Raw genomic sequence first — 55,629 nt, 5'->3', positions numbered from 1 at the left:
ACCCGGCTGCCCTGCCTCATCACCATGCTCGAGGGCACCAACGAGATCCGCCGCGGCACGTTGAACGACGCGCTGCGCGCGGCACGCGCCGAGATCGTCACCTGGAACGCCGCCGATGCCGGCATCGAGGACATGACCAAATGCGGCCTGCGGGGATCGCCGACCGTGGTCAAGCGCGTCTTTGCCCCGACGGCTCGCCAGGAGAAAGCCGTGATGATCGGCGAGCCGGGCAATGCCCCGCGAGAGCTGGCCGACAGCCTGATCGCCGAGATCTTCACCCGCAAACCCACCCTTGAGCCGGCTCTCGTCGCCGACCACTGCGCCGCCTAGGAAGGATGAGAACATGACCGAAGAGGCAAGGAAACCAGCAGCACCGGCCGCCGGACGGGCGGGCATGAAGAAGGAATTGCCCGAGCACTTCAAATCCTACAAGCATGTCTGGGTGGCGATCGAAATGGAGCGCGGCCAGGTGCATCCGGTATCCTACGAGCTCCTCGGCTGCGGCCGCACGCTGGCCGACAAGCTCGGCGTGCAACTGGCCGGCGCGGTGATCGGCCCGCCGGGAGAAGCGACTTGGCATGCAGTGGCGGAGGCATTCGCCTACGGGGCCGACATGGTCTATCTGGTCGAGGACCCGATCCTGAAGGACTATCGCAACGAGCCCTATTCGAAGGCGCTGACCGATCTGGTCAACACCTACCAGCCGGAGATCCTCCTGCTCGGTGCAACCACGCTCGGCCGCGATCTCGCCGGCTCCGTCGCCACCACGCTGAAGACCGGACTGACGGCCGATTGCACCGAACTCGACGTCGATGAGGACAAGTCGCTCGCAGCCACCCGCCCGACCTTCGGCGGCTCGCTGCTCTGCACCATCTACACGCTGAACTTCCGCCCCCAGATGGCGACAGTCCGCCCTCGTGTCATGCCGATGCCGGAGCGCAAGGAGCGTCCCGTCGGTCGCGTCATCCAGCACAAGCTGTCGATGATGGAGGAGGACATCGTGACCAAGGTCCTGAGCTTCATTCCCGACAGCCAGTCTGCCAAGGTCAACCTCGCCTATGCCGACATCGTCGTGGCCGGCGGCCTTGGCCTCGGCGCCGCCGAGAACTTCCAGCTGATCCGCAATCTGGCTTCCACGCTCGGCGCCGAATACGGCTGCTCGCGCCCGGTGGTGCAGAAGGGCTGGATGCCGTCCGAACGCCAGATCGGCCAGACCGGCAAGACGATCCGTCCGAAGCTCTACATCGCCGCCGGCATTTCGGGCGCGATCCAGCATCGGGTCGGCGTCGAGGGCGCCGACCTGATCGTCGCGATCAACACAGACCCCAATGCGCCGATCTTCGATTTCGCCCATGTCGGCATCGTCACCGACGCGGTGCGCCTGCTGCCTGCCCTCACCGAGGCGTTCATCCGCCGCCTTTCGCCCCACAACCGCGACAAGCTCGCCAGCTGACGGAGACGCGACCATGATCGAGGAAAAATTCGACGCCATCGTCATCGGAGCCGGCATGTCCGGCAATGCCGCCGCCTATACGCTGGCAAGCCACGGACTGAAGGTGCTGCAACTCGAGCGCGGCGAATATGCCGGTTCGAAGAATGTCCAGGGGGCCATCATGTATGCCTCGATGCTGGAGAAGATCATCCCGGACTTCCGCGAGGATGCGCCGCTCGAGCGCCACCTCGTCGAACAGCGGTTCTGGATGATGGACGACGGCTCGCACACCGGCATGCACTACCGCTCCAACGACTTCAACGAGGAGAAGCCGAACCGCTACACGATCATCCGCGCCCAGTTCGACAAATGGTTTTCCTCCAAGGTCAAGGAAGCCGGCGCGACGGTGCTGTGCGAAACGACTGTGACCGAACTTGCCCGCGATACCAGCGGCAAGGTGATCGGCGTCCACACCGACCGCCGGGGTGGCGCGATCTTCGCCGACGTGGTGGTGCTCGCCGAAGGCGTGAACGGCCTGCTTGGAACCCGCGCCGGCCTGCGCGACATGCCGAAGCCGGAAACGGTGGCGCTGGCGGTCAAGGAAATGCACTTCCTGCCGGAGGAAGTGATCTGTCAGCGCTTCGGGCTGACCGGCAACGAAGGCTGTGTGATCGAAGCCGCCGGCACGTTTTCGCAGGGCATGACGGGGCTCGCCTTCCTCTACACCAACAAGGAATCGATCTCGCTCGGCGTCGGCTGCCTGGTGTCCGACTATGCCAAGACCATGGAAAGCCCGTATGCGCTGCTCGAAGAATTCAAGAATCATCCCTCGGTAAAGCCCCTTCTGGCCGGCTCCGAGGTCAAGGAATATGCCGCGCACCTGATCCCGGAGGGCGGATACAAGGCGATCCCGCAGCTCTTCGGCGACGGTTGGGTCGTGGTCGGCGATGCCGCCCAGCTCAACAATGCGGTCCATCGCGAAGGCTCCAACCTCGCCATGACCTCCGGCCGGATCGCGGCGGAGGCGATCTTCCAGGTGAAGAGCAGACGCGATCCGATGTCGGCGGAAAATCTGAGCCTCTACAAGAAGATGCTGGATGGCTCGTTCGTGGTGAAGGACCTGAAGAAGCACAAGGACATGCCCGCCCTGCTGCACACCAACTCGCACAACTTCTTCATGACCTATCCGCAGTTGATGTCGACGGCGGCACAGAATTTCCTGCGCGTCGACGGCACGCCGAAGATCGACAAGGAGAGGGCGACCGTCGCCCAGTTCGTCAAGAGCCGCAGCCGCTGGGGCATGGTCTCCGACGCCGTGAAGCTCGCATTTGCCTGGCGCTGACGGGCGCGAAGGCTGCTTGCGAGACGCAACAACCGACAACGAGGAGTATCGAAATGACCATCGCCATCAAGAACGTCCGGGTCGAAGACAAGCTCTTCCAGAACCGCTATCTGGTCGATGTCGGCCGGCCGCACATCACGGTTCGTCCGCACGAGACGCCGAGCCCCGCGCTTCTGGCGCTTACGCGGGTCTGCCCGGCGAAGTGCTACGAGCAGAACGACAAGGGCCAGGTGGAGATCACCGCCGACGGCTGCATGGAATGCGGTACCTGCCGGGTGCTCTGCGAGGCATCCGGCGAAATCGAATGGAACTATCCGCGCGGCGGCTACGGCGTGCTCTTCAAGTTCGGCTGAGCTCGGCGCGTTTCGCTGAAGCGGGTTCAGAGCCGAATCGAATTGACAACATGCAGCATCGGCGTAGTCTCATATGTCATATAAGAAAATACGGTTTGGGGAGGTTGCCCTTGGAACAATCCATCATGGGATAGTCCAAGAGGTCTTCGGATGAACCGCTATGTCGAGCATGTCAGCCCGCCGGGCAGGGAATACGCCCTTTCCGAGGCTGCCGCAAAATCAAGCCGCCGCGCCACAGTCTCCCTGAGCGGCATCTACGAGATCTCCAAAGTGCTTGCCGAGCCGGCACGCCTTGAGATTACGCTCGCCAATGTCGTGAATATCCTCTCGTCCTTCCTGCAGATGCGCCACGGCGCCCTGATCGTGCTCGACGACGGTGGGCTGCCCGAGATCGTTGCCACCGCCGGCTATTTTCACAAGCCGGGCGAAGACCATTTCATGCCGATCCCGCAGACGGTCATCGACCAGATCGTGGCGACGGCGACGCCGCTGGTCATTCCCGATACCAGCCGCTCCCACCTCTTTCCCGGAAGCGAGCCGGGGGTCTGTTTCATCGGCGTTCCCGTCAAGGCCAACCACACCGTGCTCGGCACGCTGTCGATCGACCGCACCCGCAAGGAAGGTGCCGATTTCACGCTCGACGACGACATGCGCTTCCTCACCATGGTCGCCAATCTCGCCGGACAGACCATCCGCCTCCACCGGCTCCTGAGCGAGGACCGGCAGCGGCTGATCGACGAACAGCGGCGGCTGGAAAAATCCTTCGAAGGCAGCAGGGAGATCCAACCGCGCCGCGCGGTCGCCAGGACCAGTCGCATCGTCGGCGAAAGCCCCGCGGTGAAGAATGTCCTCGACATCATCAACATCGTCGCCAGGACCAATTCCACCGTGCTGCTGCGCGGCGAAAGCGGCACCGGCAAGGAACTCTTCGCCCAGACGATCCATGAGCTTTCGCCCCGGCACGACAAGCCTTTCGTCAAGCTCAATTGCGCGGCCCTGCCGGAAACCGTTCTGGAGTCCGAACTGTTCGGCCACGAGAAAGGTGCCTTCACCGGCGCCACCAACCAGCGTGCCGGCCGCTTCGAGCTCGCCCATGGCGGCACGCTGCTGCTTGACGAGATCGGCGAGATTTCCGCCGCCTTCCAGGCCAAGCTGCTCCGCGTGCTGCAGGAGGGCGAATTCGAGCGCGTCGGCGGCAACAAGACGCTGAAGGTGGACGTGCGGCTGATCTGCGCCACCAACCGCGATCTCGAAGAGGCCGTGCGCAAGGGCGATTTCCGCGCCGATCTCTACTACCGGATCAGCGTCGTGCCCGTCACCTTGCCGCCCCTGCGCGAGCGGCCGGGCGACATTCCCCGGCTGGCAGAGGAATTCCTCGAGCGCTTCAACCGCCAGAACAATCGGCAACTCAGCTTCGGCCGAGCGTCGCTGGACCTGATTTCCCGCTGCTACTTTCCAGGCAATGTGCGCGAACTGGAAAACTGCGTGCAGCGGACGGCGACGCTGACCCGCTCCCAGACGATCGGGCCGAACGACTTCGCCTGCAGCACGGGGCAATGTCTTTCCGCCCTTCTGTGGAAAGGGAACGGCAAGACCCAGAGCAACGCGATCGACGCCCTGGCAGGCGGTCATGTGCTGCCGGGCGGCATGCCGGCTCCTCTCTCTCGCGGGCACGATGCCGGATCGATTTCCGGCGGCAAGGCGTGCGATCCGGATGATCCAACCTGTCCCGCCAATGGCGGAAGGCTCACCGAACGTGATCGCCTGGTCGATGCCATGGAGCGTTCGGGCTGGGTCCAGGCCAAGGCCGCCCGCATCCTCGGCCTCACCCCCCGGCAGGTCGGCTATGCGCTGCGCCGCCACGATATTCCGGTCAAGAAGTTCTGACCCCGGTCCGAAGGCCAGGGTCGGTCCCACGTCACCCGGCGAGGAGGTCGACCGCCTGATGCAGAGGCATGTCGACCAGCGTAATGCCGTTTTCCGCCAAGAAACGCCGTTCGTTGCGTGTCAGCGCCTCGCCCGTTATCACCGCATAATGCGGTCCCTTCGACCGTTTCAGGATCTGCCGGGCATAGGTGCGCAGCATCTGGTCGTGGAACCGGCAGCCCAGGAACAGGAAGCCGAGGGCACCGCGCCGATCCTTGACGATATCCGGGATCGGGGTCTGGATGTCGATCTCGGTCAGGACTTCCACATAGTCGGAATCGGCCACCAGGAAGTTGCCGGCCGGACGAGCGCCGCCATGCGGCTCGTAGAGAACCGTCTCGGCGCGCGAGGCGGCGGCATCTTCGACATGGCTGTCGTTGGCACCGTAGACCCTCGTCCAAATGTCGCGGGACTCTCCGGCGCGGGTAATGCCCTGAATGCTGACGAAATCCTCCCGTCCGCTCGCCTGCAATGCCGCCCGCATGGCGCCGTCGTACCAGCTGTCGACGATCAGCGGCAGGGAAAGCCCCGCCAGCCAGTGATGCAGTGTCGTCGGCTGCGGCTCGACCGAGAAGATCTCCGCCATCCAGGCCTTCAGCGTGTTCCGGTGCCGGCGCTGTTCGATGTGCTGGGCGACGGCCCACATATTGGTGCGGATGCGCGACGGGGCAGGAGCCCGCAGGTTGAGCGCTGCCGCCACCGCTTCGGGTGAGGCCGGGATGGCGGCCTCGGCACCCGCGACTTCCAGAAGGCCGGGACCGAGATAGGGAGAAAGCAATCCCGCCTTCAACCGGTTCCTCAGGTCGAGGATCGCGCTCGCCGCCTCCCCGTCATGGACGCTGAACAGGAAATCCTTGTGCAGTATGGCATTCATGGCATCGCACTCCTTCGGTTTCTCGCCTGATCGCCGATCAGGCCTGCTCGTCGTCGGCCAGCTTGCGGGCCTCCACGGTGATCGGCAGCCGGGTATCGGCCGGCATGGGCGGAAGGTCGAGGCGCCAGCCGTTCTTGAGCGTCACCACGCCGCCCCAGAGGTCTTCCGTCTCGGATCGAACGATCGGCTCCTCCAGATCCTTCTTCGGCACATAGGCGGAATAGCCGCGCTCGGACTTGCGGATCATGATCTTCATCGTTCGTTTCCCTGGCTGTCGACGTCCGCCGCCGGCGTCGCGTCGGGCCGGTCGAGACTTGCGAGCTCACGCGCGCGCATGCCGACCAGCGTTCCCCGGTCGACCCATTCGACCGAGTAGATGTAGAACTGCTGCAGGAAGGTGCCGATGTCGCGGACATAACCGACATCCCCCTTGCGCACGAGGTTTTCGCCGATCTCCTTGCCGGGATAGGTGCCGTCGTTCCTGACATGGCGCGTCGCCCGGACATGTTCGCCCGGAAGGAAGACCGGGGCCTTGCGGATTTCGACATCCTGTTCGCGTCCAAGACCCATGGCTATCGCACCTCTTCTCGGTTGGTCATGCGTTCCAGCGCCCGTTCGCGCACGGCCTCATCCTCGTCGCCCAGGAACGGGCCGAGTTCACCGACGGCGAGCCGCTCGACCACCGCGTGCCGCACGCGGAAATCCGGGTCCTTCGCCAGCAGGTGCAGTCGCGCCGGCTCCAGCCGCCTGGCGATCTCGATCCTGACCAGCGGCTCCGGATCGGCAACCAGCGCCGGCAGATGCGTGAGCGGCACGCGCCGGGCGGCCTCGCGACGAATGTCCGGTTCCGGATCGTCCAGAAGCCCGACGAGCAGGGCATCGGTCGCGGAACGGGCGGCACTCAACCGCACCTGGTAGTCGGGATCGCCCAGCAGAGGCAGCAGTTGCTCGCCCGACAGCCGCCGGGCCAGGGCGATCCGCACCCGGCGATCCGGATCGGAACGCATCGCCAGCACACGCGCCGCCGGCAACCGGATCGCCGCCATGGCCCTGACATCCGGCTCGGCATCGGACAGCAGCGGCAACAGCTTGAACGGCGTGGCATAGCGGGCGGCGATGCTGCGCACCTCGAAGAAAGGATGATCGAGATAGCCATCGGCAAGCGCCGGATTGAGCGAGAAGAAGCGGTCGATGCGGCGGGCGCGCAGGTCCCTGACGCAGGCCCGGCCGAGATCGCACAGGCCCGAGACCCGATTCTCCTCATGCGGACAGTCCGCGCAGGAGACCGGCTTGCCCAGCCAGTCGATCGCCGGCGGCGCCTGGTCGTCGTCCATCTGCCTGGGACCGCTCTTCGTGTTCATGCCACCTCTCCACGCCACCCGCACAAAGCCGGCCACGAGTACGCACGCTCTCGACCGAGGCCGGTCGAGAATGGAGCCCGACCACCGCCACAAGGGTTCAAGGGCCAAGGGTGGCGGCCGGGTTTTCCTGCCTGGATGGAATCAGGCTGGAACGCAGGTCTTCGGCACCGGACAGACGGCCGCGCATTGCTGGGTATCGAAATATCCCTGGCACTCGGTGCACTTGTTCGGATCGATCACATAGGTTTCCCCCTTGAACTTGATCGCCCCGGTCGGGCATTCGAATTCGCAGGCGGAGCATTGCGTGCATTGCGAAGCGATGATCTTGAAGGCCATTTTTCCATCTCCTGTCGGCTGCTTCGGTTGCGGATCTCAAGAAATTCAGGCGCTCTCGGCCAGGAGCTCCAGGCCGAACTCGGCGGCATAGAGCGCTCCGATCGCGGTCTCGATATAGTCGAAGCCATAGGCATCGGTGGCGCGGATGCCGGCGGACTTCAGGCTGTCCTTCGGGCAATCGCCGATCTTGGCGCAGAGCACCACGTCGATGCCCTCCAGCGCTTCGATGATGCCGTCGAGGGTCGCGTCCTCGCCAAAGCCGCCCAGACAATATTGCTCGACCTTGCGATGGCCGACGAAGCTGATGCCCTTGGGCGAGGCTTCGTAGACCTGAAACTCCCTGGCATGGCCGAAATGTTCGTTGACACGCCCGCCACCCTTGGTCGCGATCGCGACAAGCAGCGAGCCGGCGGCCTCGGTCTCCCGCACGGCGCTGACCGCCGCCTGCTTGGCCGCCACATGGTCTCCCCGCTCGCGAGCGACGACCTCGCGATAGGTGTCGCGCTTGGCGGGATCGTAGGTGACCTCCTCCGGGATCTGGTCGAGGGTGAATTCCTGGCCCCGGTCCTCGCCGAGCAGGCCGACGGCGTCCGCCCGACACTGGCGGCAATGGCGCATCAGCTTGGCGCCGCCCTCGAGCTTGTCCTGCAGCGCCTTCAGCTCCATCGCCTTCGGCCCGCGCTGGCCGGTCAATCCGTAATGGGTGCCGTGCGCCGGATCGGAAATCAGCGGCATGACATTGTGCAGGAAGGCGCCGCGTTCCTTGACCCACTTGTTCACCTCGATCAGGTGCTCGTCGTTGACCCCGGGGATCATCACCGAATTGATCTTGGTCAGAATGCCGCGGGCGTTCAGCATTTCGAGCCCGAGCATCTGTCGCTCATGCAGGATCTGCGAGGCCCCGAGCCCGGTATAGCGGCGGTTCTTGTAGAAGATCCACGGATAGATCTTCGTGCCGATCTCGGGATCGACCATGTTGATGGTGATCGTCACATGGTCGACATTCATCGCGGCGAGTTCGTCGACATGATCGGGCAAGGCCAGGCCATTGGTCGAGATGCAGAGCTTGATGTCGGGAATGTCGCGCGACACCTCCTCGAAGGTCGCCCTGGTCTTCCTCCAGTCGTAGCAGGCATCCCCCGGCCCGGCGATGCCGAGCACGGAAAGCTGGGGCACCTCGTTGGCGACCGCGATCACCTTGCGCTTGGCCTGGTCCGGCGTCAGCTTTTCCGAGACGACGCCCGGTCGGCTCTCGTTGGCGCAGTCATACTTGCGATTGCAGTAATTGCACTGGATGTTGCAGGCGGGCGCGACGGCCACGTGCATACGGGCGAAATAGTGGTGCGCTTCCTCCGAATAGCACGGATGGTCCTTGATCTTTTCCCATACGGCCGGGTCCATGTCGTCGGGCTTGGCCGACGAGCCGCAGGAGCTCGACGAACAGCCGCCGGACGTGGCCTTCGCGAGCAAGGCGTCCATGGAGGATGCAGGGGCAAGGCTTTCCAGCGAAATCATGGCTGCGGACATCGGTTGCTCCATTGCGTCGGGTTAACGATGCAAGATAGAAAGCAAGGCCCATGCCAGTACGATTATTACATTAAAAACAACGACATGCCTTTCATGACCACCCATGCTTGTCGGATTGGCGACGGCATTGTCGCATGCCCGACACGACATCGATATGGCGAAACCGGCGCCGCGACCGCCCGTGCTCCGCACGATGCCCGGCAAGCGGAAGCCCCCGTCTCCGACGACGTCCCATGTGGGGGGACCCACCGGAACTATGGTCAACAGGCCTCGCCGACGGCGACCTGAGGCGCGGTTTCGCATGAGTTTGGGAGAGGCGCCCCTCGCCGCAAGAAGCCCCATGCGGTTTTGACCGCAGGGGCTCCATTGGGATCGCAATCCGGCTACCTGCGAAACGCCTTAGATCTAGGTGCCGTTGCACCGAATATTCGAATCCGGATCTTCAAAGGTTGGCCTTGTGAATCTCCAGCAGTTCCTCAAAGCAGGAGCGGTTCGCGGCAAGAACGGGATGTCCTTTCAGGAATTCCGGTCCGCTGCTTGGGAAGGGCAGGTTGATGCCGCCCGCTTCACGAACCAGGCAGAAACCCGCCATGCAATCCCAGGCGCGCATGTAGGGCTCGTAGTAGCCGACCAGCCTGCCTGCCGCGACATAGGCGAGCATCAGCGCCCCCGAGCCGTTGCGAATGAAGTTGCCCCCCTTTCCCATCAGGCTCGCGATAATCGCACCCACGCGCTCGGGCGTGACATACGTGTTGCAGCCGATCCCCGTCATCGCGTTCTGCAGGTTGCGGGATGGATCGAGCTGGAGGAGCCTGTCGTTTAGCGTAGCGCCGAAACCCCGGGCGGCGGCGAACAATTCGTCCGAGCAGGGAACATGGATGACGCCGACGTCCGGCTCGCCATCCCTGACGATTGCGACCGAGACACACCAGGTCGGCATTCCATTGACGAAGGGCGCGGTGCCGTCGATCGGATCGACAACCCAGGTGAAGCCGGAGCCGCCTTCGTCGTGACCGAACTCTTCACCGAGGAAGCCGTCGGCGGGATAGATCTCCGCGACGCGTTGCTTGAGAAATGTCTCGACATTGCGGTCGGCGATCGACACCACGTCCTGCAGATCGCGCTTGGTCTCGATCACCAGCGTGTCGCGGCGGCCGAAATAGTCGAGCGCCATGGCGCCGGCTTCGGCCGCCAGGGTCTTTGCGAGGGCAAATCGCGCTGCAAGCGCCGCATCATTCACTGTCATTGAATTGTCCTTCTCGGGGTGGGAGTTCTATCAGCCGCCGATGACGGCAATGCCACGATTCTTGAACGCCAATGTGACGTCGCTTGCCGCCGCATGGGCGTGTTCAACTTCGTGGTCGACGACGAAGAGGGTGCCCACGTCGGTCTCGACCTCGTATTCCACATGCCGGCCGAGATAGGCGGAGTGGAGCACGCGACCTTTGAGACCATCCCCCGAAGGCGCGCCGATACTGATAGCACCGGGGCGCACGGCCAACTTGGCCGGCCCGGGGCGTGCCGTCGAACGAAGGCGATGCTCGACGTTGCTCACGCGCACCACGACTTCGCCGGCGTCGGAGCCCACGACCTCGCAAGGCAGCACATTCGCCTCCCCCATGAAGTCGGCGATGAACGGGGATGCCGGCGATTCGTAGAGTTCGCGGGGTGCGCCCGACTGGGCAATCTCGCCGTCCTTCATGACGATGATGCAGTCGGAAACCGCCAGCGCCTCGTCCTGGTCGTGGGTGACATAGACGGCGGTAAAACCGAGACGCTGCTGCAGGTCGCGGATCTCGGTCCGAACACGGCGCCTCAGGCGCGCGTCGAGATTGGAGAGCGGCTCATCGAGGAGGAGCACCTGCGGCTCGAGGACCAGGGCGCGTGCCACGGCGACGCGCTGCTGCTGGCCCCCCGACAGTTCTGCCGGAAGGCGATGGCCCATGCCGGCGAGGCCGACAAGCTTCAGGCCCTCCTCCGCCTTCTCGCGGGATTCCTTCTTGCCCAGACCGGAGGACTGCAAACCATAGGCGACGTTCTCGAGCGAGGTCATATGCGGAAAAAGCGCGTAGGACTGGAAGACCATCGAGACGTCCCGCTCGTTGGCCGGCAGCATGGTGACGTCCTTGCCGCCGATGAGGATCCTGCCGGATGTGGGGTGTTCCAGGCCGGCAAGCATGCGCAGCGTCGTCGTCTTGCCGCAACCGGACGGCCCAAGCAACGTCACCAGCGTTCCCGGCTCGATCGTCAGCGACAGGTCGGGAATGGCGGTGAAGGCGCCGAAGGTCTTGCGGACGTTCTGTAAGGTGACGGCCCCGGCTTTGACGGTGATCATGCGGTTTTCTCCTGACCAAGAGGAACGGGAAGGGTGTTGCCGAGACCGGCAACGCGATTTTCACGGCGCAGCTTGCGTTCGCCGACGAGGAGCTGAAAGGCGCCGATGACTGTGATCATCACGAGGATCAGCATCGAGGAGTAGGCGATCGCCACGCCGTATTCGCCGTTTTCGACGAGACCGACGATGTAGGAGGTCGCCATGTTGTATTCGGCACTGACGAGGAAGATGACGGCGCTGATCGAGGTGATCGCACGCACGAAGGAGTAGACAAGCGCGGCCGTGATGGCGGGCCTGAGCAGCGGCAAGATGATCTTGCGCACCGTACGAAAGCTGTCGGCCCGAAGCGTCAGCGAGGCTTCGTCCAGGCTTTTGTCCAACTGGCTCATCGCTGCGATCCCGCCGCGCACGCCGACCGGCATGTTGCGGAAAACGAAGCAGGCGACGAGGATCAGGGCCGAACCGGTCATCTCAAGCGGCGGCAGGTTGAAGGCCATGATGTAGCTGACACCGATGACGGTGCCGGGGATGGCGAAACTCATCATCAGGGCGAATTCGAACAGGTTGCGGCCCGCGAATTTCTGCCGGACGATGATATAGGCGGTCAGCAGCCCGACGGCGGCCGTCAGCGGGGCGGAGATGAGCGAGATCTCCATCGTCGTCCAGAAGGAGTTCCAGGCAACGCCGGTCCAGGCGATGCCGCCATTCTCGAAGCTGACGGAGAAAGCACGGATGTAGTGCGCAAAGGTCAGGCTGTTGTCGAGACCCCAGGTGGTGACGAGGCCGCCGAACAGGATCATGCCATAGACCACGATCGTGAAGATCATCCACGGGATGACGAGGGCATGAAGGCCGATCGACAATGCGCGCGGCAGGGCGATGTGCGCGCCGCTGTCACCCTTGCCGGTCACGGTGGCGAAGTTCTTGCCCGAAAGCCAGAGCCGCTGGGCGAGGAAGGCCGACAGCGTGAAGACGAGGAGTACCAGCGCCAGGACGGCTGCGCGCGACGGATCGTTCTGAGAACCAACGACGGCGAAGAAGATTTCGGTCGACAGCACTCCATTGCTGCCGCCAAGCACCAGCGGATTGCCAAAATCGGCCATGCTTTCGATGAAGCCGATGAGGAAGGCGTTGGCGAGACCGGGCTTCATCAGTGGCAGCGAGACCCGCCAGAATGTGCGCCAGCGACCGGCGCGCAACGTCTGCGACGCTTCCTCCATCGACGGACTGACACCTTCCACGACGCCGATCAGGACGAGGAAGGAAATGGGGGTGAAGGACAGCACCTGGGCGATCCAGATGCCGGTGAGGCCGTAGAGCCAGCGACCGGGTTCGATGCCGAACAAGTTCGACAGGCTTTCGGTCACGACGCCTGCGCGGCCGAAGAGAAGGACGAGCGCGAGGCCGATGACGAAGGGCGGCGTGATGATCGGCAGGATGGTGAGAAGGCGCAAACCCTTCTTGAAGGGAAAGCGGGTGCGGGTGGCGACCAGCGCGAAGGCGAGGCCGAGCAGGGTGGAGGCCGAAGCCGCCATGAGGGCCAGTGCCAGGGTGCGCCAGGCAACGCCGCATCGCCCGGCCCCGACCACGCAATCCAGGCTCCAGATACCCGGGTCCTGCAAATTGCGGATGAAGCCGTCGGGATTGAACGAGCCGTCGAAATCCTGGACGGCTGCGGCAAACATGCTGCCGATCGGATAGAAGACGAAGACCACGACGAGGAAGACCAGCATCGAGATGGAGCCGACGATGAAGGCGTCTCCCCTCATCACGCCGCGTTCGACCAGGCCAAAGGCAAACATCAGGACGAAAACCAACGCCATGATGACCGCCCCTGATCCCATCGAGGGTTGGCCGTCGGCTAGCATGCCGAAGAAATTCTCACTGATCGTCCAGGTCCAGCCGGAAAAACCGATCGCGAGCCCCTGAAGGCAGAGAAAGAAGAGCCCAGCCGCACCGGCCGAGGCGAACAGGGCACCCCGGCGCATTGGATCGGCGACGAAGCGGGCGGCCATTCCGAGGCCGAAGAACAGCACGACGCCGCTCAGCCACAATCGGCCATGGCTAAGGAGTTGCAGCAGGCCCGGAGCCGTTTCCGACGTGAAGGGAAAATCGGCCAGCCACTGCAATCCGAAGAAGCCGGCATCCACCCTGTACCAGGGGAGCAGGATGAAGGATGCGGCCCCAAGGGCCAGCAGCAGATCCAGTCTGCGGTTGCCATGTCTCATGGTCGACCTCGCTCGTGCACGTCTGAGAAGGAAAAGGAAGATCGGCAGCAGCGGCGTTGCTGCCGACCAGGGGGAAGCGAAAGGTTCAGTTGGCGACGGCGCCGATCTCACGATCCCAGCGTTCCAGCAGCGCCTTGCGCTTGGCCGGATCACCGTAGGTCTTGAAGTCGTAGTCAATCAGCTTGATGTCCTCGAACTTCGGCGCTTCCTTCGGGATCTCCGCGGTCTTGTTCGAGGGCAGCTGGAAGGATTTGGCATCCTTCATGCGCGACTGGACTTCCGGTTTGAGCGACCAGTCGTACCAGGTCTTGGCATTGTCGAGGTTTCTCGTTCCCTTGACGATGGACATGGAGCCGATTTCGTAGCCGGTTCCTTCGCAGGGAGCGATCGACTTGACGGGAAAGCCTTCCGCCGTCTGCGACGCGGCATCATGCATGAAGACGATGCCGAGGCCCGTCTCGCCGCGGGCTGCCGCCTTGACAGGCGCCGAGCCGGACTTGGTGTACTGCGAGATGTTGCCGTTGAGTGACTTCAGGTATTCGAAGGCCTTCTCCTCGCCCATGATCTGCACGAGGGATGCAAGAGCCGTGTAGGCGGTGCCGGAGGAGTTCGGGTTGGCGATCTGGATCTCGCCCTTCAGTTCCGGCGCCAGAAGGTCAGCCCAGCAGACCGGCTCCTTGAAGCCCTTCTGCTTGAAGAAGTCGGTGTTGTAGCCCCAGCCGAGGGCGCCGGCATAGACACCGACCGTGCGGTAGCCGGAGCTTTCGGCCTGGCTCTTGGCCCAATCATGCAACTGTTCGAGCATCGGCGACTTGTATTCCATCGTGAGGCCCTCGGACGCGGCCTGCAGATGGGGGTCGCCCGTACCGCCCCACCAGACGTCGGTCTTCGGATTGCGGGCCTCGGCGCGGATCTTGGCATAGGCTTCGCCAGAGGACATGCGAACCATATTGACCTTGATGTCATTGGCTTTCTCAAAGTCGCCCTTCATCTGTTCGCAGATGACGACGTCGGCCGCGCAGATGAGGTTGAGGTCGCCGGCGGCGAGCGCCGATCCCGCGCCAAGCGCAGTTCCGGCAAAGAGCAAAGTGGAAATTATCGTCAGTCGCATGGGTATCCTCCTGTTGCTTGCGTCTGATGGAAAAGTCGAGATGCGGACATGCCTTCGGCGGCGGCGCCATGAGGACGCCGTTTCATCGGGCATTCGTATGGATTGAAATCAGTTCGTCGGGTGGATCTCGGCGTCGAAGCGCTTCAGGAGCCGACTTCGTTCGTCCGGCGAGCCGAAGGTGGCGAAGTCGTAATCGACCATCTTGATCATGGAGATGTCGGGGGCCGAGAGCGGCAGCGCGGCCTGCGCATTGGACGGCACCTGGTTCTGGCCCGCCAGCGCGCCCGTTGCTTGTCCCTCGGGGCTTAGCGCGAAGTCGACGAAACGACGCGCCGCCTCGATATTGTGGCTGCCCTTGATGATGCTGACCGCTCCGATCTCGTAGCCGGTGCCCTCGCAGGGTGCGACGATGACCAGTGGCGAGCCGGCCTCCTTCTGCGTGACGGCATCATGCATGAAGGAAATCCCGATCAGCACATCGCCCCGCCCCGCCGCCTTGACCGGGGCCGAACCGGCCTTGGTGTATTCGACGATGTTGGCGTCGAGCTCCCGCATGTAGGCGAATGCCTCATCCTCGCCAAACAGCTGGACGAGCGTGGCAAGCGTGGTGAACGCAGTGCCTGAGGAGTTTGGATTGCCCGACTGGATCCGGCCTTTGTAGATCGGCTTCGTCAAGTCTTTCCAGCAATTGGGCGCGGCGAGCCCGGCGTCGGCGAGGAGCCGGGTATTGTAGGCAAAGCCGAGCGCACCGGCATAGATACCGGCCGAACGGCCGCCGGACAGGACGAAGAAATTGCGCGCCCAGGGCAGTATCTCGGCTTCCTGCGGCGGCGAGTAGGCCTCCAGCAGATCCTCGGAGGCGGCTTGCAGATGGGTATCGCCCGTCCCGCCCCACCAGACATCGATCGTGGGAGCGTCGCGTTCGGCCCTTATCTGTTCGAGGATTTCGCCAGTGCTCTTGCGGGCCATGTCGAGCGTGAGGCCGCTCTTGTCTTCGAATGCCTTTTCCATCGTTGCGCACCAGGCTTCGTCGGTACCGCACAGCACGCGCAGCGTGCCGGATGCCGCGACACCGCTGGCCGTGGCAAGCGTCATGCAAAGGCCTGCGCCGAGGGCGATCAATAGCGTCAAGGTCATCCTCCCTTGGAACCTCCCCGTTCCAATCTCGAATGGAGCATGGCGGCATCGACTTCGCGAGGCAACCGAAGAATGGTTACCGATCTTTCAACGCGCTGACGGCCAGGATTTCAGGCATTTCAATTGTTACAAATATGACGAGGCGAATAACCACCATTGTTTTGGAGATTTCTGCCGGCCCGGCTATGATGCACATGGGAGGACTGCGACTTGTTGACTCAGAAGGTGAAGATTCTGATCGTCGAAGACGACCCGGATATGGCGGAGCTTATCTGCGACCTGGTCGAAGCCGAGGGCTGGATGGCGGTGACGGCGCCCTCTGCCGAGGCGGCGCAGGACATGCTCCAGCGCGAAACCGTCCAATTGGTGCTGATCGATCACAATCTGCCAGGACTGTCCGGCCGCGCCTTTGCCCAGCGCCTGCGCGCAGGAACGGATGTCGGGATCGTCATGGTCACGGCGGCCGGCAGTGCGACCGACCGCGTCCTCGGCCTCGAGACGGCGGCCGACGACTATGTCGTCAAGCCGTTCGAACCGATCGAACTGACCGCGCGTATCAAGGCGGTCCTGCGCCGTACTCATCCGCAACTTCGCCAGGAGAAGGAAAACGAGCGCGACCAGTACCAGGCGGCCATCCGGCTGGGCGACTGGGCGGTGGACCTCGCCCGCCGAAGGGCGGTTTGTCTTGGAGATCCCAGCCGGACATTGACGGCCGCCGAATTCGCGCTACTCGAAATTCTGGCCGAGACCCCGAATGTGCCGGTCAGCCGCGCCCACATCCTTGATCGGCTCGGGGCGGAGACAGATCGCTTCATCGACCGGAATGTCGATGTGCTGGTTTTGAGACTACGCCGCAAGATCGAGGGCAATCCGGACCTGCCACGCCACATCCAGACCCGGCGCGGGAAAGGATACGTGCTGCATACGGATGAGGCCGGGACACCATCTTGATAAGCCGCGCATTTCTATCGTCGATCGCCTTTCGGCTTCCCTTCGCGATCACTTTCATCTGCGTCTCTGTCCTTCTTCTGTCCGCGGTCGCGATCTACGGCCTGCAGAAAGCTCGAAACGAGATGGCGAGCTACAGCGTTCAGGCCTTTTCGAGCCTGGCCAAGGCCTCTCTAGTGTCTCGCCAGGTGTCCGACCTGGTCTCGAGTGCGCCGTTCCTGATGAACGCGACTTCGCCCTACCGGGTTTCGAGCGAAAGCCGCGCGGTCGTCGCCCAGGTCGACGCTCTGTTGCAGACCATGTCGCCGGAGGAGCGGGGGTTGGCTATCGAGGGCCTCGGCGGCGGCCGGATCATCGCACTGCTCAAAGACATCCAGAAGCAGACGCTGGATCTCGCCCGCAATGCGGATTCCGCACAGGAATACAAGGCTCATGCCGCCGCGGCACTCGGAGAGATCGCGACCGGGCACAGCATGCGCGACACGGACCTGCGCCAGAGACTGAGCAGCATCGTGCAATCGGCCGCAACTTCCGACAGCCTGTTTCAGCTCGGAGAACTGCAGCGGCGCTACGTCGCCGAGACTTCGGCCATGCTCCAGTCACCCGGCCCTGATCTCAGGATATCGCAGGAAGAACTCGCGCCCTATCGGCGGATCTTTGATGCCCAGACACAGTATCTGCTGGAGATGTTTGCGATCCGCGCTGCGGTATCGCGCCTCCACACGGTGTCGCGCGATCTCTCCCACGCGACGGAGACTCAGAGCGAAGCCGTGGCCCAGAGCCTCAACCGAAACCTCGACTCAGCCTCCAGCGCCCTGCGCCAGCTTCTCGTCATGGTCATCCTGGCATCTCTTGCCGTCGTGCTGCTGGCGGTCCTTTCGATTCGCTCCGTCATGCGGGTGTCGCGTGGCATCGTCGATCTGTCGGAGGGCATGAATGCCCTTGCGAAAGGCGATCAGCAGGTCGGGCCGCCATCCTATGCCGGCACGGAAACCGAGCTGATCCGTCTTCTCGATGCATTCCGTGCCTTCAAGGAGAGCGTCGACAGGGTATCGCGGCTGAGACGCACGGCAGAGGCGGCCGCTCGGACCATCCGCTCCACGTTTCGGACCATGAACGAGGGGATCGCCCTCTTCGATCCCTTGGGTCGGCCGATCACGATGAACAGGCGGATCATCGAACTGATGCGCCAGACGGGCTCTTCTCGCAAGATGCCGCTTCGACGCTTCATCGAGACCATTCCGGAAATCGACCCCCTGCTGATGCCGTCCGAGCGCGAGGCTGGCTCGCTGGTCGAACGCCGCCTGCTGCGGCACAGGTTTGCAGACACTCAGGTCGTCGAAATCTCGGCCTCGCGGCAACCGGATGGCGGCGTGGTTCTGCTCGCTCGCGACGTCACGATGATGGACCGGCAAGAGGTGGAAGCCGCCCGGGCCCAGCGGCTTGAGGTCGTCATGCGCATGACGCACCAGGTGAGCCATGAGGTGGGCAACATGATCGGCATCATCACGGGGAGCCTCGGCCTGCTGGAGCGCGAACCGGGCTTCAGCGAAAAGCAGAAGCGGCATCTGGGGCGGATCCGAAAAGCGGCAGAGCGTGGCAGGGCCCTCGCATCCAGCATGCTGTCCGTCGGAAGCCAGCAACAGATCCGCGCCTCCATCATCGATGTCGGCTCGATCCTGCAGGGCATGGCGGATGTGCTTGAAATGGCGATCGGCAGCGGCAACCGCCTGGAACTCGACCTCGCCGCCGACCTTCCGCCGATGAACCTCGATCCGGCACTTCTCGAGCAATCGGTCCTGAACCTCTGCCTGAATGCGGCGGCTGCCATGCCAGGGGGCGGGCCCGTGACGATTCAGGCGCGAGCAAAGGCGGACAAGCTGACGATTGCGGTCATCGACGAGGGAGTGGGCATGTCACCGGAGGTGCTCGACCAGGCGCTCGAACCCTATTTCACAACCCGCTCAAGAGCCGGTGGGTCCGGCCTTGGACTCGCAATGGTCTACGGTTTCGTGCGCCAGTCGGGCGGCGAAGTGACGATCACGTCATGTCCCGGTGAAGGCACGATCGTTACCCTTTCCTTTCCGGTCTACGATGCCGGACGCACCGGAGCGTCTGCGCATCTGGGCACTTAGATGTCTGGTCCCGGCATTTGCTGGAGCGGATCGCAGGGTGAGGCGTTCGGGCTGGGCGTGCGCCACGTCGCATCCATCCAAGACCAATCGCTACCCCGCCCGATCGGCTCGACGTGCAGGGTAGCGAAGGCTGGGGACGTGTTGCTAGGTCTCGCTGAGCGCCTGCACGACCATTTGGCTGTCGACATATTGCACCATGCTGGCGATCTTGCCGTCTCTCACCTCATAGAGGTGGGCGAAGCTTGCCGTCATCGACTTGCCGGTGGCCTTGTAGGTTCCCGAGTAAACCCCGAATGCTGCGACCCGATCCCCGTCCTCCATCAAGGTGTGGACCTCCGCGCGGTAGCCGATCCACTCGGTGCCGAGCCGGTGAAAGACGCCGGCGACGATGGCGTCCGGCCCGACATAGGTGCCCGCATAGGGAAAGCCTTCGGCTTCCGTCCACGTCGCATCGGGCGCCAGCGCCGCCATCAGATTGCGCCCATTGTCTTCCGACGAGCCTTCATAGGTGGCCCGAATGAGATCGAGATTGGCACCCATGGCGATCAGCCCCACTTCATCTCGCCGGTGGCGACCTTGGAGCCGATGTCGAGAGCAATGCCCATTCCGAGACCCGGGAAGCGTGCTTCCATGGCGGCCTTGAGCTCAGCCGAGTCCTTGGCCTTGGCGAGTTCTTCCTCGAACGCGACCAGATAGGCCCTGGTGTGCTCAATGCCGCTGAGATCGGTCTTGGCGTCAGGTGCCATATGGCCGGCGACAACGATCGACGGCGCGCGTGCAGCGATTGTGTCGAGGGTCTTTACCCAGGCGGCCCGCAGTTCCGCGCCGTTGGTGTCGGCGGTCCAGACGTGAACGCCGTTGAAGACCATCACGCCGCCGAAGACCGCGTTCAGAGACGGCACGAAGAGATAGCGCCGGTTGGCCAGACCTTCGGCCTCGACGATCTCGATGGTTTCGCCATCAACCGTCAGCGTCTTCTCGTCGAAGGCTTGCGGGATGACGACGTCGGCCAGGGTCTGCGGACCGTTCTCCTTGAGCTGGGGAGCCCAGGTCGCGAGCTTCTTCTCGACATTGCCGTTGATGGCAGCAACCGTAGCCGTGGCGGCAATCACCTTGGCATCCGGAAACGCGGCCTTGATGGGCCCGAGACCGAAATAATAGTCCGGGTCGCTCTGGCTGACATAGATCGCGGTCAGCGTCTTGCCGGTCGCCTTGATGGCGTCTGCGACGGCCTGGCCGTCGGACAGCGTGAAGCCGCCGTCGATCAGCACAGCTTCCGTTGCACCGGAAACCAGGACGGGGGCGCGGAAGAAACCGTTCTGCCCGGCGGGGAAATGCTTCCATGTCAATCTCCCTGCAGCATGGCCGAGGCCAGCAGGGGCAAATACGGCGGCAGCGCCGGCGGCTATGGTGGTTTTCATGACAGTTCTCCTGGTGAACATGGTTTGGCTCCTGTGATGGTTATGCGTGCGGAATGGGAGGCGCGGGCTTGCGCTCTGGGGTTCGTTGAGTTCGGCTGGCAGGGTCCTTGGCGTCAGGGCCGAAGGCCTTTGGTGCTTGCACTGGCAACCGTGCCATCGCCGGCCGGCATGCCACCGCTGGCGCCGATCGCACCGATAACCTCGTTGTCGACGACCAGCGGCACGCCACCTTCGACCGGATAGGCACCCGGGACGGCCAGCAGGTTGCTTTGGCCGTTCCTGAGGATCATGTCCTCGATCACCTTGGTCGGGGTCTTGATACCATTGGCGGCCTTCGCCTTGCCGATCGCCGCGTCGATCGTGCCGATACCAGCCTCATTGGAGCGTTCGAGATAGACAAGGTTGCTGCCGGAATCGACGATCGCAATCGTCATGTCCATGTTGAGCTTGCGCATTTCGGCGACTGCGGCCTGCTTGGCCCGCTCGGCCGTGATCGGAGCGCCATAGGGTGGCATACCCTGCGCGAAGACAGCGGCTGGAACAGACGGCAACAGGATCGCCGAAGCGAGAAAGACAGGCGTGACATGTCTTGACGTCATGTCTCAATCCTCTCTGATAGCGATAGGGTTAGTGGATGGCGGCAACTGCAGGTGTATTGGTTCCAAGAAGCGTCGAAAGCAGATCCGGATTGCCAAACAGGCTGCTCGCTCCAAGGTGGCGGCGGCTTTTCCCGTCATCCACGATCAGCGCCGGAACGCCGTCCACTCGGAACTCGTCTTTCAGCGCACGGGCGGTTGCAACGCGCCAACGATTGGACGCAAGCAATTCTTCGTCCGGCGACGCCAAACGGGCAGCGGCGACAGCAAAGCCGCCGCCCTCCAGAATGTCGATGAGTACCAGGTTCTCGGTAACGTCGAGACCATGGATATATCGGGCCTCCTGGATCAGTCGGAGGGCATCCAGCTCTGGTCCAGTCGCGGTCAGGGCGACTGCTGCCAGCGCGAGCGTGGCCGGCGCGGAGTCAAGCATGCCTCCCTTTTTGCCAAGAACCCGAGCCCGATAGTCCTCTGTGAAAGTCTGGCCCGTGAGCGCTGCAATGCGCAGGTCGTTTGACCAGGCAAAGGCTGAAAACTGCGCATCCATTAGTCTGGCGCCGCGACCGGCAAACAAACCCGTTGGTGCGAGTTCGACCTCAATCTCCGGTCGCGAAGACAACTGCTTCATGATGCCGGAAGCGCCGTAGCACCAACCGCAGAGGGGATCGAAAAGATAGGTGATGTGAACCTTGTCGCTCATGTCTTTCTCCTTGTGGAGCATAGATGGCACAGTCAGATTGAAACGAAAAGATCGACAAAAATGACAGAATGTATGCTAAAGACTTACAATCAAACGGGAGCCCATCCATGCAGGAAGCGACGAACCTCAATCGTCTCGCCTACTTTGCCGCCGTCGTCGACGCGGGTTCGTTTACCAGGGCGGCCGAGTATCTCGGCATTACCAAAGCGGTCGTCAGCCAACAGGTTGCCAGGCTGGAACAGGAGGTCGGCACCACGTTGCTGATGCGCACCACGCGACGGCTGCAGCCAACAGAAGCGGGGCGCATGTTTCATGCCCATTGCGTGTCCATCCTGCGCGAAGCCGAAGACGCGTTCGACGAGTTGGCTGAGGCCAGGACCGATCCAAAGGGTCTTCTCAGGATCACGGCACCCTACGACTATGGCACCTCGGTCGTGGTTCCGATCATCACCGCCTTCACGTCTCGCTACCCGGATTGCAGGGTTGAACTCAGCCTCAGCGACAAGTCGGTCGATCTCATCGCCGACAACATGGATCTTGCCATTCGCGTTGGCTGGCTGGCAGATTCGAGCCTGCAGGCCCGCCGCATCGGCTCGTTCCGGCAGCTTTTGGTTGGACCTCCTCAGTTCGCGGAACAGATAGCGCTGTTGCGAGATCCTACGGAACTCTCCGCATTGCCATTCGTGGCCAACAACGCGCTACGGGAGCCCCTGGAGTGGACGTTCACGAATGAGGATCGGGAAATTCGCACCGTTCAATTCAAGTCGGACATTGCGATCAACACCACGCCGGCGGTGATGGAGGCTGTAAGGCATGGAGGTGGGATGTCAGTCTTGCCAGACTTTCTGGTGGTTGGAGAGATGTCAGGCGGCAGCCTGATTCCCGTATTGCCTGAGTGGAATCTGCCATCGGGCGGCATATACACGGTCTATCCGGCCGCCCGGTTTCGGCCACCAAAGGTCACGGCTTTTGTCGATCTGCTGGCCAGTGCTGTCAAGCAATGAACCGATCGACCGTGTTGTGTCAGTTTCACCCCTGTCGTCGACGCTGCTGCTTCACGAAGCGCTTTCCCTAAATGCTGAGTTGGCAATCCGATCTCGGGTCGGCATGCACGGAGGCCGCTTGTGCGGCTTCCGTCTTCTGTCGTGATGTCAGATCTTGATGAAGTTATGCGTCGAGAGCGCACCGAAGGGCCGTCAACCTGTCAATCATCAAAGACTGATCTTCTTCCGTGCATTGTCTGTTCCGACAGATCGTCCAGCAACCTGCAGGTCCTGGTGGAGCACCAACCCGGTAGACAGCAAGCACCGGCAACATCAGCCCCGGCCGGTAAGGCTTCGATGGAGAGCTCGACCCGTCGCCCGGAGCCGACCCTTCTATACTGCGTGTAGCGCCATTCCGCCCTATCACTAATCAGAATGACCCGACCCCGGATCCTTATCCAACGGGCGCGGCATATCCTTCCTCATCTGTTTGCGTCTTGACAGCTTCGCCGGTGAGCGCCTACTCTTTTCGCATTCACCAGGGGGGTCCCGACAAGGGGCTGAGAGTCTGCTGGCGTGTTTGGTGGCAAAAGCCTCCTTTCAAGCAGCGCAGTGACCCGTTGAACCTGATCCAGTTCATACTGGCGTAGGGACGGTGCGAGCGCTCACACACGCGGAATCTCTCGATACGGGAGGACCGTGTCGGCGTCTTTCCATCTTTCCGGCTGACATGACTGGGTCTCCAACCGCAAACTTGGAGCCTCACAATGAACATTGCCCCGAAAAATCCGCAGACCCTCATCACCACCGGACCGCTGCCCGCCTCCGGAAAGGTCTACATGCCCGGCGTGCTGCACCCCGAGATCCGCGTGCCGATGCGCGAGATCGCGCTTCACCCGACCTCCGGCGAACCACCGGTCATGGTCTATGACAGCTCCGGCCCCTATACCGAAACCGCGGAGAGGATCGGCATCGAGCGCGGCCTTCCCCGCATGCGCGAGAGCTGGCTCGCCGCCCGTGGCGACGTGGAGGCCTATGACGGCCGCCACGTGAAGCCGGAGGACAACGGCTTTGCCAGCGGCGACCGGCTCACGCCGGAATTCCCGGTCCGCAACCGTCCCTGCCGCGCGGCCGGCGGCAAGGCCGTCACCCAGCTTGCCTATGCGCGCGCCGGCATCATCACGCCGGAAATGGAATTCGTTGCCATCCGCGAAAACATCGGCCGCCGCATGCCGGAACAGGCGCTGCAGCGCGACGGCGAGAGCTTTGGCGCCCATATCCCCGACTATGTCACGCCGGAATTCGTCCGCCAGGAAATCGCCGCCGGCCGGGCGATCATTCCCGCCAACATCAACCATCCGGAACTGGAGCCGATGATCATCGGCCGCAATTTCCTGGTGAAGATCAATGCCAATATCGGCAATTCCGCCGTCACCTCGTCGATGGAGGAGGAGGTCGACAAGATGGTCTGGGCCATCCGCTGGGGCGCCGATACCGTCATGGATCTCTCGACCGGCCGCAACATCCACAATATCCGCGACTGGATCATCCGCAACGCCCCCGTGCCGATCGGCACCGTGCCGCTCTACCAGGCGCTCGAAAAGGTCGGCGGCATTGCCGAGGACCTGACCTGGGAGGTCTATCGCGACACGCTGATCGAGCAGGCCGAACAGGGTGTCGACTATTTCACCATCCATGCCGGCGTGCGGCTCCACTATATTCCGCTCACCGTCAATCGCGTGACCGGCATCGTCAGCCGCGGCGGCTCGATCATGGCCAAGTGGTGCCTGCATCACCACAAGGAGAGCTTCCTCTACGAGCATTTCGAGGAGATCTGCGACATAGCCCGCGCCTATGACGTCTCCTTCTCGCTCGGCGACGGGTTGCGGCCGGGTTCGATCGCCGATGCCAATGATGCCGCGCAGTTCGCCGAGCTGGAAACGCTCGGTGAACTCACGCAGATCGCCTGGGCGAAGGATTGCCAGGTGATGATCGAAGGCCCCGGCCACGTGCCGATGCACAAGATCAAGGAGAACATGGACAAGCAGCTGAAGGTCTGCGGCGAGGCACCCTTCTATACGCTCGGGCCGCTGACCACCGACATCGCGCCGGGCTATGACCACATCACCTCCGGCATCGGTGCGGCGATGATCGGCTGGTTCGGCACGGCCATGCTCTGCTACGTCACGCCGAAGGAGCATCTCGGCCTGCCCGACCGCAACGACGTCAAGACCGGGGTCATCACCTACAAGATCGCCGCCCACGCCGCCGATCTCGCCAAGGGTCACCCCGCCGCGCAGGTTCGCGACGATGCGCTTTCCCGCGCCCGCTTCGAATTCCGCTGGGAGGACCAGTTCAACCTGTCGCTCGATCCGGAAACCGCCCGCTCGATGCATGACGAGACGCTGCCGAAGGAGGCCCACAAGGTCGCCCATTTCTGTTCGATGTGCGGGCCGAAATTCTGCTCCATGCGTATCTCCCACGACATCCGGGCCGAAGCACAGAAGGAGGGCCTGGCCGCCATGGCGGAAAAATTCCGCGAGGGCGGCCAGCTCTACATGCCACTCGACAATGCAACCGACACCACGCCGGGCGGTGCGTGACATGCGCGTCCTGATCAAGGGGGCCGGCGTTGCCGGCCTCACCGTGGCGCTCGAACTTGCGCGCCGTGGCATCGAGGTCGACATCGTCGAGCGTGCGGAGGCCGTGGCAACCGGCGCATCCGGCCTGGCCGGCGGCATGCTGGCGCCGTGGTGCGAGCGTGAAAGCGCCGATGAAACCGTGCTGACGCTGGGTAAGACGGCGGCAGACTGGTGGGAAGCGGCCCTGCCCGGCCAGGTGATCCGCAACGGTACACTGGTGGTCGCTGCCGGCCGCGACACGGGCGAACTCACACGCTTTGCCGGGCGAACCAGCGGCTGCGACTGGCTCGACGGCGCCGGTATCGAGGCCCTGGAGCCGGCGCTTGGCGGGCGGTTCAAGAAGGCGCTGTTCTTTCGCGAAGAGGCCCATCTCGATCCGCGCAAGGCCCTCGCCGGACTTCACCGGGTGCTGCTCGAACGCGGCGTTACCTTTCACTTCGGCTGTGAGGTCGAGGACGGGACCGGGAGCCTCGACAGGATCATCGACTGCACCGGCGCCGCGGCCATTGGCCAGACGGCGAATCTTCGCGGCGTGCGCGGCGAGATGCTTTTTCTCGAAACCTCCGAGATCAGCCTGTCCCGCCCGGTACGCCTGCTGCATCCGCGCATTCCGCTCTATATCGCGCCGCGCGGCGACAACCGCTTCATGGTCGGGGCGACGATGATTGAGAGCGACGATGCCGGACCGATCTCGGCCCGCTCGCTGATGGAACTGCTGAACGCCGCCTATGCCCTGCATCCGGCCTTCGGAGAAGCGCGCGTGGTGGAAATGGGCGTTGGCGTCAGACCCGCCTATCCCGACAACCTGCCCCGCGTCACCGTCGAGGGTAACCGGATCAGCGTCAACGGCTTCTATCGCCACGGCTTCCTGCTGGCGCCGGCCATGGCCGACCAGGTGACGGCCATTCTCACCGACACCATCCCCAACCGCGAAAGGCATAACGCATGACCTTCATCGTCAATGGCGAAGAACAGGCCGTTCAGGCAAAGACCCTCGCCGATCTGCTCCATGCCCTGGAATACGAGGGCGAGTGGCTGGCCACCGCCGTCAATGGCGAACTGATCCACCGCGAAGATCGCCAGACCTATGCGCTCAACCCCCGCGACCGGATCGAGATCCTGTCGCCGATGCAGGGAGGCTGACCATGCTGGAACTCTATGGAACGCCCGTCGCATCGCGCCTGCTGCTCGGAACGTCGCGCTACCCCGCGCCGGCCGTCCTGGCCGAGGCCGTAAAGGCCTCCGGCACGGAGATCGTCACTGTCTCGCTGCGCCGCGAGACGGCCGGCGGCCGGTCGGGCGGCGCCTTCTTCGAGCTGGTGCGCAGTCTCGGCGTGCGGATCCTGCCCAACACGGCGGGCTGCCACAGCGCCTCCGAGGCGGTGCTGACCGCAAAGATGGCGCGCGAAGTCTTTTCCACCGACTGGATCAAGCTGGAGGTGATCGGCCATCACGACACGCTGCAGCCGGATGTCTTCGCACTGGTCGAAGCGGCACGAACCCTGAGCGACGACGGCTTCAATGTGTTTCCCTATACGACCGACGATCTGGTCGTGGCGGAAAAGCTGATCGACGCTGGATGCGAGGTGCTGATGCCCTGGTGCGCGCCGATCGGCAGTGCCGCGGGACCGCAGAACGTCACGGCGCTGCGCACCATGCGGCATCACTTTCCGGACGTGCCGCTGATCGTCGATGCCGGGATCGGCCGGCCCTCCCATGCCTGCCAAGTGATGGAACTCGGCTTCGATGCCGTGCTGCTCAACACGGCGGTGGCCGGCGCCGGCGATCCGGTCGCCATGGCGCGAGCCTTCGGCTCGGCCATCGCCGCAGGGCATGACGCCCATCGCGCCGGAGTGCTGGAGCCGCGGGACATGGCCGTACCCTCGACGCCGGTGATCGGCAAGGCGGTGTTTTCATGAGCCTCGACCCATTCTATCTTATTGTCGACAGCGCCGGATGGATCGAGCGCCTGGTGCCGCTCGGCGTGCGGCTCGTGCAATTGCGCATCAAGGATCGGCCCGACACCGAGCTGCGCACCGAGATCCGCCGCGCCAAGGTGATCTGCGCTGCCCATCAATGCCAGCTGGTGATCAATGACTACTGGCGCATCGCCATCGAGGAAGGCTGCGACTTCGTCCATCTTGGCCAGGAAGACCTCGCGGAAGCGGATCTGGGCGCCATCCGGGCGGCCGGTCTGAAACTCGGCCTTTCGACCCATGATGAGGCCGAACTGCAGACCGCCTTGGCGGCGAGCCCCGACTATGTTGCGCTTGGCCCGGTCTATCCGACCATACTCAAGCAGATGAAATGGGCGCCCCAGGGCCTTGGAAAACTGGGCGAGTGGAAATCGCGCATCGGTGACCTGCCTCTGGTCGCCATTGGCGGGCTGAACGTGGATCTTGTCGAGGGTGTCTTTGCCAACGGCGCCGATAGCGCGGCCGTCGTCACCGATATCATCCGCCATCAAGAACCCGAGCTGAGGACACTGCAATGGATCGCCGCCACAGAAAGATGGCGAGAACCTGCCGCCCCTGCAGAGGCCTGATATCTCGCGCGCAGAATGCTGAGTTCATCCAGCGCCTTAAGACACCTGCTCCGTCACGCTCCGCAGCGAACCAGCCCGGCTTGAGATGTCCTTCCGAATTGCCCTCAGTACGGGATTCCTGTCCTCCGATCGGGACGATCATGTCGGCGGAAGGTGCAAAGGATAGGCAAAAGAACAGATCGGAATCGCGTCAGTATCGCCGCAGCGCATCTGCCAGGGTGTGGATGTGCTCGGCGCCGATCCCGCAGCAACCGCCGATCATGGACGCTCCCGCATCGGCCCATTGGCAGGCGAAGCGGGAATAGACTGCGCCGGTCAGATCCTCGCGGGTGGCGTGCAGCCCCTCATTGGCAGCCTTGTCGTCCGTGTCGCTCTCGAAAGCGTTGGCATAAACGCCGACCTTCATCGCCACCCCTTCTTCGCCAAGCACGGCCACGGCCGTCTCGACGGCTTTCCTCATGACCTCCGGTCGTGCGCAGTTGAACAGCAGAGCCTCGGCGCCTGAGCCGGCCGCCCAAGCGGCGGCGTCGCGCACGGTTTCGCCGGAACGCAGCTTCGGTTCCCCACCGGCCACCTGCACTGAGTCATCGGCCAGGGTGAACGAGATCCAGAAAGGCTTCGCATGCGACTTGATCGCCTGCCGGACGGCCTCGCCCTCGCCGATCAGGCTGAGGGTCTCGCCGAGCCAGACGTCGACATGAGGCGCCAGATTTTCGACCAGCACCTTCAGGTAGTCCTGCACACGGGTCGGATCGAAGTTCTCTGGTTCATAGGAACCGAAGATCGGCGGCAGGGAACCGGCAACCAGAACCTTGCGGGGGGCAGCATCCGCAGCCTCACGGGCGAGCCTGCCGGAGAGCGCAATCAGGTCAGCGCCGTCTTTCTCGAAACGCTCCTCTCCGATATGGAACGGAACGAGTGCGTAGGAATTGGTCGTGACCACATCGGAGCCGGCGGCGATGAATTCGTCGTGCACTTGGCGGACGATGTGTGGACTGTTCATCAGCGCAAGTGCCGACCATTCCGGTTGCTTCAGTTCGGCGCCGAGACGCAAGAGTTCGCGGCTCATGCCGCCGTCGAGAATGATCATATCTGTCATGGGATGTCTCCGTCGGATGCGGTCAGGGGGCGAGAGCCTGGTCGAGGTCGGCGATGATGTCGGCCGGTGTCTCGAGGCCGATCGACAGGCGGAAAAGCCCGTCGCCGGCATAGGCGCGGTAGTCTGCAAGCTGATCCCCGGTAAGCCGGTAGGTCGAGGCCATCATCTCGTCGGTGTCCAGCAGAACGACAAGACTACGCTGGTGGCCGAGGGAAAAGGCGTAGTGCACCACCCGCAGCCGGTCGGCGAGACGCTCTGCGATCGCCTTCGACCCAGGTGTGCGAAACCCGATCATTCCGCCGAAAATCTCCATCTGGCGTTTCGCAAGTGAATGTTGTGGATGTGATGGAAGGCCAGGATAGAGCACACGCTCGACCGCGGAGTGCGTCTCCAGGAACCGCGCCACCGCCATTGCCGTTTCCGAGGCCATTCGCATGCGGGGATAGAGCGTGTCGATACCGCGCATGATCAGCCATGCGGACTGGGCCGAAAGAGCTGCGCCGAGATAGACACCGGCGCGACCGCGGATCTTCGCAACCAGTTCGCGTCTTCCGATGACTGCGCCACCCAGTGCATCGCCATGGCCGTTGATGAACTTGGTCAACGAATGAATGACGAGATCGATGCCAAGTCTGAGAGGTCGGGTGGCGACCGGCGTTGCAAAGGTCGAGTCGACCGAGATCAGCGCGCCATGACGGTGGGCGAGCGTGGTGAGCGCTTCGAGATCGACGATGCGCAGGATGGGATTGACGGGGCTTTCACAATGCAGGAGCCGCGTATTGGGCCGGATCGCGGCCTCGACCTGATCGAGCCGCGCCATGTTGACCGGGGTTACTTCGATTCCGAAATCCGGCAGCACGCGCTGGGTGAGCTCTACCGCGCCGGCATAGCAAACATCAGACACGACGAGATGATCACCCGCCTTGAGCAAGGTCAACAACATGCCGGCGATCGCGGCCATGCCGGTGGCGCTCGCCAGCGCATCCTCCGCGCCTTCGAGTGCGGCGAGCCGTTGTTCGAGCTGTCTCACCGTGGGATTGGTCCAGCGGGCATAGAGATAAGGCAATGCAGCCAGGTCCTCGACGCCGTCGGCGGAGAAGGCTCCATCACCGGGGATCAGCGTATTGTTGACCGACATCGAAATGTTGGGCGCGATCGCCCCGGTCGCGGGGTCGATGACCAGACCGGCGTCGAGCGCCCGGGTCTCAGGCCCGGCGGTGGACGGAAGTGGGTGGGTGACAAAAGTCTTTTGCATTTTTTCTCGCGCGCCGCCATCAGCGGCGGATGGGCACTTGCGCCTCGACCACACCGAAAGCGCGGGTGATCACGACGGTAAGGGCGACATAAAACAGGGTGACGACCAGGAGCGGCTCATAGACCAGCAGCGTATCCTGCCGGACCTTGTAGGCGACGGCATAGAGATCCATGACTGTGACGGTGAAGGCGAGCGGCGTGGCCTTGAGCTGCAGCACGACCTCGCCGGCAATCGTGGGCAGCGCAATGCGGATCGCACGAGGCAGCCAGATCCGCCGGATCAGGGTGAAAGGGCTCATGCCGAGCGCGCGGCCGGCCTCCAGCTCACCCTTGGGCACGGAGAGCAACGCCCCCCGCAGTACCTCTGCCTCGTAGGCTGCATAGTTCAAGGTGAAGGAGACGGCGGCGAAGAAGAAACCTTCTCGCAGAAGCGGCCAGAGGAAGCTCTGGCGCAGCCCCGGTACCAGCGGCAGAAGCGAGCCGACGCCATAGTAGAGTAGCCAGAGCTGGATCAGGAGCGGTGTGCCGCGAAACAACGTGCAGTATCCGCGCGCAGACCCGCGCAATATTGGCCCGCCGCTCACCTGGGCAAAGGCAAGGCCGATCGCCAGGATGAAGCCGAGGCCAACCGAGATGACGAGCAGTGCCATCGTCTGGAAGGCTCCATCCAGAAGAAGGGGCCAGTATTTTTGCAGCCAGTCGAAATGCATTGCCCCTCCCCTCAGACCGTCACGCGCTGGCCGCGGCGCACACGGCGCTCGAGCTGGCGGAAGACGAGGTTGGAGACGAGGGTGATCGCCAGATAGAGAACGGCGGCAGCCAGGAAGAAGAGGAAATACTGCTTGGTATTGGCGCCGGCGAGGCGCGTGGTGAGCGCCAGTTCCTGATAGCCGACGACGGCCACAAGCGCGCTGTCCTTCGTGACCGACATCCACAGGTTGGCAAGGCCTGGCAGGGCATTCGGCAAGAGGGCAGGCAGCGTGACCCGGCGAAACCGTAGGATGGGCGACATGCCGAATGCGCGCGCCGCCTCGATCTGGCCAACCGGGATTGCAAGGATTGCGCCGCGCAGGACCTCGGTCATATATGCCCCCTGGACGAAGCCGAGCACGGCGACGGCGGCAAAGAAGCCGTTGACCTCGATCGGCGGCAGGCCAAATGCCGCCAGCAGCCGGTTCAGCCCATCGGTTCCGGCATAATAAAGTCCGACGATCAGGATCAGTTCCGGCACGGCACGGATGGTCGCGGTGTAAAGTTTCAGAATCACACCGGCGGGCCGGTGACCGGACAGCTTGCCGATCGCGCCGAAAAGCCCGATCCCAAGGCCGATCGCATAGGCGGAAGCCGAGATGGCGACAGTGGTCACGGCACCGGTCAAAAGCGCGCCGCCCCAGCCTGGGGGGTCGAGCGCAAGCAACTGCCATACCGTCATCTGGCCTGCCGCCATCGGATCCGCACCTCGCTTTGCCCGTTACTTGCCGAAGACGTCGAAGGTGAAATATGCCTTCGAGATCTCGTCATATTTGCCGGAGGCCCTCACGGCTGCGATTGCCGCGTTCAGCTTGGCCTTTAGATCGGTATCTTCCTTGCGCAGGCCGCCACCAATGCCAGTGCCGAGCACGGCCGGATCGTCTGCAACATCGCCCATGTCGGAGCAGCAGTCCTTGCCGAAATCCGTCGCCAGGAAATCGGACAGCGGAATAGCGTCACCGAAAACATAGTCGATGCGGCCAGCAGCCAAGTCCTGGAAGGCTTCGTCAAGCGTCTGATAGGTTTGCTCCTCGGCCTTGTCGGCGAAATATTTCTTGAAATATTCGGACTGCACGGTGGAGACTTGGATGCCGATGGTCTTGCCGTCGACGGCATCAGGGCTTGCGCCCGGCGTGGCGCCCTTGGCGCCGATCAGCTTGCTCGGGGTGTTGTAGTACTTGTCGGTGAAGTCGATGGTCTTCAGTCGCTCGTCAGTGATCGACATGGACGACCAGATGACGTCGAACTTCTTCGACTGCAGCGCGGGAATCAAACCGTCCCAGGAGACGTCAACCACCGAGCAGGTTTCCTTCATCTCGACGCAGACCGCATTCATCAGGTCGATTTCCCAACCTTTCCAGGCGCCAGAGGCGTCCTTGGCGAAGAAGGGCGGATAGGCCTCGTTCATGATACCGAAGCGGACTTCGGCATGAACAGTCGTCGCGGTGACTGCGCTGGCAGCAAATGCGGCGCCTGCCAGCAGGCGCGAAATCAGTTTCATGGTCGTATTTCCCCTGGTTGATTGATGGACGGATCGTTGGTTCAAAGGCTGGCTCCCCGACCTGTGAGGCTGCGGGTGAAATCACGGCAGCGGGCACTCGTCGGGTCGCCGAAAATCTGGGCTGGCGGCCCCTCCTCCTCGACGCGGCCGCGATCGAGGAACATCACGTGGCTCGAGACCTCCCGAGCGAAGGCCATTTCGTGGGTGACGAGCAGCATGGTGCGGCCTTCGTCGGCGAGGTCGCGGATGACTTTCAGCACTTCGCCGACCAGTTCGGGATCGAGCGCAGACGTCGGCTCGTCAAACAGCATGAGGGCCGGATCGACGCAAAGCGCCCGGGCAATCGCAGCGCGCTGCTGCTGACCGCCGGAGAGGAAGGCGGGATAAGCGTCGCGCTTGTCGTAGAGGCCGACCTTGGCAAGCAAGGCTTCGGCCTTCTCGATCGCCTCTTTGCGCGATATCTGTTGGACATGCACCGGCGCTTCGATGACATTTTCAAGGACGGTCCTGTGTGCCCAGAGATTGAAGTTCTGGAAGACCATGCCCAGCCCCGTGCGAAGTCGCTCCAATTGCCGGCGGTCGACGGCCTCAAGGCTGCCGCTGCGACCCGTCTTGAGACGCATTTCTTCCCCGCCCACGACGATGCGGCCACGATCTGGGGCTTCGAGCAGATTGATGCAGCGCAGGAAGGTGCTCTTGCCGGAGCCGGAAGAGCCAATGATCGAGATGACGTCGCCACCCTTCGCTGTCACCGAGATGCCCTTGAGAACCTCGACCCCGGCAAAACTCTTGTGAATGCCATGTGCTTCCAACGCGGGAGGAGCAGTCTCTGTCATCGTCATCCTTCGCATGCGATCGATGCATGACCATAATTGCCCACCCTTGCGCATTTTCGCCGCATTTCTTGCAGTGGGCGCGGAAATCATGCAAATCAGACAATCAGACGCCGCGAACAGTCGAAGCGGCGACATTTCGAGCACGATCGCGGCAATGGCGATTCAAAACAGGGCGAGGTGAAGCTGGAGAATGGTGGAACGAGTGGATCAATTCGACCGCAGCATTCTCGATCTCATGCAACGCGATTGCCAGTTGAAGGCCGAGACGATCGCCGACCGGGTCGGGCTATCACCTTCCGCCGTGCAGCGCCGGCTGAAGCGACTGAGGGCAGAGGGCATCATAACAGCCGAGATAGCGGTCATCGACCGGAAGACGAGCGAATATCCGATGACCTTCATCACAGGCATGGAGATCGAACGGGACAATTACGACGCGCTGGCACGGTTTCGCGGCTGGGCTGAAAAGCAGGACAACATCCAGCAGGTCTACTATGTCACCGGACAGGTCGATCTGGTAGCCATCATCACGGCACGTGACGTGGAGCACTACGACGATATCAGCGCCCAGCTGATGTCGGAGAATCCGCAGATCAAGCGCATGCACACGAATGTCGTGCTGCGGGATGTCAAAATCGGCCTGCATATCCCCATCCGGCGGGATGGATGACGGCATGAAGCATGTATGACGAAATCGATGGGCCGACCCGTTCGAGACGATCGTCAATGGCGGATGGGCTTTCTTCGACGCCTTGGAGAAGAACGGGCACGCGCCTGTCGCGTATCAAGGCCCCGCGGCACCGGCCGAACTGGACAGGCGCATGGGGGCGCAGGCGGGCGGAAGGCCTGGACGCGGGTTCGCACGGAGCCTTTGAACTGGAGGTACTTCCAGTGCGGCGCACGGGTCGCTGACCATTGCTGGCGCCCTCATTGACCGACTTCCGGTAAGATGCGAATCTTGCCCATCATGACGTATGGCATAGCGCGCCCCGAACGATCGATGACCTTGCTGTGGCTGCAGGCCGGAAGCTGCGGTGGCTGCACCATGTCGGTGCTCGACAACGGGGCTCAAGGGTGGCCGCGCGAGTTGCACAGCTTCGGTATCGATCTTCTCTGGCACCCGTCGCTGAGCGAAGAAAGCGGGGTCGAAGCCATCGCCATACTCGAAAGCGTGGCAGCCGGCGAGACGCCGCTCGACATCCTTTGTATCGAGGGATCGATCCTGAGGGGCCCGTCGGGAACGGGCCTCTGCAATCGCCTTGCCGGCACCGGTCGGACCATGCTCGAATGGGTCCGCCGGCTTGCTCCACTGGCGGAGTATTGCGTGGCCGTCGGCACCTGCGCATCCTATGGCGGCATCCACGCCGCGTCTCCCGACCCGGCCGAAGCCTGCGGACTTCAGTATGAAGGCACGGCATCCGGCGGCGCGCTGGGCGGCGGCTTCCGCTCGCGGTCCGGGATGCCGGTGATCAACGTCGCCGGCTGCGCGCCCCATCCCGGCTGGATCATGGAAACCATCGCCGCACTGAAGATGGGCGATTTCGACGAACGCGATCTCGACCGGCTCGGACGACCGAAATTCTATGCCAAGACGCTTGCCCACCATGGCTGCGAGCGCAACGAATACTACGAATTCAAGGCGAGCGCGGAAAAGCTCTCCGATCTCGGCTGCATGATGGAGCATCTCGGCTGCAAGGCGACGCAGGCCGTCGGCGACTGCAACCAGCGCGGCTGGAATGGCGGCGGCTCCTGCACCCATGGCGGATTTTCCTGCATCGGATGTACCTCCCCCGGTTTCGAGGAGACCAACGGCTTTCTCGAAACACCAAAGATCGGCGGCATCCCGGTCGGTCTGCCGCTCGACATGCCAAAGGCCTGGTTCGTGGCGCTGGCGGCGCTGTCGAAATCGGCCACGCCCGAGCGCGTCCGAACAAATGCCACCTCCGACCGCGTGATCCGCGGACCGAAGCGCAGCGGGAATTCGAGCGAATGAGCCGCATCGTCGCAGGTCCCTTCAACCGCGTCGAAGGGGATATCGAGGTGACCCTCGAGATCAATGATGGCGTCATCGAGAAGGCCGAAGTCACCACCACGCTCTATCGCGGGTTCGAGCAGATCCTGTGCGGGCGGCCGGGGCTCGACGCCCTGGTGATCGCGCCGCGCATCTGCGGCATCTGCTCGGTGTCCCAGTCGATCGCGGCCTCGACGGCGCTGCGCAACCTTGCCGGTGGCCGCGCAGCGCCGAACGGCTATCTCGCTGCAAACCTTGCCCATGCGGCGGAGAACATCGCCGACCACCTCACCCATTTCTACCTGTTCTTCATGCCGGATTTCGCCCGGGCCGAATATGCGGCCCGTCCCTGGCACGAGGAGACCGTCAATCGCTTCAAGGCGGTGAGCGGCAGCGGATCCGCCCGTTTCCTGCCGATGCGCCGGCGCCTGCTCGAAGTGATGGGCGTGGTCGCCGGCAAGTGGCCGCATTCGCTGGCCTTCCAGCCCGGCGGAACGACGCGGGCCATCGACATCGGCGAACGCGTCCAGCTCGCCTCGCTGATGGGCGAGTTCCAGCTCTTTCTCGAAGAGGCGGTCTACGGCGTGTCGCTCGACACAATTCTATCCATGGCCACCGTCGCGGATCTGGAGGACTATGCCACCGGACCGTCCGGCGCGGATTTCGCCCTGTTCCTGCGGCTGGCCGCGGACCTGTCGCTCGCGAAGATGGGCAAGGGACCCGGCCCGCTGATCTCCTTCGGCGCCTATCATGACAGCCAGTCGTCGCTGCTGCCCGGCGGTGTCACTGACGCAACCGGACAGATCCGCCCCCTCGACGTCGCCGGTATTTCGGAGGATGTCGCCCATGCCTGGTTCGCCGACACCGATCGTCGGCCGGATCAGTCCGACACCGTGCCGGTCGTTGCCAAGGACGGCGCCTATTCCTGGGCCAAGGCACCGCGGCTCGCCGGCAGCCCGGCCGAGACCGGAGCGGCTGCGCGCCTTGCCGTGGCCGATCATCCGCTGATCGCCGAACTGCTTCGCCTCGACGGCGGCACGTCGGTCAAGACCCGCATCGTGGCCCGGCTGGTGGAGACGGCGATCCTCGTCCACGCGATGCAGGGATGGCTGAGGCAGCTCCGGCTGAAGGAAGAATTCTGCACCCATTTCGCCATACCCGACGACGCAGTCGCGTCCGGTCTGGTGGAAGCCGCGCGCGGAGCTTTGGGCCATTGGGTGAGCATCAAGGGTGGTGAGATCAACCGCTATCAGATCATCGCACCGACCACCTGGAATTTCTCGCCCCGGGACGCGGCCGGCGTCGCCGGGCCACTCGAGCAAGCCCTCGTCGGCCTCGACACCGGCGAACGCGGCGCCCAGTCGGCCGCCCTCCAACACGTCATCCGATCCTTCGATCCCTGCATGGTCTGCACCGCCCACTAGGATCGCTGCCTGGCCGCCAACGACCGGTCATCCCCTTTCCAGCAATGAAAAACGGGCTTTCACCGGAGGCGCCGCGATGGCTGAACGCGGCGCGCGCCGTCTCGAAATAATTCAATGAAAATAGCGCACTAGGACGAATTTCCAAAGATCGGTCAATCTGGTCTGCTTCTTGCAAACACTATCCCATCACGCCCGCTCGCATTCCTGAGACGGGTCGAAAGGGTGGAAAGGCCGGAGGAGCACCATGGCAGCAACAGAGACTTTTTACGACGTCATTCGCCGTCAAGGCATCACCAGGCGCAGCTTCACGAAATTCTGTAGCCTGACGGCCGCCAGCCTCGGCTTCGGCCCGGGCGCAGCAACCGCGATGGCGCAGGCGCTCGAAACCAACGAACGCGTGCCGGTCATCTGGATGCACGGCCTGGAATGCACCTGCTGTTCGGAAAGCTTCATCCGCTCGGCCCATCCGCTGGTCAAGGACGTGGTCCTGTCGATGATATCGCTCGACTATGACGATACGATCATGGCGGCGGCCGGCCATCAGGCCGAAGCGATTCTCGAAGAGACCAAGCAGAAGTACAAGGGCAAATACATCCTCGCCGTGGAGGGCAATCCGCCGCTCAACGAAGACGGCATGTTCTGCATCGACGGCGGCAAACCCTTCGTCGAGAAGCTGAAATGGATGGCGGAAGACGCCATGGCCGTCATCGCCTGGGGCGCCTGCGCCTCCTGGGGTTGCGTCCAGGCCGCCAAGCCGAACCCGACCCAGGCCACCCCGATCGACAAGGTCATCCGCGACAAGCCGATCATCAAGGTTCCGGGCTGTCCGCCGATCGCCGAGGTCATGACCGGCGTCGTCACCTTCATCACCACCTTCGGCAAGCTGCCCGAACTCGACCGTCAGGGCCGGCCGAAGATGTTCTATTCGCAGCGCATTCACGACAAGTGCTATCGCCGTCCGCATTTCGACGCCGGCCAGTTCGTCGAGGAATGGGACGATGAGGGCGCACGCAAGGGTTACTGCCTCTACAAGATGGGCTGCAAGGGCCCGACCACCTACAACGCCTGTTCGACGGTGCGCTGGAACGGCGGCGTCTCCTTCCCGATCCAGTCCGGCCATGGCTGCATCGGCTGCTCGGAGGACGGCTTCTGGGACAAGGGCAGCTTCTACGACAGGCTGACCACCATCAACCAGTTCGGCGTCGAGGCCAATGCCGACACGATCGGCGGCACGGCGGCCATGGTCGTCGGCGGCGCGGTTGCAGCCCACGCCGCGATCACCGCGGTCAAGCGCGTCACCGCAAAGCGCGAAAAAGCCGACGCATAAACAACCAGGGCAGGGAACATAACCATGACAATCCAGACACCGAACGGTTTCGCGCTCGACAATTCCGGCAAACGCATCGTCGTCGATCCGGTGACCCGCATCGAGGGTCACATGCGCGTCGAGGTCAATGTCGACGAGAACAACATCATCCGCAACGCGGTCTCCACCGGCACCATGTGGCGCGGCATCGAGGTCATCCTCAAGAACCGCGACCCGCGTGACGCCTGGGCCTTCACCGAACGGATCTGCGGCGTCTGCACCGGCACCCATGCGCTGACCTCGGTGCGCGCGGTCGAGAACGCACTCGGCATCCTGATCCCGGAAAACGCCAACTCGATCCGCAACCTGATGCAGCTGGCGCTGCAGGTGCATGACCATGTCGTGCATTTCTATCATCTGCACGCGCTCGACTGGGTCGACGTCGTCTCGGCGCTCAGCGCCGACCCGAGGGCGACATCGGCACTGGCGCAGTCGATCTCCGACTGGCCGCTGTCGTCGCCCGGCTATTTCAAGGACATCCAGACCCGCCTCAAGAAGTTCGTCGAGAGCGGCCAGCTCGGCCCGTTCAAGAACGGCTACTGGGGCAGCAAGGCCTACAGGCTGCCGCCCGAAGCCAATCTGATGGCCGTCGCCCACTATCTCGAAGCCCTCGATTTCCAGAAGGAAATCGTCAAGATCCACACGATCTTCGGCGGCAAGAACCCGCATCCTAACTGGCTGGTCGGCGGCGTGCCCTGCCCGATCAACGTCGACGGCACGGGCGCGGTCGGCGCGATCAACATGGAGCGGCTGAACCACGTCTCCTCGATCATCGACCAGCTGATCGAGTTCAACGCCAAGGTCTATGTTCCGGACGTCAAGGCGATCGGCTCCTTCTACAAGGACTGGCTCTATGGCGGCGGACTGTCGAGCAAGTGCGTGATGTCCTATGGCGACATCCCGGAACATGCCAATGACTATTCGGAGGCCAGCCTGAAGCTGCCGCGCGGGGCGATCATCAACGGCAATCTGGCCGAAGTCTTCCCGATCGATCTCGAGGATCCGAACGAGATCCAGGAATTCGTCGCCCACTCCTGGTACAAATATCCCGACGAGACCAAGGGCCTGCATCCTTGGGACGGCGTGACCGAGCCGAACTACGTGCTCGGCCCCAACGCCAAGGGGACGCGCACCAATATCGAGGAGCTGGACGAAGCCGGCAAATATTCCTGGATCAAGTCGCCGCGCTGGAAAGGCAATGCGATGGAAGTGGGGCCGCTGGCCCGCTGGATCATCGGCTATGCCCAGAACAAGGCCGAGTTCAAGGAGCCGGTCGAAAAGCTCCTCAGGGATCTCGATCTTCCGGTGACGGCGCTGTTCTCGACGCTCGGACGCACGGCGGCGCGGGCGCTCGAATCCGACTGGGCCGGCCTGCAGATGCGCCACTTCTTCGACAAGCTGGTCGCCAACATCAAGGCCGGAGATTCCACCACCGCCTTCGTCGACAAGTGGAAGCCCGAAACCTGGCCGGCCGAGGTCAAGGGCGTCGGCTTCACCGAGGCGCCGCGCGGCGCACTCGCCCACTGGGTCAAGATCAAGGACGGCAAGATCGACAACTACCAGTGCGTGGTGCCGACCACCTGGAATGGTTCGCCCCGCGACCCCACCGGCAATATCGGCGCCTTCGAGGCGGCCCTGATGGACACGCCGATGGCCGACCCGGCCCAGCCGCTCGAAATCCTCAGGACCTTGCATTCCTTCGACCCGTGCCTGGCATGCTCGACGCATGTCATGAGCCCGGATGGACAGGAAATGGCCAAGGTCCAGGTGCGATAGGAGGATGCCATGAGCATGACCGAAAGCGTGGCCGAAAAGGTCGCAGCCTCCGACTCTCACGGCGAAGCGGCGGTCTCCCGCCAGAGCGTCTATGTCTATGAGGTCCCTGTGCGCATCTGGCACTGGGTCAATGCGCTGGCCATCGTCATCCTGATGGTCACCGGCTACTTCATCGGCAGCCCGCCGCCGACGCTCTCCGGCGAGGCCTCGAACCACTTCCTCATGGGATATATCCGCTTTGCCCATTTTGCCGCCGGCCAGGTTCTCGCCGTCGGCTTCCTGATGCGCATCTACTGGGCCTTCGTCGGCAATCCCCATTCGCGGCAGATCTTCTACATTCCCTTCTGGAGCGGCCGCTTTTGGAAGGAATGGCTGCACGAGATCTGGTGGTACTCCTTCATGGTCAAGCAGCCAAAGAAATACATCGGGCACAATCCGCTGGCGCAGTTCTCCATGTTCTTCGCCGTGGTCCTGCCGACGCTCTTCATGATCACCACCGGCTTTGCCCTCTATGCGGAGGGCGCGGGTATCGACAGCTGGCAGTACAAGCTGTTCGGCTGGGTGTTTTCGATTTGGCCCAACAGCCAGTCCGTCCATACCTGGCATCATCTCGGCATGTGGGTGCTGATCATCTTCATGATGGTCCACATCTATGTGGCCGTGCGCGAAGACATCATGAGCCGCCAGTCAATCATCTCCTCGATGATCTCAGGCGAGCGGCTGTTCAAGGACGAGGAAGCGGAATGATGACGCACCATCACATCCCCGCCCCGCCGCGCGTCCTGGTGCTCGGCATCGGCAACATCCTCTGGGCGGACGAAGGTTTTGGCGTGCGCGCGGTCGAGGCCTTTCACCGCGCCTATGCGGTGCCGGACAATGTCACCATTCTCGACGGCGGCACGCAGGGCCTCTATCTCGTCCAGTTCGTCACCGAGGTGGACTATCTCATCGTCTTCGACGCGATCGACTACGGGCTGGTGCCCGGCACGCTCAAGCTCGTCGAGGACGACGAGGTGCCGAAATTCACCGGCGCCAAGAAGATGAGCCTGCACCAGACCGGTTTCCAGGAGGTGCTGAGCGCCGCCGACCTGCTCGGCCACTATCCGGAAAAGCTGGCGCTGATCGGTTGCCAGCCGGTCGACCTCGAGGACTGGGGCGGTCCGCTGACCGGGCCGGTCAAGGCCGTCATTCCAAGAGCCTTGCAGATCGCGGCCGATCTTCTGGCCTCGTGGGGGATCGCGATCCGCCCCCGGTCGGCAGACGAGGCCGTTCCGGCTCTGCTTGAAAACGATATCGATTTTGAAAGCTACGAACGGCGCGAGGCCCAGCCCGCACCGGTTCTCTAGGGAGGAATTCATGAGATATGCTCGCATCCTGGCCACGCTGGCGGCCATAACCCTGCCTACGGTTGCTCATGCCCATGTCGGCCTGCACAGCGACGGGGCGCTGGCCGGCCTCAGCCATCCGATCAGCGGCCTCGATCACGTGCTGGCCATGGTCGCCGTCGGCTTCTGGGCTTCCACGCTCGGCGGCACGGCCCGCTGGATCGTGCCCGCTGCCTTCGTGTCGGTGATGGCCGTCGGCGGCATGCTCGGCATCTATGGGGTGCCGCTGCCGATGGTCGAGACCGCGATCGCGCTCACCGTCGCGATCCTCGGACTGCTGGTTGCCTTTGAAGTCAAGGTTCCGACCGCCGGGGCTTCTGCCATCGTCGGCCTGTGCGCCCTGTTCCACGGCCATGCGCACGGCACCGAACTGCCGGCCATGTCGCATGCGGCCGGTTATGTGGCAGGCTTTCTGGCCGCGACGGTCGTCCTTCACGCGGCCGGCATCGGCCTCGGTGCGCTTCGCTTCGGCAAGGCCGGGCAGATCGCGGCGCGCATTGCCGGCGCGGTCGTCGCCGTCTCGGGCGCCGCGCTTCTCGCAGGCTGACCGCCCGCAAGGCTTCGGCACGCAAACGCGCAAGGTCAGCCTTGCGCGTTTGCTGTTTCCATACCGGATAACCCACGAGAGGAGAGCGACATGTGCATCGGCATACCCATGCAGGTCGTTGAAGGCGACGAACTGACCGCGCGCTGCAGACGTCATGACGCGATTTCATCCATTTCCATGATGCTTGTCGGTGCCCAGCCGCCCGGCACCTTCGTACTGACCCATCTCGGCTCGGCCATCCGGGTCCTGGATGAAGCCGAGGCACAGGCGATCGACAACGCCCTCCAGGGGCTTGCCGAAGCCGTGGCAGGGCGCAATTTCGAGCATCTGTTCGCCGATCTCCTCACCCGAGAGCCGGAACTGCCCGAGCATCTGCGTTGACATGTGAGAGTTTAGTTTTCACACTGAAAACAAACTTTCCATCTCCGCCGCGACCAGCGCGCTCTGCGCTGGAAATTATCCTTTCAGATCAATGGAATTCATCTTTCCCTCCAGCTGGCACGGCACTTGCAAATCCCTCCCTAAAATACCGGCATGCCGATCAGGGAGGACATAATGCCATCATATCTCATAGGCGCACTGCGCCATCAGGCCAGGCTACCGTTCGTCGACGAGACGAACATCGAGGCCTTCCTGGCACCGGCCGAAGGCGAGCCCGAAAACTGCATTCTCTTCTTCACCGGCGACCCCAAACAGCGGCCCGAAGCCGATGACGTGGCGGTCGTCCTGCCGGAACTGCTCCGGTCCTTCCGGGGAAGACTGCGCGGTGCCGTGATCGACAGGGCCGCCGAGGAGAGTCTCAAGGCCCGTTTCAATGCGGTGGTGATGCCGAGCCTTGTCGTGACGCGGCGCGACCAGCCGGTCGGCGTGCTCGGCAAGATCCGCGACTGGTCGGAATATGTCGAGAAGATCGGCGCCTGGCTGTCGCCGGATGCACCGGTCCTTGCCCCATCGGGCGGCCCGCGCGTCGAAATCACCCATGCCGGCAAGGAGATCGTTCGATGAAAGCAGGTTTCTGGGTTGCGCCCGAGGGCGACGATGCGACCATGACCGTGATGCCGATCGGTGCCGAGCCGCCGCTGCGCACGCGAAAGCTCAACTATCTGGCCACCAGCTCGGCGGAAGAGATGATCAGGCGCTGTCGCCAGACCGCCGAGCTTCTGCCGCGGATCGCCGACGCATTGGCTATGCAGAAAGCCGATCAGCCGGGCCAGCTCTTCGACATCACCGACTTTCCGGCCGACGACAAGGAACTCGTCACCCAGACGCTCGGCGAAGGCGAAGTCGCCGGCGTCGCGGCGCTTGCGAACGGCGTGCTGGCGCAGATCCAGGAGGCCGTCATGGCCGGCGTCTGGCGCGTCCGCTTCACCGATGCCAACGGGACACTGCTGGCGGACTATGTCGAGGTCGCCTCAATCCCGGCCGCCGTGCGGCAGGCCTGCGCCGTGCTTGCGCCGGAGATCGTCCACGGCCCGGCCCCCGCAGGCGCCATGAACGTCATGCCGGTACTGCACGAGATCGGCGACCGGATCGCGCGCTACAAGGATGGCGACGAGCCGCACATCATCACCTTCTCGCTGTTTCCGATGAGCCCCGAGGACATGACTTTCCTGCAGCAGACACTCGGTGCCGGGCCGGTGCAGCTCACCTCGCGCGGCTACGGCACATGCCGCGTGGTGGCGACGGGTGCCCGCAATGTCTGGTCCGTGCAGTTCTACAATGCCATGGACACGATCATCCTCGACACGCTGGAAATCTGCGACATCCCCTCCGTCGCGATCGCCGCGGAAGAGGATTTCCGCGATTCCGAGATGCGGCTGCGCGAGATCGAAGAGGCCTATTTCAAATGAGCAGCTTCGAGAATTTCGGCAAGCGCGAGGCGGTCTCGGACGACGACAGGATGGAGTGCGGCATCTGCTGGCACGTCTATGATCCGGCCGAGGGCGACCCCGTCTGGCAGGTGGAACCGGGCACGCCGTTCGCGGCCCTTCCGGAGGACTGGCGCTGTCCGAACTGCGATGCCCCGCAGTCGAAACTCATGAGACTGGGCGATGGACGCTGACCTCTCCATCGCCGATCGCGACGCCGCGGCCCGGGCGCTCGGCCAAAGCCTCGAAACGCTTTATCGCGGCATCTTCGTGCGCTCGATGCCCGACGTGCCGATCTGCAATCCGGCTCTTAGCATCGCGGCGAGCGGCTTCCGCAGCTATGGCGGACGCGCCTTCGGCATCGTCACGACGCCGTGGTTCATGAACCTCGTCGCCGCCGACCTGCCGGAGGGAGATCCTGCCCCGGCTGTCGTGCCGGGAACGACGGTTCGCATCGGCCTGCCGGCCGGGGAAGTGGACTTCATCGCCGGTCAACTCGACGGTTTTGGTCGGCTGGACAGCTGCTCGCTGTTTTCGCCGGTGTTCGAATTCGGTTCGATGGATGCGGCGCTCGAGACGGCCGAAGAAGCAGTCCGCGCCTTCTTCGATGCCGCATCCCTTCAGGCCCCCCCGGCGCCGCCGGCGCAAGTCAACCGCCGCGACCTGCTGCGCGGACGCTTCCGCAACGAGGAGGAGGCGACGGGGCCATGACCTTTGCGCTCGGGGCAGGTGCAATCCGGATCGACGTGACGGTGTCGCGGGGGCAGGTCTGCGCCGTCGAACTGACCGGCAGCCGGCCGCAGGGGCTGTCGCGCATGTTCGTCGGTCGCCGTCCCGAGGACGCGCCGGTCCTCGCCGGTCAGCTTTTTTCGCTCTGCGGCTTCTCGCAATCGATCGCCGCCCGGCTTGCTGTCCTGCGCGCGGCGGGTCTCGCCATGGACACGGACGAACGGCGGCCGGCCACGGCCGGGCTTCTGGCCGAGCGCGCCTTCGAAACGCTGCGGGCGCTCGTGCTTCACTGGCCGTCGCCCCGGATCACGAACCTGGCAGCGACGGCGGGCGTTCATCTGCGCGAGGCACTGGCCGTCTCGCAGAAGGTCATCGCCGATGCCCGTGCCGGCAGTCGATCGCTCGGCGACCTGTCCTTGCCGGCTGCCCGCCTGGAGCGCGCGGCAACCGCACTCGGCATCCCGCTTCAAGGTTCGGCTCTGGCAACGGGCACGCTATGCGCCGCGATCCTGGACGAGACCCGCCAGGAGCGGATCTTTCGCCGGCGCCGTCCGGATTCGCTGACCTCCCGCGACGACGAGGAGGTCTTGAACCATCTCGTCCATGAGACCGGCTATGCAGCCCTCCCCTATCTGCCCGGCCGGGTTGTCGAAACCGGCGCCTATGCCCGGATCTGCACTTCGGCGGTGCCGGACGAACCCTATCTGGCGGCGCGCCTGCTCGCGCGCGTCGAGGACGTTCGCCTCTGCCTCGACCTGCTGCGGGGCATCGCCGAGGGTGAAGATCGTGACCTTGCACCGCTGATGGGCGACGGCACTTGCCCGAACGCCGGGGGCTATGGCGTGGTCGAATGCGCGCGCGGCCGGCTCTATCACCAGGCGGAAATCGGCGATGACGGGCTGATCGGCGCCTATCGCATTCTTGCGCCAACCGAATGGAATTTCCACCCTGCGGGTCCCTTCGTCGAAACGCTGCTGTCCTGTAGGATCGGAGAAAGCGAAAACGGACGCAAGGTCGTGTCGCAGCTGGCTGCGCTGTTCGACCCCTGCGTGGCTTTCGAAATCAACATGTGCGAGGCGGCCCATGCATGAGATGTCGTTGATGGAAAGTGTCGTGGAGATCGCCTGCGAGACGGCGAGGGCGAACGACGCGCGCGCCATCCGGTCGATCAGGCTCGATGTCGGTGTCCTCAGTCACGTCAATCCGGATTCGCTTGCCTTCTGCTACGAGTCGATCCGGCGCGGAACGCTTGCGGAGGATGCGGTGCTGGAGATCAACCGCATCGCGGGGGAAGGCTGGTGCCTCGACTGCGGGACGACGGTGGCACTGACGGAACGTTTTGGCGCCTGCCCGGACTGCGGACATCACCGCGTCCAGATGACGGCTGGCGATGAATTGAAGATCAGGGACATGGAGGTGATCTGATGTGCACGGTATGCGGCTGCGGAACGCAGGCAGTGATCGACAACGGCAAATCGTCGACAGCCCACGGACATGGACACGCGCACGACCATGACCATGACCATCATCATGACCATCATCATCATCACGGCGATCACGATCATGGCCACCCTCACGACCACCATCATCATGGGGACCATGATCATCACCATGCCGAAGACGGCGCTGTTCATTATGGCAAGGGTATCGCCGGCGTGCATGTGCCCGGCCTCAGCCAGGAACGCATCATCCAGATCGAGACCGACATCCTGTCGAAGAACGACCGCCATGCCGAGAAGAACCGCGCCTACTTCGCGCGCAACGGCATATTCGCACTCAACTTCGTCTCCAGCCCGGGCTCCGGCAAGACCAGCCTCTTGGTGCGCACGATCAACGCGCTGAAGGACCGGCTGGCGATCGGCGTCATCGAGGGCGACCAGCAGACGTCGAACGACGCGGCCCGCATTCGCGAGACCGGCGCCCCGGCGATCCAGATCAACACCGGCAAGGGCTGTCATCTCGACGCCCATATGGTGGGCCATGCCGTCGAGGATCTGGGCCCCAAGCCCGGCTCGATTTTGTTCATCGAGAATGTCGGCAATCTGGTCTGCCCGGCCGCCTTCGATCTGGGCGAGGCGCACAAGGTGGCGGTGCTGTCCGTTACCGAGGGCGAGGACAAGCCGCTCAAATATCCCGACATGTTCGCTGCGGCCGACCTGATGATCCTCAACAAGTCGGACCTGCTGCCCCATCTCGATTTCAATGTCGGCCTCTGCATCGCCAACGCCTTGCGGGTCAATCCGCGCCTGCAGACGCTGATCGTCTCGGCGCGCACCGGCGAAGGTATGGAGGCCTTCTATGCCTGGCTCGAGGCGTCCGCCGCCCGGCAGGCGGCAAAGGCGGCCTGAGACCATGACGGGCGCGAGCGCGATACGCCTTGAAGACCAACCGGTCCTGCGGCTGCGGCTGCGGGTTCGCGGTTGCGTGCAAGGCGTCGGCTTTCGCCCCTTTGCCTATCAGCTCGCCCGGAGAATGCAGTTGTCGGGCTTCGTCCTCAACGACAATGCCGGCGTGCTGATCGAGGTCGAGGGCGCCTCGGCCGGCCGCTTTGTCGAGGCGATGTATGGCGAAGCCCCGCCGCTCGCACGCATCGACGCGGTCGACATCATCGAGCTGCCGGCGGCGGGTGGAGAGCGCTTCGAGATCCTCGAAAGCCGCAGCGGACAGGCGACGACCCGGATTGGCGCCGATGCCGCAACCTGCGAAGAATGTCAGCGCGAACTGACGGATCCCGAAAGCCGCTTCTTTGGCTATCCCTTCGTCAACTGCACCCATTGCGGTCCGCGCTTCACCATCACGCGGGCCTTGCCGTATGACCGCGCGCAGACGTCCATGGCCTCCTTCGCGATGTGTCCGGCCTGCAGCGCGGACTACCGCGATCCCGACAATCGCCGTTTTCACGCCGAGCCTGTCGCCTGTCCCGATTGCGGGCCGAGGCTCAGCCATCCGATCGATGCGATCGCTAAAGCGCTCTTTCGCGGCGAGATCGTCGCCCTCAAGGGTATTGGCGGTTTCCACCTGTTGTGCGACGCCCGCAATGACGCGTCGATTGCAAGCCTGCGCCAGCGCAAGGCACGCGACCAGAAGCCCTTTGCCGTGATGGTCAAGACGCTCGAAGCGGCCCGTCTGCTGGCCGAGATTTCCACCGAAGAGGCGAGCCTGCTCGAGAGTCCGGCACACCCGGTGGTGCTGTGCGATACGCGCGATGCCGTATCTCGGCTCGTCGCCCCCGGCCTCAAGCGGATCGGCGTGATGCTCGTCTATGCGCCGGTCCACCATCTCCTGCTCGACGCGCTGGCGGCGATGATGCCCGAGCCTGTCCCGGCGCTCGTCGCCACCAGCGCCAATCCGGGTGGCGAACCGCTCTGCGCCGACAATGACGACGCCGAACGGCGGCTAGCCGGCATTGCCGACCTGATCGTCACCCACAATCGCGACATCGCCGTCCGGGCCGACGATTCGGTCATGCAAGTGATCGACGGCGCGCCGTCCTTCCTGCGGCGCGCGCGCGGCTTCGTGCCGGAACCGGTCGATCTCGGTGAAGAAGGCCCCTCGGTGATCGCCCTCGGCGCCGACTTGAAGAACACGATCTGCATCACCCGCGGCCGCGAGGCTTTTCTCTCGCAGCATGTCGGCGGTCTGGACAATGCCGAGGCGATCTGCTTCCAGCGGGAGACGATCGCCCATCTCTCATCCATCCTCGATGTGCGGCCGGACTATGCGGCCTGCGACCTGCATCCGGATTTCCGCTCGGTGCGGACGGCGGAAGCCCTCGGCCTGCCGCTGGTGCGGGTCCAGCACCACCTTGCCCACATCGCCGCGGTCACGGCCGAGCATCATCTGTCCGGTCCCGTGATCGGCCTGGCGCTCGATGGCCACGGCTACGGCGCCGATGGCGGCATCTGGGGCGGCGAACTGCTGATGGTAGACGGACACACATGGAAGCGGTCCGGATCGCTCAAGACCCTGGCGCTGCCGGGTGGTGACAAGGCTGCGCGCGAGCCCTGGCGTATGGGCGTCGCGGCGCTCCACGATGCAGATCGCACCGATCTGGCCGCCCTGCTCTGGCCTGAGCATCCAGGCATTGCCAGACTGACCACCATGCTCGATCGCGGCATGCAGCCGCCCCGTACATCCAGTCTCGGCCGGCTTTTCGATGCCGCCGCCGCGATATCCGGCGTCCGGCTTGAACAGGCCTATGAGGGCCAGGCGGCGATGGAGCTCGAAGCGCTTGTCGATGCACCGAAGAGCCTTCCGGGCGGGTTCCGGATCGACGACGGCGTTCTCGATTTCCGCGACCTGCTGATCCACATGGCAGAGAGCCGGCTGGCCGGTTGCGACGCCGCCAACCTGTTCCATGGCACGCTGATTGCCGGCCTCGCCGCATGGGCGGCCGCGTTGGCAGAGGCGAGCGGCATCAACCGTATCGCACTGGGCGGCGGCTGCATGATGAACCGCGTGCTCGCCGGCGGTCTTGCCCAGGCCCTGCGTGCGCAAGGTCTCAAGCCTGTCCTGCCATCCAAGGTCCCGGCCAATGACGGAGGCATCGCCCTTGGCCAGGCGGCCTATGCCCGCCAGATCATTCGACACAATGCCGCCGAAGTGGAGGAGAATCTCACATGTGCCTAGCCATTCCCGTCCAGGTGAAGGAAGTGCTGCCCGACAACATGGCGAAGGTGACGCTCGACGGCGTGTCGAAGATCATTTCGACCGCGCTCGTCGACGACGTCAAGCCGGGCGACTACCTCGTGCTTCACGTCGGCTATGCGCTGGCGAAGATCGATCCGGAGGAGGCGGAGCGGACCCTCGAACTCCTCCGCCAGGCCGCCTTGGGAGATGCAGCATGAAATACATCGACGAATATCGCGACGGGCGCGTCGCCAAGGACATCGCCCGGCAGATCACGGCAGCGGCAGATCCCGCACGCGCCTATCACTTCATGGAATTCTGCGGCGGCCACACCCATGCGATTTCCCGCTACGGCCTCGAGGACCTGCTGCCGCCGAACGTGCGGATGATCCACGGGCCGGGCTGTCCGGTCTGCGTGCTGCCGATCGGGCGCATCGATGCGGCGATCGCGCTGGCCATGCGGCCCGAAATCACGCTCTGCACCTATGGCGACCTGATGCGGGTGCCGGGCTCCAACGGCTCCAGCCTGCTGAAGGCCAAAGCTGCCGGGGCCGATATCCGCATGGTCTATTCGACACTCGACGCGCTCAAGATCGCCGAGGCCGAGCCGGAGCGCGAGGTCGTCTTCTTCGCCATCGGCTTCGAGACGACCACGCCGCCGACGGCGCTCGCCCTTCGCTTTGCCATCCAGAAGGACCTGAAGAATTTCTCGATCTTCTGCAATCACGTGCTGACGCCTGCGGCCATCCAGAACATTCTGGAAAGCCCCGACGTGCGCAAGCTGGGCACGGTCAAGATCGATGGTTTCATCGGCCCGGCCCATGTCTCGACCGTGATCGGCACCGAGCCTTATGAATTCTTCGCCGAGGAATTCCAGAAGCCGGTGGTGGTGGCAGGTTTTGAGCCGCTCGACGTCATCCAGGCGATCCTGATGCTCGTCCATCAGGTCAATGACGGCCGCCACGAGGTGGAGAACCAGTATATCCGGGCCGTCACCACCTTCGGCAACGAGAAGGCGCAGGCGGAGGTGGCGAACTTCTTCGAACTGCGCGAGAGCTTCGAGTGGCGCGGTCTCGGCGAAGTGCCCTATGGCGCACTGCGGCTGCGGCCGGAATTTGCCGACTACGACGCCGAAAAACGCTTTGCCATGGTGACACCCGCGTCGAAGGACAATCCGGCCTGCGATTGCGGCGCCATCCTGCGCGGCGTCAAGAAGCCGGCCGACTGCAAGCTGTTCGGTACGGTCTGCACCCCCGACAACCCGATGGGGTCCTGCATGGTCTCGAGCGAAGGCGCCTGCGCGGCGCACTGGACCTATGGCCGGTTCCGCGAACATGCCCGCACCGGGGAACAGGCAAGGACCGTCGAAGCAGGAAAGGCCGTCGCATGAACGTGATGACGAAACCCTACAAGCGCAAGCTCGACCTCAGGAACGGCCTGGTCGACCTGTCGCACGGGGCCGGCGGCCGGGCCATGGGTCTGCTGATCGAAAGCATCTTTCACAAGGCCTTCGACAATGAATGGCTGCGGGCCGGCAACGACCAGTCCGCCTTTGTGGTCGAGGCCGGCCGCATGGTGATGACGACGGATGGTTATGTCGTCTCGCCGCTGTTCTTTCCCGGCGGCAATATCGGCACGCTCGCCGTGCACGGCACGATCAACGACATCGCCATGGCCGGCGCCCGGCCTCTCTATCTGTCGGCAAGCTTCATCATCGAGGAGGGCTTTCCGCTCGCCGACCTCAACCGGATCGCCGAGAGCATGGGCGAGGCCTCGCGCGAGGCCGGCGTGCCGATCATCACCGGCGACACCAAGGTGGTCGAGCGGGGCAAGGCGGACGGCGTGTTCATCTCGACCGCCGGCGTCGGCGTGGTACCGGCAGGCCTCGACCTGCGCTCCGATGCGGCGCGCCCGGGTGATGCGGTGATCATCTCCGGCTCGATCGGCGATCATGGCGTGGCCGTCATGTCGAAGCGGGAAAACCTCGAATTCGACACCGACATCCTGTCCGACAGCGCCGCCCTGCACGGGCTCGTCGCCGCCATGGTGGCTGCAGGCGGCAGGCACGTCCGGCTGATGCGCGATCCGACGCGCGGCGGGATAGCGGCAACCTTGAACGAGATCGCCAGCCAGTCGGGCGTCGGTTTTCGCATCGACGAGGAGGCAATCCCGCTCAAGCCGGAAGTGGCGGCGGCCTGCGAATTCCTCGGGCTTGATCCCCTGAACGTCGCCAACGAGGGAAAGTTGGTGGCGATCGTCGCGCCGGAGGGCGCCGACGCCATTCTGACCGCCATGCGCGCCCATCCGCTCGGCAGTGAGGCAGCGCTGATCGGCCACGCGGTGGAGGATGCCAATGGTTTCGTGCAGATGACCACGAGCTTCGGCGGGGGACGCATCGTCGACTGGCTGTCGGGCGAACAGCTGCCGCGGATCTGTTGAGCCGCGACATGCGCATCCTGCTTCTCTGTCACAGCTTCAACTCGCTCTCGCAGCGCCTGCATGTCGATCTCCGCCAGGCCAGACACGAGGTCTCGGTGGAACTCGACATCCATGACGACCTGACGCGGGAAGCGGTCAGGCTGTTTGTCCCGGACCTGATCATCGCTCCTTTTCTCAAGCGGGCGCTGCCGGAGGACGTATGGCGCAAGACCCTCTGCCTCATCGTGCATCCCGGCATTCGGGGCGATAGGGGGCCGAGCGCGCTCGACCGGGCGATCCTGCGCGGAGAACCGGAATGGGGCGTCACGCTGATCGAGGCACGCGAGGAAATGGATGCCGGTCCCGTCTGGGCGTGGCGCGCGTTTGCCATGCGCCCTGCCCGCAAGTCGAGCCTCTATCGCCACGAGGTGACGGAGGCGGCGGTCGCCTGCGTCATGGAGGCGATCGCGCGTCTTTCCGGCGGCGACGCCCAGCCGCTGATGCAAGCCAACTGGGGCAAGGGTCGGGAATGGCCGGCTTGCAGCGCTCAGGACCGTCTTGTCGATCCCACCCAACTGACCGCCGAGCAGGCGCTGACCATCATTCGCGCATCGGACGGCGATCCGGGTGCCGCGATGACGATTGCGGGAAAGCCCTACAAGGTCTTCGACGCCGAACTTGCGCCGGATCTTCAAGGTCCGCCGGGCGAACTCCTGGGGCGCTCGCGCCAATCGGTGGCGATCGCCTGTCGCGAGGGCGCGTTGTGGATCGGGCATTTGCGGGAGAAGGGTCCGCGCACCCTGAAACTGCCGGCGGTGCACCTGCTCGGACAGCCAGCGCAAGACCTGCCGCCTGTCGCGCGGCCGGTTCCCTTTCGGTATCATGAAGAGGGCGATGTCGGCTTCCTCGAATTCGGTTTCTACAACGGGGCGATGTCGACCGAGGACTGCGCGGCGATGCAGGCCGCGGTCCAGGCGGCGAAGCGGCGCAAGCGCGCGGTGCTCGTAGTGCAGAGCGGGGCGGATTGCTGGTCGAACGGCATCCATCTCGGCCTGATCGAGACGGAAGACAGTCCGGCCGACGCATCCTGGCGCAACATCAATGCGATGAACGACCTGGTGCGCGAGATCATCACCTGCGACGATCGCATCGTGATTGCCGGCGTGCTTGGCAATGCCGGTGCCGGCGGCGTATTCCTGTCGCTGGCCGCCGATGAAGTCTGGATGCGCGACGGCGTCATCCTCAATCCGCACTACAAGGACATGGGCAATCTCTACGGCTCCGAATACTGGACCTATCTCCTGCCCGCCCGCCTCGGCGAGGCCCGCGCGCGCCGCGTCACACAGGCGCGACTGCCAATGGGGGTGAGGGAGGCGATGGAGCTCGGCCTTGCAAGCCGTGTGCTGGCGAGCGATGCCGATGCCGCGCGCGCGGAATTGCGCTCGGCTGCTCTGGCCTTAGCGACGCAACCGGACATCGGAGAGCGCATTGCCGACAAGAGAATGAAGAGGCAGCGGGACGAGGCGCAAAAACCGCTAGAACGCTACCGCGAGGAAGAGTTGCAGCGCATGCGGCGCAACTTCTATGGCTTCGACCCCAGCTACCACGTGGCGCGCTACAATTTCATCCGCAAGGTGCCCAAGTCCCGGACGCCCACGACTCTTGCGATCCACCGCGCCACCGGCTGGCCGGATCAGCAAACGGGAGGAGCAAGACCATGAGCAACAGCCATGCAACCGTTCTCGTCGTCGACGACGAGGTCCGCTCCATCGAGGCGATCCAGCGGGTTCTCTCCGATGAGTTCGAGGTGATCGGCGCGCGCAATGCCAGGGAAGCCGAGGCGGTGCTGGAGGGTGAACTGGTGCAGGTCATCCTCTGCGACCAGCGCATGCCCGGCGAATCCGGCGTCGACTTCCTGAAACGTGTCCGCGAACTCTGGCCGGATACGATCCGCATCATCATCTCAGGCTATACGGACAGTGACGACATCATCGAGGGCGTCAACAATGCCGGCATCTTCCAGTACATCACCAAACCGTGGAGCCCTGAAAAGCTGATCGACTGCGTGCGCGAAAGTGCCAATCTCTGGCGGCTGCAGCATGAGGCGGGCGATGTGCGGGTCGAGGTCAAGCCGGCAGCCGAAATGCTGCAGAAGGTCGTCAGCGACAGGCGGCGCAGCGAACAGCAGTCGTTCGGCTTCGACCGGATCATCCATACGGAAGACAGTCCGCTGATTTCCTCGATCACGCTTGCCAAGCGGGCGGCGCGCTATGACGTGTCCGTACTGATCACCGGCGCCTCTGGCACCGGCAAGGAACTGTTGGCCCGTGCCGTCCACCATGGTTCCGGCCGGGCCGACCGCCCCTTCGTGGTGGAGAATTGCGGAGCCCTGCCGGACGATCTGCTGGAGAGCGAACTCTTCGGCTGCAAGAAAGGCGCCTATACCGGCGCCTACCAGGACCGCATCGGTCTGTTCGAGCTTGCCGACAGCGGCACGATCTTTCTCGACGAGATTGGCGAGACGTCCCCGGCCTTCCAGGTCAAGCTCCTGCGCGTTCTCCAGGAGGGCGAGATCCGTCCGCTCGGCGCCCAGCGGCCGCGCAAGGTCAATGTCCGGGTCATCTCGGCGACCAATCGCGATCTGCTGGCCGAGGTTGCCGCCGGCCGGTTCCGCCGCGATCTCTATTACCGGCTCGCCGCCTTTCCGATCCACATGCCGTCGCTGAAGGAACGCTCGATGGATATTCCAACCATCGCGGCCCGTTTCCTGACCCAGACCAACCAAGCCTTCAATCGGCAGGTCACAGGCTTCCACCCGAAGACACTCGATCTCATGACCGCCTATGGTTGGCCCGGCAACGTCAGGGAACTGCAGAACGAAATCCAGCGCATGGTCGTGCTGTCGGATGGCAGCCAGCCGCTGGAGCCAGGTCTCTTGTCGCCCGAGATCCGCGACGGTGGTGACGGCCAGGTCGATAACCGGAGCAACGGCTCGCGCCAGCTGAAAGACATCGTCGCCGAAATCGAAAGGGCCGCGATCGAAGAAAGCCTGGAGCGCCACGGCGGCAATATCAGTCATACGGCGGAAGAATTGGGCTTGTCGCGCGTCGGCTTGCGTAGCAAAATCGAACGCTACGACCTGCGGCGCTATCCAGATGACACGATTGAGTGACACGGCCGGGCGCACCGGCGAAGACCTGATCAGCAAGATCTCCGTCTCGGGTCTGCTCGAGCTCGACCGCGACGGTGAATCCGTGTGGGTTGACGTCATACACCGCATGGACGAGGTCTATTCGGAATTGCTGCGCAACGAGACCGATCTCGAGCGCAAGAATGCAGAGCTCGAGGAAGCGCAGACCTTCATCTCGAGCGTGATTGCCTCGGTCTCCGACATCCTCATCGTCTGCAGCAGCGACGGGGTGATCAAGAAGGCCAATCCCGCCTTCCTCACATTGCTCGGCATGAGCGAAGGCGATGTCATCGGCAGCCGTTTTTTCGACTATGTCTTGCCTGAAGATCGCGACGAAGCCGAACGCCTGGCGAGCGCCGGGCAACAGGGCCGGGTACTGGAGGGCGACCTGCGTTTCCGCACCGCCGATGGCCGGGAAGAATGCCTGGCCATGCGTTGCGCCACGCTCTTCGACGGCCGGCGGCGGCGCTTCGGAGCCGTACTGACAGGCCGGCCGATCAGCGAATTGCGGCAGGCCTATCAGGCACTGCATCTTGCGCATCGCGAATTGCAGCAGGCGCAAAGACGGCTGATCGAACAGGAAAAGATGGCAAGCCTCGGCCGTCTGGTCGCCGGCGTCGCGCACGAGCTGAACAATCCGATCAGCTTCGTCTATGCCAATATCTACACGCTCGACCGCTACCGGAAGAATCTGGTTCTCTATCTGGACGCCGTCCACAAGGGTGCGGATGCACTTGAGATCGACGCGCTGCGTAAGACGCTGAAGATCGATTCGATCCTTGCCGACATCGATCCCCTCCTGGAAGGCACAATCGAAGGTGCCGACCGCATCAGCGACATCGTCAAGAACCTTCGACGGCTGTCGTTCAGCAAGACGGCCGAGCGCCAGCCCGTGGATCTCGACCGCCTGCTGCGCA

At 63.6% G+C, this 55,629-nt stretch carries 57 protein-coding genes and 1 riboswitch (2 of these 58 only partly in view); of the genes, 36 read left to right on the top strand and 21 right to left on the bottom strand.

Going from position 1 to position 55,629, the window contains the following annotated elements:
* The 5 genes from AC07Y0_RS23100 to nifA form a co-directional block, all read left to right on the top strand.
* On the top strand, positions 1-330 hold the 3' portion of the coding sequence (locus AC07Y0_RS23100; RefSeq protein ID WP_498680322.1) for an electron transfer flavoprotein subunit beta/FixA family protein. The gene continues 525 nt to the left of window position 1, outside the view; the window shows 330 of its 855 coding nt (coding positions 526-855); the start codon falls outside the window, past its left edge; the stop codon is at positions 328-330.
* Between the two features lie 13 nt (positions 331-343).
* Positions 344-1,453, top strand: a complete 1,110-nt coding sequence (locus AC07Y0_RS23095; RefSeq protein ID WP_498679942.1) for an electron transfer flavoprotein subunit alpha/FixB family protein — start codon at positions 344-346, stop codon at positions 1,451-1,453.
* A gap of 13 nt (positions 1,454-1,466) precedes the next feature.
* Complete coding sequence (locus AC07Y0_RS23090) at positions 1,467-2,774, top strand: FAD-dependent oxidoreductase (protein ID WP_498679941.1); 1,308 nt, start codon at positions 1,467-1,469, stop codon at positions 2,772-2,774.
* Positions 2,775-2,827: 53 nt separating this feature from the next.
* Complete coding sequence (locus AC07Y0_RS23085; RefSeq protein ID WP_148154526.1) at positions 2,828-3,127, top strand: ferredoxin family protein; 300 nt, start codon at positions 2,828-2,830, stop codon at positions 3,125-3,127.
* A 150-nt stretch (positions 3,128-3,277) separates the two neighbouring features.
* Positions 3,278-5,014 carry a nif-specific transcriptional activator NifA gene (nifA, locus tag AC07Y0_RS23080; protein WP_498679940.1) on the top strand — a complete coding sequence of 579 codons (1,737 nt, stop codon included), beginning with the start codon at positions 3,278-3,280 and terminating at the stop codon, positions 5,012-5,014.
* A gap of 31 nt (positions 5,015-5,045) precedes the next feature.
* On the opposite strand, the gene AC07Y0_RS23075 is transcribed toward nifA, so the two are convergent.
* The 11 genes from AC07Y0_RS23075 to AC07Y0_RS23025 form a co-directional block, all read right to left on the bottom strand.
* Positions 5,046-5,927 (bottom strand): SIR2 family NAD-dependent protein deacylase, encoded by an 882-nt coding sequence (locus AC07Y0_RS23075; protein WP_498679939.1) that lies wholly within the window; start codon positions 5,925-5,927, stop codon positions 5,046-5,048.
* A gap of 37 nt (positions 5,928-5,964) precedes the next feature.
* Positions 5,965-6,183 carry a putative nitrogen fixation protein NifT gene (gene nifT, locus AC07Y0_RS23070; RefSeq protein WP_498679938.1) on the bottom strand — a complete coding sequence of 73 codons (219 nt, stop codon included), beginning with the start codon at positions 6,181-6,183 and terminating at the stop codon, positions 5,965-5,967.
* On the bottom strand, positions 6,180-6,497 hold the full coding sequence (locus AC07Y0_RS23065) for a nitrogen fixation protein NifZ (RefSeq protein ID WP_498679937.1): 318 nt from the start codon (positions 6,495-6,497) through the stop codon (positions 6,180-6,182). Before AC07Y0_RS23065 ends, nifT begins: the two co-directional genes overlap by 4 nt.
* 2 nt (positions 6,498-6,499) lie before the next feature.
* Positions 6,500-7,288, bottom strand: coding sequence for a 4Fe4S-binding leucine-rich repeat protein (locus AC07Y0_RS23060; RefSeq protein ID WP_498679936.1), 789 nt, complete (start codon positions 7,286-7,288; stop codon positions 6,500-6,502).
* Positions 7,289-7,429: 141 nt separating this feature from the next.
* On the bottom strand, positions 7,430-7,624 hold the full coding sequence (locus AC07Y0_RS23055; RefSeq protein ID WP_498679935.1) for a 4Fe-4S dicluster domain-containing protein: 195 nt from the start codon (positions 7,622-7,624) through the stop codon (positions 7,430-7,432).
* A gap of 45 nt (positions 7,625-7,669) precedes the next feature.
* Positions 7,670-9,151, bottom strand: coding sequence for a nitrogenase cofactor biosynthesis protein NifB (gene nifB / locus AC07Y0_RS23050; protein ID WP_498679934.1), 1,482 nt, complete (start codon positions 9,149-9,151; stop codon positions 7,670-7,672).
* Positions 9,152-9,593: 442 nt separating this feature from the next.
* Positions 9,594-10,397, bottom strand: coding sequence for an inositol monophosphatase family protein (locus AC07Y0_RS23045; RefSeq protein ID WP_498679933.1), 804 nt, complete (start codon positions 10,395-10,397; stop codon positions 9,594-9,596).
* A gap of 30 nt (positions 10,398-10,427) precedes the next feature.
* On the bottom strand, positions 10,428-11,486 hold the full coding sequence (locus tag AC07Y0_RS23040) for an ABC transporter ATP-binding protein (RefSeq protein WP_498679932.1): 1,059 nt from the start codon (positions 11,484-11,486) through the stop codon (positions 10,428-10,430).
* Entirely contained in the window at positions 11,483-13,714 is a 2,232-nt protein-coding gene (locus AC07Y0_RS23035; RefSeq protein ID WP_498679931.1) for an ABC transporter permease, read from the bottom strand. Before AC07Y0_RS23035 ends, AC07Y0_RS23040 begins: the two co-directional genes overlap by 4 nt.
* A gap of 85 nt (positions 13,715-13,799) precedes the next feature.
* Positions 13,800-14,825, bottom strand: coding sequence for an ABC transporter substrate-binding protein (locus tag AC07Y0_RS23030; protein ID WP_498679930.1), 1,026 nt, complete (start codon positions 14,823-14,825; stop codon positions 13,800-13,802).
* 108 nt (positions 14,826-14,933) lie between these two features.
* A complete protein-coding gene (locus tag AC07Y0_RS23025) occupies positions 14,934-15,920 on the bottom strand; it encodes an ABC transporter substrate-binding protein (RefSeq protein ID WP_498680321.1) in 987 nt (328 codons plus the stop codon).
* Positions 15,921-16,172: 252 nt separating this feature from the next.
* Here AC07Y0_RS23025 and AC07Y0_RS23020 point away from each other — a divergent pair, with 252 nt between their 5' ends.
* Both AC07Y0_RS23020 and AC07Y0_RS23015 read left to right on the top strand, forming a co-directional pair.
* Positions 16,173-16,913, top strand: coding sequence for a response regulator transcription factor (locus tag AC07Y0_RS23020; protein ID WP_498679929.1), 741 nt, complete (start codon positions 16,173-16,175; stop codon positions 16,911-16,913).
* Positions 16,910-19,045, top strand: coding sequence for a sensor histidine kinase (locus AC07Y0_RS23015; RefSeq protein ID WP_498679928.1), 2,136 nt, complete (start codon positions 16,910-16,912; stop codon positions 19,043-19,045). Before AC07Y0_RS23020 ends, AC07Y0_RS23015 begins: the two co-directional genes overlap by 4 nt.
* 144 nt (positions 19,046-19,189) lie before the next feature.
* Here the strand turns inward: AC07Y0_RS23015 and AC07Y0_RS23010 are convergent, their stop codons facing one another.
* The 4 genes from AC07Y0_RS23010 to AC07Y0_RS22995 form a co-directional block, all read right to left on the bottom strand.
* On the bottom strand, positions 19,190-19,585 hold the full coding sequence (locus AC07Y0_RS23010; protein WP_498680320.1) for a nuclear transport factor 2 family protein: 396 nt from the start codon (positions 19,583-19,585) through the stop codon (positions 19,190-19,192).
* Positions 19,586-19,590: 5 nt separating this feature from the next.
* Positions 19,591-20,487, bottom strand: a complete 897-nt coding sequence (locus tag AC07Y0_RS23005; RefSeq protein ID WP_498679927.1) for an MBL fold metallo-hydrolase — start codon at positions 20,485-20,487, stop codon at positions 19,591-19,593.
* A gap of 92 nt (positions 20,488-20,579) precedes the next feature.
* Positions 20,580-21,065 carry a GlcG/HbpS family heme-binding protein gene (locus AC07Y0_RS23000; RefSeq protein ID WP_498679926.1) on the bottom strand — a complete coding sequence of 162 codons (486 nt, stop codon included), beginning with the start codon at positions 21,063-21,065 and terminating at the stop codon, positions 20,580-20,582.
* Between the two features lie 28 nt (positions 21,066-21,093).
* Positions 21,094-21,762, bottom strand: a complete 669-nt coding sequence (locus AC07Y0_RS22995) for a DsbA family protein (RefSeq protein ID WP_498679925.1) — start codon at positions 21,760-21,762, stop codon at positions 21,094-21,096.
* 107 nt (positions 21,763-21,869) lie between these two features.
* On the opposite strand from AC07Y0_RS22995, the gene AC07Y0_RS22990 reads away from it, so the two are divergent.
* The 6 genes from AC07Y0_RS22990 (at position 21,870) to AC07Y0_RS22965 (ending at position 27,932) form a co-directional block, all read left to right on the top strand.
* Positions 21,870-22,766 (top strand): LysR family transcriptional regulator, encoded by an 897-nt coding sequence (locus AC07Y0_RS22990; RefSeq protein ID WP_498679924.1) that lies wholly within the window; start codon positions 21,870-21,872, stop codon positions 22,764-22,766.
* Between the two features lie 509 nt (positions 22,767-23,275).
* Positions 23,276-23,416, top strand: a riboswitch (TPP riboswitch).
* Positions 23,417-23,512: 96 nt separating this feature from the next.
* Positions 23,513-25,348: a phosphomethylpyrimidine synthase ThiC gene (gene thiC / locus AC07Y0_RS22985; protein WP_498679923.1), complete on the top strand. Its 1,836-nt coding sequence runs from the start codon at positions 23,513-23,515 to the stop codon at positions 25,346-25,348.
* 1 nt (position 25,349) lies between these two features.
* The gene (gene thiO, locus AC07Y0_RS22980; RefSeq protein WP_498679922.1) at positions 25,350-26,336 is read left to right on the top strand and encodes a glycine oxidase ThiO; all 987 of its coding nucleotides are present in this window, start codon (positions 25,350-25,352) and stop codon (positions 26,334-26,336) included.
* On the top strand, positions 26,333-26,530 hold the full coding sequence (thiS, locus tag AC07Y0_RS22975; RefSeq protein ID WP_498679921.1) for a sulfur carrier protein ThiS: 198 nt from the start codon (positions 26,333-26,335) through the stop codon (positions 26,528-26,530). Before thiO ends, thiS begins: the two co-directional genes overlap by 4 nt.
* Before the next feature lie 2 nt (positions 26,531-26,532).
* The gene (locus tag AC07Y0_RS22970; protein WP_498679920.1) at positions 26,533-27,306 is read left to right on the top strand and encodes a thiazole synthase; all 774 of its coding nucleotides are present in this window, start codon (positions 26,533-26,535) and stop codon (positions 27,304-27,306) included.
* Positions 27,303-27,932: a thiamine phosphate synthase gene (locus AC07Y0_RS22965; protein WP_498679919.1), complete on the top strand. Its 630-nt coding sequence runs from the start codon at positions 27,303-27,305 to the stop codon at positions 27,930-27,932. Before AC07Y0_RS22970 ends, AC07Y0_RS22965 begins: the two co-directional genes overlap by 4 nt.
* A 190-nt stretch (positions 27,933-28,122) precedes the next feature.
* Here the strand turns inward: AC07Y0_RS22965 and AC07Y0_RS22960 are convergent, their stop codons facing one another.
* Genes AC07Y0_RS22960 through AC07Y0_RS22935 form a run of 6 tightly spaced genes read right to left on the bottom strand, consistent with a single transcriptional unit; the run spans position 28,123 to position 33,372 of the window.
* A complete protein-coding gene (locus AC07Y0_RS22960; protein ID WP_498679917.1) occupies positions 28,123-29,031 on the bottom strand; it encodes a homocysteine S-methyltransferase family protein in 909 nt (302 codons plus the stop codon).
* A gap of 22 nt (positions 29,032-29,053) precedes the next feature.
* On the bottom strand, positions 29,054-30,286 hold the full coding sequence (locus tag AC07Y0_RS22955) for a trans-sulfuration enzyme family protein (RefSeq protein ID WP_498679916.1): 1,233 nt from the start codon (positions 30,284-30,286) through the stop codon (positions 29,054-29,056).
* A 19-nt stretch (positions 30,287-30,305) separates the two neighbouring features.
* A complete protein-coding gene (locus AC07Y0_RS22950; protein ID WP_498679915.1) occupies positions 30,306-30,995 on the bottom strand; it encodes an ABC transporter permease in 690 nt (229 codons plus the stop codon).
* 11 nt (positions 30,996-31,006) lie between these two features.
* The gene (locus AC07Y0_RS22945) at positions 31,007-31,732 is read right to left on the bottom strand and encodes an ABC transporter permease (protein ID WP_498679914.1); all 726 of its coding nucleotides are present in this window, start codon (positions 31,730-31,732) and stop codon (positions 31,007-31,009) included.
* Between the two features lie 24 nt (positions 31,733-31,756).
* Complete coding sequence (locus AC07Y0_RS22940; RefSeq protein ID WP_498679913.1) at positions 31,757-32,536, bottom strand: transporter substrate-binding domain-containing protein; 780 nt, start codon at positions 32,534-32,536, stop codon at positions 31,757-31,759.
* Positions 32,537-32,577: 41 nt separating this feature from the next.
* Positions 32,578-33,372 (bottom strand): ABC transporter ATP-binding protein, encoded by a 795-nt coding sequence (locus AC07Y0_RS22935; RefSeq protein ID WP_498680319.1) that lies wholly within the window; start codon positions 33,370-33,372, stop codon positions 32,578-32,580.
* A gap of 193 nt (positions 33,373-33,565) precedes the next feature.
* Here AC07Y0_RS22935 and AC07Y0_RS22930 point away from each other — a divergent pair, with 193 nt between their 5' ends.
* The 23 genes from AC07Y0_RS22930 to AC07Y0_RS22820 all read left to right on the top strand — a co-directional run.
* Entirely contained in the window at positions 33,566-34,039 is a 474-nt protein-coding gene (locus AC07Y0_RS22930) for an Lrp/AsnC family transcriptional regulator (protein ID WP_498680318.1), read from the top strand.
* A gap of 297 nt (positions 34,040-34,336) precedes the next feature.
* A complete protein-coding gene (locus AC07Y0_RS22925; RefSeq protein ID WP_498680317.1) occupies positions 34,337-35,362 on the top strand; it encodes an NADH-quinone oxidoreductase subunit B family protein in 1,026 nt (341 codons plus the stop codon).
* Complete coding sequence (locus AC07Y0_RS22920) at positions 35,359-36,804, top strand: nickel-dependent hydrogenase large subunit (RefSeq protein WP_498679912.1); 1,446 nt, start codon at positions 35,359-35,361, stop codon at positions 36,802-36,804. The genes AC07Y0_RS22925 and AC07Y0_RS22920 overlap by 4 nt, the downstream gene beginning before the upstream one ends.
* Positions 36,805-37,048: 244 nt before the next feature.
* Complete coding sequence (locus AC07Y0_RS22915; protein WP_498679911.1) at positions 37,049-38,131, top strand: hydrogenase small subunit; 1,083 nt, start codon at positions 37,049-37,051, stop codon at positions 38,129-38,131.
* A 24-nt stretch (positions 38,132-38,155) separates the two neighbouring features.
* A complete protein-coding gene (locus tag AC07Y0_RS22910) occupies positions 38,156-39,946 on the top strand; it encodes a nickel-dependent hydrogenase large subunit (RefSeq protein WP_498679910.1) in 1,791 nt (596 codons plus the stop codon).
* 15 nt (positions 39,947-39,961) lie between these two features.
* Positions 39,962-40,693 (top strand): Ni/Fe-hydrogenase, b-type cytochrome subunit, encoded by a 732-nt coding sequence (gene cybH / locus AC07Y0_RS22905; protein WP_498680316.1) that lies wholly within the window; start codon positions 39,962-39,964, stop codon positions 40,691-40,693.
* A complete protein-coding gene (locus tag AC07Y0_RS22900; protein WP_498680315.1) occupies positions 40,693-41,292 on the top strand; it encodes a HyaD/HybD family hydrogenase maturation endopeptidase in 600 nt (199 codons plus the stop codon). Before cybH ends, AC07Y0_RS22900 begins: the two co-directional genes overlap by 1 nt.
* Before the next feature lie 10 nt (positions 41,293-41,302).
* Positions 41,303-41,878 (top strand): nickel permease HupE, encoded by a 576-nt coding sequence (hupE, locus tag AC07Y0_RS22895; protein WP_498679909.1) that lies wholly within the window; start codon positions 41,303-41,305, stop codon positions 41,876-41,878.
* Between the two features lie 90 nt (positions 41,879-41,968).
* On the top strand, positions 41,969-42,259 hold the full coding sequence (gene hypC, locus AC07Y0_RS22890; protein WP_498679908.1) for a HypC/HybG/HupF family hydrogenase formation chaperone: 291 nt from the start codon (positions 41,969-41,971) through the stop codon (positions 42,257-42,259).
* A gap of 174 nt (positions 42,260-42,433) precedes the next feature.
* The gene (locus AC07Y0_RS22885) at positions 42,434-42,883 is read left to right on the top strand and encodes a hydrogenase accessory protein (protein ID WP_498679907.1); all 450 of its coding nucleotides are present in this window, start codon (positions 42,434-42,436) and stop codon (positions 42,881-42,883) included.
* Positions 42,880-43,728, top strand: coding sequence for a hydrogenase expression/formation protein (locus AC07Y0_RS22880; protein WP_498679906.1), 849 nt, complete (start codon positions 42,880-42,882; stop codon positions 43,726-43,728). The genes AC07Y0_RS22885 and AC07Y0_RS22880 overlap by 4 nt, the downstream gene beginning before the upstream one ends.
* Entirely contained in the window at positions 43,725-43,940 is a 216-nt protein-coding gene (locus AC07Y0_RS22875) for a rubredoxin (protein WP_498679905.1), read from the top strand. Before AC07Y0_RS22880 ends, AC07Y0_RS22875 begins: the two co-directional genes overlap by 4 nt.
* Entirely contained in the window at positions 43,930-44,457 is a 528-nt protein-coding gene (gene hybE, locus AC07Y0_RS22870; RefSeq protein ID WP_498679904.1) for a [NiFe]-hydrogenase assembly chaperone HybE, read from the top strand. The genes AC07Y0_RS22875 and hybE overlap by 11 nt, the downstream gene beginning before the upstream one ends.
* Complete coding sequence (locus AC07Y0_RS22865) at positions 44,454-45,566, top strand: nickel-dependent hydrogenase large subunit (RefSeq protein WP_498679903.1); 1,113 nt, start codon at positions 44,454-44,456, stop codon at positions 45,564-45,566. The genes hybE and AC07Y0_RS22865 overlap by 4 nt, the downstream gene beginning before the upstream one ends.
* Positions 45,559-45,900, top strand: coding sequence for a hydrogenase maturation nickel metallochaperone HypA (hypA, locus tag AC07Y0_RS22860; RefSeq protein WP_498679902.1), 342 nt, complete (start codon positions 45,559-45,561; stop codon positions 45,898-45,900). Before AC07Y0_RS22865 ends, hypA begins: the two co-directional genes overlap by 8 nt.
* Positions 45,900-46,823 (top strand): hydrogenase nickel incorporation protein HypB, encoded by a 924-nt coding sequence (gene hypB / locus AC07Y0_RS22855; RefSeq protein WP_498679901.1) that lies wholly within the window; start codon positions 45,900-45,902, stop codon positions 46,821-46,823. Before hypA ends, hypB begins: the two co-directional genes overlap by 1 nt.
* A gap of 4 nt (positions 46,824-46,827) precedes the next feature.
* Positions 46,828-49,104 carry a carbamoyltransferase HypF gene (gene hypF / locus AC07Y0_RS22850; protein ID WP_498679900.1) on the top strand — a complete coding sequence of 759 codons (2,277 nt, stop codon included), beginning with the start codon at positions 46,828-46,830 and terminating at the stop codon, positions 49,102-49,104.
* Positions 49,095-49,322: a HypC/HybG/HupF family hydrogenase formation chaperone gene (locus tag AC07Y0_RS22845; protein WP_028737934.1), complete on the top strand. Its 228-nt coding sequence runs from the start codon at positions 49,095-49,097 to the stop codon at positions 49,320-49,322. The genes hypF and AC07Y0_RS22845 overlap by 10 nt, the downstream gene beginning before the upstream one ends.
* Positions 49,319-50,494, top strand: a complete 1,176-nt coding sequence (gene hypD, locus AC07Y0_RS22840; protein ID WP_498679899.1) for a hydrogenase formation protein HypD — start codon at positions 49,319-49,321, stop codon at positions 50,492-50,494. Before AC07Y0_RS22845 ends, hypD begins: the two co-directional genes overlap by 4 nt.
* Positions 50,491-51,543, top strand: a complete 1,053-nt coding sequence (gene hypE, locus AC07Y0_RS22835) for a hydrogenase expression/formation protein HypE (protein ID WP_498679898.1) — start codon at positions 50,491-50,493, stop codon at positions 51,541-51,543. The genes hypD and hypE overlap by 4 nt, the downstream gene beginning before the upstream one ends.
* An 8-nt stretch (positions 51,544-51,551) precedes the next feature.
* Positions 51,552-53,243, top strand: a complete 1,692-nt coding sequence (locus tag AC07Y0_RS22830) for an enoyl-CoA hydratase-related protein (protein WP_498679897.1) — start codon at positions 51,552-51,554, stop codon at positions 53,241-53,243.
* The gene (locus AC07Y0_RS22825) at positions 53,240-54,694 is read left to right on the top strand and encodes a sigma-54-dependent transcriptional regulator (protein ID WP_498679896.1); all 1,455 of its coding nucleotides are present in this window, start codon (positions 53,240-53,242) and stop codon (positions 54,692-54,694) included. Before AC07Y0_RS22830 ends, AC07Y0_RS22825 begins: the two co-directional genes overlap by 4 nt.
* Positions 54,678-55,629: the 5' portion of a sensor histidine kinase gene (locus AC07Y0_RS22820; protein WP_498679895.1), read on the top strand. 416 nt of this gene lie beyond the right edge of the window; 952 of the gene's 1,368 nt are visible here — the first part of the coding sequence; its start codon is at positions 54,678-54,680; its stop codon lies beyond the right edge, outside the window. The genes AC07Y0_RS22825 and AC07Y0_RS22820 overlap by 17 nt, the downstream gene beginning before the upstream one ends.

Source organism: Allorhizobium sp. GW101-3B10 (genome assembly GCF_059424725.1).
The sequence above is the reverse complement of the archived record's forward strand: the minus strand, read 5'-3'. Positions and strand labels throughout refer to the sequence as shown.

Bases quoted from the DNA above. Each gene is read 5' to 3' on its own strand.
- AC07Y0_RS23095 (WP_498679942.1), top strand. From the start codon at position 344: ATGACCGAAGAGGCAAGGAAACCAGCAGCACCGGCCGCCGGACGGGCG.
- AC07Y0_RS23090 (WP_498679941.1), top strand. From the start codon at position 1,467: ATGATCGAGGAAAAATTCGACGCCATCGTCATCGGAGCCGGCATGTCC.
- AC07Y0_RS23085 (WP_148154526.1), top strand. From the start codon at position 2,828: ATGACCATCGCCATCAAGAACGTCCGGGTCGAAGACAAGCTCTTCCAG.
- nifA (WP_498679940.1), top strand. From the start codon at position 3,278: ATGAACCGCTATGTCGAGCATGTCAGCCCGCCGGGCAGGGAATACGCC.
- AC07Y0_RS23075 (WP_498679939.1), bottom strand. From the start codon at position 5,927: ATGAATGCCATACTGCACAAGGATTTCCTGTTCAGCGTCCATGACGGG.
- nifT (WP_498679938.1), bottom strand. From the start codon at position 6,183: ATGAAGATCATGATCCGCAAGTCCGAGCGCGGCTATTCCGCCTATGTG.
- AC07Y0_RS23065 (WP_498679937.1), bottom strand. From the start codon at position 6,497: ATGGGTCTTGGACGCGAACAGGATGTCGAAATCCGCAAGGCCCCGGTC.
- AC07Y0_RS23060 (WP_498679936.1), bottom strand. From the start codon at position 7,288: ATGAACACGAAGAGCGGTCCCAGGCAGATGGACGACGACCAGGCGCCG.
- AC07Y0_RS23055 (WP_498679935.1), bottom strand. From the start codon at position 7,624: ATGGCCTTCAAGATCATCGCTTCGCAATGCACGCAATGCTCCGCCTGC.
- nifB (WP_498679934.1), bottom strand. From the start codon at position 9,151: ATGTCCGCAGCCATGATTTCGCTGGAAAGCCTTGCCCCTGCATCCTCC.
- AC07Y0_RS23045 (WP_498679933.1), bottom strand. From the start codon at position 10,397: ATGACAGTGAATGATGCGGCGCTTGCAGCGCGATTTGCCCTCGCAAAG.
- AC07Y0_RS23040 (WP_498679932.1), bottom strand. From the start codon at position 11,486: ATGATCACCGTCAAAGCCGGGGCCGTCACCTTACAGAACGTCCGCAAG.
- AC07Y0_RS23035 (WP_498679931.1), bottom strand. From the start codon at position 13,714: ATGAGACATGGCAACCGCAGACTGGATCTGCTGCTGGCCCTTGGGGCC.
- AC07Y0_RS23030 (WP_498679930.1), bottom strand. From the start codon at position 14,825: ATGCGACTGACGATAATTTCCACTTTGCTCTTTGCCGGAACTGCGCTT.
- AC07Y0_RS23025 (WP_498680321.1), bottom strand. From the start codon at position 15,920: ATGACGCTTGCCACGGCCAGCGGTGTCGCGGCATCCGGCACGCTGCGC.
- AC07Y0_RS23010 (WP_498680320.1), bottom strand. From the start codon at position 19,585: ATGGGTGCCAATCTCGATCTCATTCGGGCCACCTATGAAGGCTCGTCG.
- AC07Y0_RS23005 (WP_498679927.1), bottom strand. From the start codon at position 20,487: ATGTTCACCAGGAGAACTGTCATGAAAACCACCATAGCCGCCGGCGCT.
- AC07Y0_RS23000 (WP_498679926.1), bottom strand. From the start codon at position 21,065: ATGACGTCAAGACATGTCACGCCTGTCTTTCTCGCTTCGGCGATCCTG.
- AC07Y0_RS22995 (WP_498679925.1), bottom strand. From the start codon at position 21,762: ATGAGCGACAAGGTTCACATCACCTATCTTTTCGATCCCCTCTGCGGT.
- AC07Y0_RS22990 (WP_498679924.1), top strand. From the start codon at position 21,870: ATGCAGGAAGCGACGAACCTCAATCGTCTCGCCTACTTTGCCGCCGTC.
- thiC (WP_498679923.1), top strand. From the start codon at position 23,513: ATGAACATTGCCCCGAAAAATCCGCAGACCCTCATCACCACCGGACCG.
- thiO (WP_498679922.1), top strand. From the start codon at position 25,350: ATGCGCGTCCTGATCAAGGGGGCCGGCGTTGCCGGCCTCACCGTGGCG.
- thiS (WP_498679921.1), top strand. From the start codon at position 26,333: ATGACCTTCATCGTCAATGGCGAAGAACAGGCCGTTCAGGCAAAGACC.
- AC07Y0_RS22970 (WP_498679920.1), top strand. From the start codon at position 26,533: ATGCTGGAACTCTATGGAACGCCCGTCGCATCGCGCCTGCTGCTCGGA.
- AC07Y0_RS22965 (WP_498679919.1), top strand. From the start codon at position 27,303: ATGAGCCTCGACCCATTCTATCTTATTGTCGACAGCGCCGGATGGATC.
- AC07Y0_RS22960 (WP_498679917.1), bottom strand. From the start codon at position 29,031: ATGACAGATATGATCATTCTCGACGGCGGCATGAGCCGCGAACTCTTG.
- AC07Y0_RS22955 (WP_498679916.1), bottom strand. From the start codon at position 30,286: ATGCAAAAGACTTTTGTCACCCACCCACTTCCGTCCACCGCCGGGCCT.
- AC07Y0_RS22950 (WP_498679915.1), bottom strand. From the start codon at position 30,995: ATGCATTTCGACTGGCTGCAAAAATACTGGCCCCTTCTTCTGGATGGA.
- AC07Y0_RS22945 (WP_498679914.1), bottom strand. From the start codon at position 31,732: ATGGCGGCAGGCCAGATGACGGTATGGCAGTTGCTTGCGCTCGACCCC.
- AC07Y0_RS22940 (WP_498679913.1), bottom strand. From the start codon at position 32,536: ATGAAACTGATTTCGCGCCTGCTGGCAGGCGCCGCATTTGCTGCCAGC.
- AC07Y0_RS22935 (WP_498680319.1), bottom strand. From the start codon at position 33,372: ATGACAGAGACTGCTCCTCCCGCGTTGGAAGCACATGGCATTCACAAG.
- AC07Y0_RS22925 (WP_498680317.1), top strand. From the start codon at position 34,337: ATGACGTATGGCATAGCGCGCCCCGAACGATCGATGACCTTGCTGTGG.
- AC07Y0_RS22920 (WP_498679912.1), top strand. From the start codon at position 35,359: ATGAGCCGCATCGTCGCAGGTCCCTTCAACCGCGTCGAAGGGGATATC.
- AC07Y0_RS22915 (WP_498679911.1), top strand. From the start codon at position 37,049: ATGGCAGCAACAGAGACTTTTTACGACGTCATTCGCCGTCAAGGCATC.
- AC07Y0_RS22910 (WP_498679910.1), top strand. From the start codon at position 38,156: ATGACAATCCAGACACCGAACGGTTTCGCGCTCGACAATTCCGGCAAA.
- cybH (WP_498680316.1), top strand. From the start codon at position 39,962: ATGACCGAAAGCGTGGCCGAAAAGGTCGCAGCCTCCGACTCTCACGGC.
- AC07Y0_RS22900 (WP_498680315.1), top strand. From the start codon at position 40,693: ATGACGCACCATCACATCCCCGCCCCGCCGCGCGTCCTGGTGCTCGGC.
- hupE (WP_498679909.1), top strand. From the start codon at position 41,303: ATGAGATATGCTCGCATCCTGGCCACGCTGGCGGCCATAACCCTGCCT.
- hypC (WP_498679908.1), top strand. From the start codon at position 41,969: ATGTGCATCGGCATACCCATGCAGGTCGTTGAAGGCGACGAACTGACC.
- AC07Y0_RS22885 (WP_498679907.1), top strand. From the start codon at position 42,434: ATGCCATCATATCTCATAGGCGCACTGCGCCATCAGGCCAGGCTACCG.
- AC07Y0_RS22880 (WP_498679906.1), top strand. From the start codon at position 42,880: ATGAAAGCAGGTTTCTGGGTTGCGCCCGAGGGCGACGATGCGACCATG.
- AC07Y0_RS22875 (WP_498679905.1), top strand. From the start codon at position 43,725: ATGAGCAGCTTCGAGAATTTCGGCAAGCGCGAGGCGGTCTCGGACGAC.
- hybE (WP_498679904.1), top strand. From the start codon at position 43,930: ATGGACGCTGACCTCTCCATCGCCGATCGCGACGCCGCGGCCCGGGCG.
- AC07Y0_RS22865 (WP_498679903.1), top strand. From the start codon at position 44,454: ATGACCTTTGCGCTCGGGGCAGGTGCAATCCGGATCGACGTGACGGTG.
- hypA (WP_498679902.1), top strand. From the start codon at position 45,559: ATGCATGAGATGTCGTTGATGGAAAGTGTCGTGGAGATCGCCTGCGAG.
- hypB (WP_498679901.1), top strand. From the start codon at position 45,900: ATGTGCACGGTATGCGGCTGCGGAACGCAGGCAGTGATCGACAACGGC.
- hypF (WP_498679900.1), top strand. From the start codon at position 46,828: ATGACGGGCGCGAGCGCGATACGCCTTGAAGACCAACCGGTCCTGCGG.
- AC07Y0_RS22845 (WP_028737934.1), top strand. From the start codon at position 49,095: ATGTGCCTAGCCATTCCCGTCCAGGTGAAGGAAGTGCTGCCCGACAAC.
- hypD (WP_498679899.1), top strand. From the start codon at position 49,319: ATGAAATACATCGACGAATATCGCGACGGGCGCGTCGCCAAGGACATC.
- hypE (WP_498679898.1), top strand. From the start codon at position 50,491: ATGAACGTGATGACGAAACCCTACAAGCGCAAGCTCGACCTCAGGAAC.
- AC07Y0_RS22830 (WP_498679897.1), top strand. From the start codon at position 51,552: ATGCGCATCCTGCTTCTCTGTCACAGCTTCAACTCGCTCTCGCAGCGC.
- AC07Y0_RS22825 (WP_498679896.1), top strand. From the start codon at position 53,240: ATGAGCAACAGCCATGCAACCGTTCTCGTCGTCGACGACGAGGTCCGC.